General features: G+C 62.0%; 56 protein-coding genes and 1 tRNA gene (2 of these 57 cut by a window edge). 45 read left to right on the top strand and 12 right to left on the bottom strand.

Features of this window, described 5'->3' with window-relative positions; translation table 11 throughout:
- The 4 genes from CXP40_RS16340 to CXP40_RS16360 all read left to right on the top strand — a co-directional run.
- Positions 1-1991 carry the 3' portion of a hypothetical protein gene (locus CXP40_RS16340; RefSeq protein WP_106734631.1) on the top strand. The gene continues 1591 nt to the left of window position 1, outside the view, so 1991 of the gene's 3582 nt are visible here — the last part of the coding sequence; its start codon lies off the left edge, out of view; it ends in the stop codon at positions 1989-1991.
- A 970-nt stretch (positions 1992-2961) separates the two neighbouring features.
- The gene (locus tag CXP40_RS16350; protein WP_106734633.1) at positions 2962-3744 is read left to right on the top strand and encodes a hypothetical protein; all 783 of its coding nucleotides are present in this window, start codon (positions 2962-2964) and stop codon (positions 3742-3744) included.
- Positions 3744-5501 (top strand): hypothetical protein, encoded by a 1758-nt coding sequence (locus tag CXP40_RS16355; protein ID WP_256579466.1) that lies wholly within the window; start codon positions 3744-3746, stop codon positions 5499-5501. Before CXP40_RS16350 ends, CXP40_RS16355 begins: the two co-directional genes overlap by 1 nt.
- Complete coding sequence (locus CXP40_RS16360) at positions 5501-5737, top strand: hypothetical protein (protein WP_106734634.1); 237 nt, start codon at positions 5501-5503, stop codon at positions 5735-5737. The genes CXP40_RS16355 and CXP40_RS16360 overlap by 1 nt, the downstream gene beginning before the upstream one ends.
- Here the strand turns inward: CXP40_RS16360 and CXP40_RS16365 are convergent.
- Complete coding sequence (locus CXP40_RS16365; protein WP_106734635.1) at positions 5734-5937, bottom strand: hypothetical protein; 204 nt, start codon at positions 5935-5937, stop codon at positions 5734-5736. The genes CXP40_RS16360 and CXP40_RS16365 overlap by 4 nt on opposite strands.
- A 66-nt stretch (positions 5938-6003) precedes the next feature.
- Between CXP40_RS16365 and CXP40_RS16370 the strand changes: the two genes are divergently transcribed.
- The 4 genes from CXP40_RS16370 to CXP40_RS16385 are packed head-to-tail and all read left to right on the top strand — an operon-like array spanning position 6004 to position 7428.
- Complete coding sequence (locus CXP40_RS16370) at positions 6004-6450, top strand: structural protein P5 (RefSeq protein ID WP_106734636.1); 447 nt, start codon at positions 6004-6006, stop codon at positions 6448-6450.
- Positions 6447-6779: a DUF6527 family protein gene (locus CXP40_RS16375; protein WP_106734637.1), complete on the top strand. Its 333-nt coding sequence runs from the start codon at positions 6447-6449 to the stop codon at positions 6777-6779. Before CXP40_RS16370 ends, CXP40_RS16375 begins: the two co-directional genes overlap by 4 nt.
- Positions 6758-7165: a hypothetical protein gene (locus tag CXP40_RS16380; protein ID WP_106734638.1), complete on the top strand. Its 408-nt coding sequence runs from the start codon at positions 6758-6760 to the stop codon at positions 7163-7165. The genes CXP40_RS16375 and CXP40_RS16380 overlap by 22 nt, the downstream gene beginning before the upstream one ends.
- A complete protein-coding gene (locus tag CXP40_RS16385) occupies positions 7162-7428 on the top strand; it encodes a hypothetical protein (protein WP_106734639.1) in 267 nt (88 codons plus the stop codon). Before CXP40_RS16380 ends, CXP40_RS16385 begins: the two co-directional genes overlap by 4 nt.
- A 219-nt stretch (positions 7429-7647) precedes the next feature.
- Here CXP40_RS16385 and CXP40_RS16395 read toward each other — a convergent pair whose 3' ends face one another.
- Both CXP40_RS16395 and CXP40_RS16400 read right to left on the bottom strand, forming a co-directional pair.
- Complete coding sequence (locus CXP40_RS16395; RefSeq protein WP_106734641.1) at positions 7648-8151, bottom strand: hypothetical protein; 504 nt, start codon at positions 8149-8151, stop codon at positions 7648-7650.
- A gap of 193 nt (positions 8152-8344) precedes the next feature.
- Positions 8345-8429: transfer RNA gene (locus tag CXP40_RS16400), tRNA-Leu, on the bottom strand.
- 205 nt (positions 8430-8634) lie between these two features.
- On the opposite strand from CXP40_RS16400, the gene CXP40_RS16405 reads away from it, so the two are divergent.
- The 7 genes from CXP40_RS16405 (at position 8635) to CXP40_RS16440 (ending at position 15660) form a co-directional block, all read left to right on the top strand.
- Positions 8635-9408, top strand: a complete 774-nt coding sequence (locus tag CXP40_RS16405; RefSeq protein ID WP_256579467.1) for an ABC transporter substrate-binding protein — start codon at positions 8635-8637, stop codon at positions 9406-9408.
- 34 nt (positions 9409-9442) lie between these two features.
- On the top strand, positions 9443-10486 hold the full coding sequence (queA, locus tag CXP40_RS16410; RefSeq protein ID WP_106734643.1) for a tRNA preQ1(34) S-adenosylmethionine ribosyltransferase-isomerase QueA: 1044 nt from the start codon (positions 9443-9445) through the stop codon (positions 10484-10486).
- A 20-nt stretch (positions 10487-10506) separates the two neighbouring features.
- Positions 10507-11622: a tRNA guanosine(34) transglycosylase Tgt gene (gene tgt, locus CXP40_RS16415; protein WP_106734689.1), complete on the top strand. Its 1116-nt coding sequence runs from the start codon at positions 10507-10509 to the stop codon at positions 11620-11622.
- Between the two features lie 40 nt (positions 11623-11662).
- Positions 11663-11992 (top strand): preprotein translocase subunit YajC, encoded by a 330-nt coding sequence (gene yajC / locus CXP40_RS16420; RefSeq protein ID WP_037001935.1) that lies wholly within the window; start codon positions 11663-11665, stop codon positions 11990-11992.
- 211 nt (positions 11993-12203) lie between these two features.
- Positions 12204-14072 (top strand): protein translocase subunit SecD, encoded by a 1869-nt coding sequence (gene secD, locus CXP40_RS16430; protein ID WP_106734644.1) that lies wholly within the window; start codon positions 12204-12206, stop codon positions 14070-14072.
- 9 nt (positions 14073-14081) lie between these two features.
- Positions 14082-14999, top strand: coding sequence for a protein translocase subunit SecF (gene secF / locus CXP40_RS16435; RefSeq protein ID WP_106734645.1), 918 nt, complete (start codon positions 14082-14084; stop codon positions 14997-14999).
- A gap of 118 nt (positions 15000-15117) precedes the next feature.
- On the top strand, positions 15118-15660 hold the full coding sequence (locus CXP40_RS16440; protein ID WP_106734646.1) for a glycine zipper 2TM domain-containing protein: 543 nt from the start codon (positions 15118-15120) through the stop codon (positions 15658-15660).
- A gap of 56 nt (positions 15661-15716) precedes the next feature.
- Here CXP40_RS16440 and suhB read toward each other — a convergent pair whose 3' ends face one another.
- Positions 15717-16532: an inositol-phosphate phosphatase gene (gene suhB / locus CXP40_RS16445; RefSeq protein ID WP_079782978.1), complete on the bottom strand. Its 816-nt coding sequence runs from the start codon at positions 16530-16532 to the stop codon at positions 15717-15719.
- Positions 16533-16676: 144 nt separating this feature from the next.
- Between suhB and trmJ the strand changes: the two genes are divergently transcribed.
- The 22 genes from trmJ to CXP40_RS16555 all read left to right on the top strand — a co-directional run bounded on the left by trmJ (position 16677) and on the right by CXP40_RS16555 (position 35797).
- Positions 16677-17456 carry a tRNA (cytosine(32)/uridine(32)-2'-O)-methyltransferase TrmJ gene (gene trmJ / locus CXP40_RS16450; protein ID WP_177429690.1) on the top strand — a complete coding sequence of 260 codons (780 nt, stop codon included), beginning with the start codon at positions 16677-16679 and terminating at the stop codon, positions 17454-17456.
- Positions 17449-18228 (top strand): serine O-acetyltransferase, encoded by a 780-nt coding sequence (gene cysE, locus CXP40_RS16455; protein ID WP_106734648.1) that lies wholly within the window; start codon positions 17449-17451, stop codon positions 18226-18228. Before trmJ ends, cysE begins: the two co-directional genes overlap by 8 nt.
- 136 nt (positions 18229-18364) lie before the next feature.
- Positions 18365-18856, top strand: a complete 492-nt coding sequence (gene iscR / locus CXP40_RS16460) for a Fe-S cluster assembly transcriptional regulator IscR (protein WP_075749285.1) — start codon at positions 18365-18367, stop codon at positions 18854-18856.
- Between the two features lie 30 nt (positions 18857-18886).
- Positions 18887-20101, top strand: a complete 1215-nt coding sequence (locus CXP40_RS16465; RefSeq protein WP_099526567.1) for an IscS subfamily cysteine desulfurase — start codon at positions 18887-18889, stop codon at positions 20099-20101.
- A gap of 74 nt (positions 20102-20175) precedes the next feature.
- A complete protein-coding gene (gene iscU, locus CXP40_RS16470; protein ID WP_017362576.1) occupies positions 20176-20562 on the top strand; it encodes a Fe-S cluster assembly scaffold IscU in 387 nt (128 codons plus the stop codon).
- Between the two features lie 13 nt (positions 20563-20575).
- Positions 20576-20899, top strand: a complete 324-nt coding sequence (gene iscA / locus CXP40_RS16475; protein WP_090336089.1) for an iron-sulfur cluster assembly protein IscA — start codon at positions 20576-20578, stop codon at positions 20897-20899.
- 9 nt (positions 20900-20908) lie between these two features.
- Positions 20909-21430, top strand: coding sequence for a co-chaperone HscB (gene hscB / locus CXP40_RS16480; RefSeq protein ID WP_106734649.1), 522 nt, complete (start codon positions 20909-20911; stop codon positions 21428-21430).
- Between the two features lie 45 nt (positions 21431-21475).
- Entirely contained in the window at positions 21476-23341 is a 1866-nt protein-coding gene (gene hscA, locus CXP40_RS16485) for a Fe-S protein assembly chaperone HscA (protein WP_106734650.1), read from the top strand.
- Positions 23342-23344: 3 nt separating this feature from the next.
- Positions 23345-23686, top strand: coding sequence for an ISC system 2Fe-2S type ferredoxin (gene fdx / locus CXP40_RS16490; protein WP_090336096.1), 342 nt, complete (start codon positions 23345-23347; stop codon positions 23684-23686).
- Between the two features lie 16 nt (positions 23687-23702).
- The gene (iscX, locus tag CXP40_RS16495; protein ID WP_037001993.1) at positions 23703-23903 is read left to right on the top strand and encodes a Fe-S cluster assembly protein IscX; all 201 of its coding nucleotides are present in this window, start codon (positions 23703-23705) and stop codon (positions 23901-23903) included.
- Positions 23904-24004: 101 nt separating this feature from the next.
- Positions 24005-24436 carry a nucleoside-diphosphate kinase gene (gene ndk, locus CXP40_RS16500; RefSeq protein ID WP_003459696.1) on the top strand — a complete coding sequence of 144 codons (432 nt, stop codon included), beginning with the start codon at positions 24005-24007 and terminating at the stop codon, positions 24434-24436.
- 26 nt (positions 24437-24462) lie between these two features.
- On the top strand, positions 24463-25611 hold the full coding sequence (gene rlmN, locus CXP40_RS16505) for a 23S rRNA (adenine(2503)-C(2))-methyltransferase RlmN (protein ID WP_106734651.1): 1149 nt from the start codon (positions 24463-24465) through the stop codon (positions 25609-25611).
- A 13-nt stretch (positions 25612-25624) separates the two neighbouring features.
- Positions 25625-26386 carry a type IV pilus biogenesis/stability protein PilW gene (gene pilW, locus CXP40_RS16510; protein WP_106734652.1) on the top strand — a complete coding sequence of 254 codons (762 nt, stop codon included), beginning with the start codon at positions 25625-25627 and terminating at the stop codon, positions 26384-26386.
- On the top strand, positions 26383-27366 hold the full coding sequence (locus CXP40_RS16515; protein WP_106734653.1) for a RodZ family helix-turn-helix domain-containing protein: 984 nt from the start codon (positions 26383-26385) through the stop codon (positions 27364-27366). The genes pilW and CXP40_RS16515 overlap by 4 nt, the downstream gene beginning before the upstream one ends.
- A 3-nt stretch (positions 27367-27369) precedes the next feature.
- Positions 27370-28482 carry a flavodoxin-dependent (E)-4-hydroxy-3-methylbut-2-enyl-diphosphate synthase gene (ispG, locus tag CXP40_RS16520; RefSeq protein ID WP_106734654.1) on the top strand — a complete coding sequence of 371 codons (1113 nt, stop codon included), beginning with the start codon at positions 27370-27372 and terminating at the stop codon, positions 28480-28482.
- A gap of 20 nt (positions 28483-28502) precedes the next feature.
- Positions 28503-29789: a histidine--tRNA ligase gene (hisS, locus tag CXP40_RS16525; RefSeq protein ID WP_106734655.1), complete on the top strand. Its 1287-nt coding sequence runs from the start codon at positions 28503-28505 to the stop codon at positions 29787-29789.
- Between the two features lie 32 nt (positions 29790-29821).
- Positions 29822-30460 carry a tetratricopeptide repeat protein gene (locus CXP40_RS16530; RefSeq protein ID WP_106734656.1) on the top strand — a complete coding sequence of 213 codons (639 nt, stop codon included), beginning with the start codon at positions 29822-29824 and terminating at the stop codon, positions 30458-30460.
- Complete coding sequence (bamB, locus tag CXP40_RS16535) at positions 30453-31604, top strand: outer membrane protein assembly factor BamB (RefSeq protein WP_106734657.1); 1152 nt, start codon at positions 30453-30455, stop codon at positions 31602-31604. Before CXP40_RS16530 ends, bamB begins: the two co-directional genes overlap by 8 nt.
- Positions 31605-31701: 97 nt before the next feature.
- Positions 31702-33174: a ribosome biogenesis GTPase Der gene (gene der, locus CXP40_RS16540; protein ID WP_106734658.1), complete on the top strand. Its 1473-nt coding sequence runs from the start codon at positions 31702-31704 to the stop codon at positions 33172-33174.
- A 144-nt stretch (positions 33175-33318) separates the two neighbouring features.
- Positions 33319-34467, top strand: a complete 1149-nt coding sequence (locus CXP40_RS16545) for a pyridoxal phosphate-dependent aminotransferase (protein WP_106734659.1) — start codon at positions 33319-33321, stop codon at positions 34465-34467.
- Positions 34468-34541: 74 nt separating this feature from the next.
- The gene (locus tag CXP40_RS16550; protein WP_106734660.1) at positions 34542-35324 is read left to right on the top strand and encodes an amidohydrolase; all 783 of its coding nucleotides are present in this window, start codon (positions 34542-34544) and stop codon (positions 35322-35324) included.
- 17 nt (positions 35325-35341) lie between these two features.
- Positions 35342-35797: a hypothetical protein gene (locus CXP40_RS16555; protein WP_106734661.1), complete on the top strand. Its 456-nt coding sequence runs from the start codon at positions 35342-35344 to the stop codon at positions 35795-35797.
- Between the two features lie 84 nt (positions 35798-35881).
- Here CXP40_RS16555 and leuA read toward each other — a convergent pair whose 3' ends face one another.
- The 6 genes from leuA to CXP40_RS16585 form a co-directional block, all read right to left on the bottom strand.
- Positions 35882-37552, bottom strand: coding sequence for a 2-isopropylmalate synthase (gene leuA / locus CXP40_RS16560; RefSeq protein WP_106734662.1), 1671 nt, complete (start codon positions 37550-37552; stop codon positions 35882-35884).
- 305 nt (positions 37553-37857) lie between these two features.
- Positions 37858-38523, bottom strand: a complete 666-nt coding sequence (locus CXP40_RS16565) for a glutathione S-transferase family protein (protein ID WP_106734663.1) — start codon at positions 38521-38523, stop codon at positions 37858-37860.
- A gap of 66 nt (positions 38524-38589) precedes the next feature.
- Positions 38590-39852 carry a mechanosensitive ion channel family protein gene (locus CXP40_RS16570; RefSeq protein WP_106734664.1) on the bottom strand — a complete coding sequence of 421 codons (1263 nt, stop codon included), beginning with the start codon at positions 39850-39852 and terminating at the stop codon, positions 38590-38592.
- A gap of 332 nt (positions 39853-40184) precedes the next feature.
- Complete coding sequence (locus tag CXP40_RS16575; protein WP_256579468.1) at positions 40185-41090, bottom strand: peptidoglycan DD-metalloendopeptidase family protein; 906 nt, start codon at positions 41088-41090, stop codon at positions 40185-40187.
- Positions 41091-41094: 4 nt separating this feature from the next.
- A complete protein-coding gene (gene xseA, locus CXP40_RS16580; RefSeq protein WP_106734666.1) occupies positions 41095-42474 on the bottom strand; it encodes an exodeoxyribonuclease VII large subunit in 1380 nt (459 codons plus the stop codon).
- 43 nt (positions 42475-42517) lie between these two features.
- Positions 42518-43396 carry a LysR family transcriptional regulator gene (locus CXP40_RS16585; protein WP_371916967.1) on the bottom strand — a complete coding sequence of 293 codons (879 nt, stop codon included), beginning with the start codon at positions 43394-43396 and terminating at the stop codon, positions 42518-42520.
- Between the two features lie 88 nt (positions 43397-43484).
- Between CXP40_RS16585 and CXP40_RS16590 the strand changes: the two genes are divergently transcribed.
- On the top strand, positions 43485-43952 hold the full coding sequence (locus CXP40_RS16590) for a multidrug/biocide efflux PACE transporter (RefSeq protein ID WP_106734668.1): 468 nt from the start codon (positions 43485-43487) through the stop codon (positions 43950-43952).
- A 56-nt stretch (positions 43953-44008) separates the two neighbouring features.
- Positions 44009-44563, top strand: coding sequence for a sugar ABC transporter ATPase (locus CXP40_RS16595; RefSeq protein WP_106734669.1), 555 nt, complete (start codon positions 44009-44011; stop codon positions 44561-44563).
- 85 nt (positions 44564-44648) lie between these two features.
- On the opposite strand, the gene CXP40_RS16600 is transcribed toward CXP40_RS16595, so the two are convergent.
- Positions 44649-46751: a TonB-dependent siderophore receptor gene (locus tag CXP40_RS16600; RefSeq protein ID WP_106734670.1), complete on the bottom strand. Its 2103-nt coding sequence runs from the start codon at positions 46749-46751 to the stop codon at positions 44649-44651.
- A gap of 144 nt (positions 46752-46895) precedes the next feature.
- Between CXP40_RS16600 and guaB the strand changes: the two genes are divergently transcribed.
- The 5 genes from guaB (at position 46896) to CXP40_RS16625 (ending at position 52553) form a co-directional block, all read left to right on the top strand.
- Positions 46896-48365, top strand: a complete 1470-nt coding sequence (gene guaB, locus CXP40_RS16605) for an IMP dehydrogenase (protein WP_106734671.1) — start codon at positions 46896-46898, stop codon at positions 48363-48365.
- Positions 48366-48439: 74 nt separating this feature from the next.
- Positions 48440-50017: a glutamine-hydrolyzing GMP synthase gene (gene guaA / locus CXP40_RS16610; protein WP_106734672.1), complete on the top strand. Its 1578-nt coding sequence runs from the start codon at positions 48440-48442 to the stop codon at positions 50015-50017.
- A 158-nt stretch (positions 50018-50175) separates the two neighbouring features.
- Positions 50176-51546: a multicopper oxidase family protein gene (locus CXP40_RS16615; protein ID WP_106734690.1), complete on the top strand. Its 1371-nt coding sequence runs from the start codon at positions 50176-50178 to the stop codon at positions 51544-51546.
- Positions 51547-51587: 41 nt separating this feature from the next.
- Entirely contained in the window at positions 51588-52064 is a 477-nt protein-coding gene (gene tadA, locus CXP40_RS16620) for a tRNA adenosine(34) deaminase TadA (protein WP_106734673.1), read from the top strand.
- A gap of 21 nt (positions 52065-52085) precedes the next feature.
- On the top strand, positions 52086-52553 hold the full coding sequence (locus tag CXP40_RS16625) for a hypothetical protein (RefSeq protein WP_177429688.1): 468 nt from the start codon (positions 52086-52088) through the stop codon (positions 52551-52553).
- A 4-nt stretch (positions 52554-52557) separates the two neighbouring features.
- On the opposite strand, the gene mltF is transcribed toward CXP40_RS16625, so the two are convergent.
- Positions 52558-54024, bottom strand: coding sequence for a membrane-bound lytic murein transglycosylase MltF (gene mltF / locus CXP40_RS16630; protein WP_106734674.1), 1467 nt, complete (start codon positions 54022-54024; stop codon positions 52558-52560).
- A 167-nt stretch (positions 54025-54191) separates the two neighbouring features.
- Here mltF and purL point away from each other — a divergent pair, with 167 nt between their 5' ends.
- Positions 54192-56273: the 5' portion of a phosphoribosylformylglycinamidine synthase gene (purL, locus tag CXP40_RS16635; protein ID WP_106734675.1), read on the top strand. The gene runs 1815 nt beyond the window's last position; only the first 2082 of its 3897 coding nucleotides appear in the window; the start codon lies at positions 54192-54194; its stop codon lies beyond the right edge, outside the window.

The following is a 56273-nucleotide window of genomic DNA, read 5'->3' on the forward strand; positions in this document are numbered from 1 at the left end:
CCATCGCTTACGCCTCGGGCGAAGTGGTGATGGTGCTGAGTGCCACGCCGAGCGGTGGCATTGCCTACGCCTGGGAGCGCGGCGCGGTGAACAGCGGCGCCATGGCTGTGAGCAGCGATGGCAGCGGCATCGCAACCTTCACTATTCCCGGTGCGCCGTTCAAGCCGGGCAGTGTGCGCGTCAACTGGATGACCACACGCCGCCAAGCTGCGCCGGCCGTCAACTGGAGCGTGATCGAGGCAGGCAACGCGCTGCCGATCTACGACGGCTACCGTGATATCGCCAACGTCGCTAACGACAACGGCAATGGCGGCTGGCAGGGCGGCCGCGTCGGCAGCATCAACTACACCACCGGGCAGGTCACGCTGCAGGTGGCGGCGCTGTACGACTACACCGAATACACCTACAGCAACCGTAGTAAGGGTTCTGCACTCTTCCCGCGTGCGACTGAGCCGGTGCTGGTGACCACAAACGTGCAGCTGCGCGAATCGTTCGGCGGCACCGTCGAGCACTCAGCCCAGGCCGACAGCGTGAGCACCGACCCGCAAACCGCCAGCCAGGCGCAGCCCGGTATCACTGTCGAGCTGCTGCCCGGCGTGGCCGAGCCCATCGTGCCCGGCTCGCTGTTGTTCAGCTGGAACGGTGGGCTGTACTGCGACCGCTCCGGCATCCTGTACCGCGACGTTGCTAGTAACACCAATGGCGGCGTAGCGGTTGGCACTGTGAACTATGCCGACCGTACCGCCACGCTCAGCAGCTACGGCGGCAACGCCTCGGGCGCGGTGAGCGTGCTGGCGTGCCTCACGGCGGCTGTAGGCTTTAGCGTGACCGCTGCAACGTACCGCACCCCAGGTGCGCCGCTGCGCGCGGGCAGCATGCAGGTGACAGCGGTGCGAGCGGATACCGCCGAGGTGATCACCGCTGTGAGCAACCTCAACGGCGAGTTCAATACCGGCATTGTGCGCGGCACTGTCGACGCAACCACCGGTATCACCCGGCTGACGTTCACGACCGACCCGGACGATGACACCGGGGCGAGCGACATCGCCGTGATTCCGCTGCTGCTGCGTTACAACGCAGTGGTGCAAACGCGCCTGCCGCTCGATGCCGGCCTGCTGGGTCTTGACCCGGTGCGCCTGCCGGCTGATGGCCGCGTGCCGGTGTACCGCGATGGCGACGTGCTGGTGATTCACCACACCGCCGAAACGGTGGTGGCATCGCCGACTGCTGGCGGCACGCTGCAACTCGACCGCGCGCAGCAGGCCGAGATCGAGGTGGTGGACGGTGCCGGCACGGTGCTGCGCGCTGACTCGTTCACGGCTGATCGTGAGCTGGGCTCCGTGACCTGGGCGAACCCGCTGGTGCTGCAGGACGAGGAGGGCAACCCACTCGGTCTGCCGCTGATCGTGCGCGACCGCGTGGAGCACATGACCATGTGCACCGAGGTGCAGATCACCGGTCAGCTGGGCCTCAGTGCGCCGCTGCCGTGGGATCTGCCGGCCGGCGAAGCCATGGTGTCGAGCGCGGTGGCGTGGGGTGACCTGCAGGCGCGGATTCACACATGGTTCACGCAGCAGACGTGGAGCCAGGGCGCACCGAACTGGACCGATGCGCCCATCGGCAACACCACCACGGCGCAATACAACCAGCTGAGCTATCCGCCAATCATCACCAATGCGGGTGGCATCGCTGGCAAGTGGGCGCTGGTGTTCACCTCGGGTACCGCGTTTAACGTGGTGGAGGAACGCCTGGGTGTGATCGCCACCGGCAACACCAGCACCGACTGCGCGCCGATCAACGCATTGACCGGGCAGCCCTACTTCACGATCCGTCGTGAGGGCTGGGGCTCCGGCTGGGCGGCTGGTAATGCGGTGCGCTTCAACACGGACTCGGCGCTTGGCCCGATGTGGTGCATTCGCACCGTTATCAGCGGGCAGGGCACGGTGGATGATGACAAGTTCGAACTGCAAGTACGGGGGGATGCTGACTGATGGCTCGCGTATATCACAGGGATCAGGTGGGGGCGCCGGCCCTTACTTATAGCTCGTCGGGGCAGGCCAGCTTCAACGCTATAAAAACCATTCTCACGGCTTGTTTAGTGTCGGGCTTTGGCGGGCTCCCGTCCGCTGGCTGGGAGCTGATTGCAGAGGGTGCGGATCATATTGTTCTCCGTAACGGAGTGCATAGCGGGTATGTCTGTTTCACGTTTTCCAGCCAGTCTGTCCGGGTGTATCTAGCTGAAACATTCTCGGGAGTAAGCGGGGGAGTGATTCAGGGGGATGGGGTGAAGACTGGCAATGCCGCTGCATCTTCACTGCCCCAGGTAGCCATCACTATGTGGTCGTTCGCATTTACGACTGCATCGTCATGGGTAGCTATCGCCGATGACAGGACCTTTATTTTTGCCGTAGCAGGGGATTCCGTTGCTACGGACAGATCGCTCAACGGCGCAGGGTTAGATTACGGCTGCTTCACGTTTTATGTGGGTGAGGATTCCTCTGGCAACTTCATTTCAGTTGGTGGCGGGGCGTCTACTGCTGTTGCGGGTGCTATCCCTCCTAGATTTTCAGGTCAGGGTGGGTTTACTGCTCTAAAAGATCCATCGTCCGGGCTGCTCGTGGGGGCGAATGCACTGCCCATCATCACGCCTGGTCTGGCATTGACTGTGCAGACGGTCGGGGTTGTGCAGCCGTTGGACTCAGTATCTCTAGTCGCGGCCAGCTGGGTAGCGGGTAGCCCCTCTGTTGTAGCTGGGAGGCTCCGGGGCGTTGCGGTTTGTCCAGAGCTTTACCCCGTGACGCTCCCGGCCTATGCCGCGCGGTGCCTTGGGCATCCTGTTGATCTGACCGTCCGAACGGCGAATACCCCAATCGATCTGGGGGACGGGCACGCATACTTCGCGCGCATGGGCAGTTGGAGCGTCCCGTTTTGGTTGCTCACTGATAACCCGGAGTTTTGGTGATGGCCAGCCTTTACACCCCTTACACTCTAACGCTTAGTCCGCCACCGGCCCCACCGCATATTCAACTGCAATTTAGGTTCCTGCGAGATGGTGAGGTCACCTCTGCGCCTAAAATTCTCAGGCTATTCAGGGGATACAGCGACATCGCGGACGTACAGCTGGTTTTCTTTGCGGAGGGCGGGGAGTATTCCAACACCTGCTCGGTAAGTTTGGCGGTGTTTTTAGCTCAGGGTGAGTGGCTGGCCATAGGGTTGGATGATGCTCTCCCGCGCCGTATACGGGCCACTTACCTGGCGTTCGCTGAGTCGGGCACGTACACGTTCAACATTACCAGCGGAGAGGGTGGTGGCCAGCAGGGCGACCCAGCGCGGGTCGCCGCGCGTGTGCGGGTTGAGCGCCTGCCTGTCAATCGTGAGGTCGTGCTTCTGGAGCGGCCGATAGACGGCGAGTGGCGCCTGGCCGGTTACGGCCCGACGCCTGGCGGCTCTGTTGAGATCGATCTGCGCGTTGTTGGGGGTGATGTCTATGCGCTGGCAGTCGATGACTACGGCGTGCGCTTCGTCGCTGACTTAGCCGTGCAGGTCGGCCAGCGCATCCGCCCGACGCAGTACACGGGGTGGGTATATGAGATCACCCAGGCTGGCCAACTGCCGTCCGTTGAGCCGGCCTGGTGGGCTGCGGTGGGCGAGAACCCATCGCAGCCCCTGGGCACTGCGCGTGCTGTGGCTCGCCGCTACTTTCAGCCGATTGCATTGGGGCCGGGGCCTGTCGAGGTAGTCTGATGATCAGCGTTTCAATTGCTGGAGGCTGGGGCCGTGCGGCCTCGGCCGACCGCGCTGCGTCTGCAATTCCGTGGGATGCCCTGCGCCAGGTCGACCGGCGCGCCGCTGCGCGTTGGCGGATCGCTGGCGTTGCGGATCGGCGCGCAACAGATGTGCCGTGGGCGCGGGTGCCAACGCGGGATCTGCAGCACGCCGCGCGCTGGGGTGTTGCGGGCAGGCTCGATGCACAAGCCAGCGCACAGCCGTGGGGATGGGTGCCGGCGAAAGACTTGGCGGTGGCCAGCGGCTGGGATCACACCATCAAGCCGCGTGACCTGCGCCTTCGGCTGATCTACAACCCCAAGCCGGCGCGCAAGGATCTGGCCATCGCGGCGGGGCATCGACGGGTCAATGAGTACGGCCCGCGCTTCAATGCCGAAACCGCCCTGCAAGACAGCCTCTACGTCCCTGGCCCGAACTGGCTTGTGTTCGAGTTCGGCGGCCGGCCGTACTTCCCCAGCACGTCGGCCGAGGTGTTCTTTGACTTCCGCTACGTGCCGGAGACGCCTGCGATTCAGCCGACCGACATGCGCCGCACCCGCCTGCGCTGGCAGTCGGCGCGACGGCTGAACCTGGGGCGCACGCTGCCCTGGGGCAAGGCCAGGCAGGTCGACGGCGTGTTGACTGATCTGCCCTACGTCGACTATCCCGGCCCTGTCAAACCGCTGCCGGAGCCGCCGCCCGATCCGACCATTCTGGATACCTACATGATTGCGAACACCGTCAACCTCGTGGCGCTGCCGAGCCGCACGCCCATCGAGGCGAAGAACATCAAGATCGGGCTAGACGCCGACAGCTTCAGCTGGACGTTTAGCGCCGACATCTTCACCCGCGCGGCGCTGGAGCTGGTGCAGCCCGATGCCGAGGGCGCTGGCGAGCTGGAACTGGATGTGAATGGCTGGAAGTGGGTGGTGCTGATTGAGCGCTACAGCCGCAAGCGCCAGTTTCCGGCCGAGGCCTACACCATCACCGGTGCCACGCGCGGGCAACTGCTCGCCGCGCCATACGCGCCGTTGCGCAGCGGGTTGAACGCGGCGCAGATCAACGCCGCGCAGGCCGCCGAGGCCGAGCTGCTGAACACAGGGTTTACCCTGGCCTGGCAGGCAACAGACTGGACATTCCCGGCCGGCTCGCTGAGCTATCAGAGCCAGACCCCGATGCAAGTCATCGCCCGCCTGGCCGAGACCATCGGCGGCGTGGTGCTGCCGGCACGTGACAGTGACCATTTGGACATCATGCCGCGCTACCCGCTACCACCCTGGCAGTGGAACGACGTCGACGCGCCGATCACGCGGGTGATTCCGCCCGCGATGATGACGGACCTGGGCGGGGAGTGGACGCCGCAGCCCGCGTGGAATGCCTGCTACACCTCGGGCACCTCGGTCGGCTGCTCGATGCTCGTGCGCCGTGCCGGCACTGCCGGCGACAACCCAACGCCCGACGTGTTCGACGATTGGCTGACCGACCAGCCCGCCAACCAGGCGCGCGGCACGCACGAGCTGAGCAAGGGCGGCAACATCGAGATTGTCAGCGTGACGATTCCGTTGTTCCCGTTCAGCGATGACCACGGCGTCGGGCTGATCCTGCCGGCGCACCTGTACCGCGTGCCCGAGGAAACTGGCGCGTGGGTAGGCCTGTGCCTCGGCGTGGACATCAGCGCCGAGGGCACGGGCGCCGTGCGCGTATCGCAGCAGATCAGACTGGAGCGGCACCACTGATGGCAACGATCAACCCCTGGAAACGCTTCATCGGCCTGCTGCCTGGCGGCGTGCGCACCGTGGCCACCGTGCGCAGCATCAACACCACGGCGGGGCTAAGCGAGGTAGAGCTACGCACCGGTACGCGCGTCACCGTTCGCGGTGTCGACGTGCCGGTGAACAGCAAGGCCTACATAGCCGACGGCACGATCACCGGCCCGGCGCCGGATCTGCCGCATTTTGATGTGGATGTTTAGGCGGGGTAGTCCTCGGGGTTGGGTTCGATGATGCTCTTCGCCAGCCTTCGCAGCTCGGCGTGAGCCTCCAGCCTTTCCTCGGCTGATAGCGCTTCGTCCGCGAATGTCAGCGCGGCCGCTTCGGCATCGAGGATCTGCGCTGCTGCGAACTGCCTCGCCACTCTGCGGGCGAGCCCGCGCCGCACCAGCTTGTCACCCATGACCACCTCTTGAACTGACCAATCTACGCCCGCCACGTGCGGGCTTTTTTTCGCCTGGAGGAAACTATGTCCACACCACGTGGCGTCCGCAACAACAACCCCGGCAACATCGACTTCAACCCGCGCAACAACTGGCAAGGCCAGCTCGGCCTGGAGCTGGGTGTGCCTCGGCCGCGCTTCGCCCGTTTCGATACGCCTGAGAACGGTATCCGCGCGCTGGCCAAGCTGTTGCTGAACTACCGGGGCAAGGATGGTATGCCGGGCGTTGGCGGGCATGGTATCGACACCGTGCGCGAAACCATTAGCCGCTGGGCGCCGGGACACGAAAACGATACCGAGGCCTACATTTCGGCTGTCGCCAGGGCGCTCGGCGTCAAATCCGATACCGTCATCGACGTTCGCCAGCGGCCCGTGCTGCGGGCGCTGGTGGTCGAGATCATCAAGCACGAGAACGGACGCCAGCCGTATGCCGATGCTGTGATCGACGAGGGTGTGCGGAGGGCTCTGGCATGAGTGGCTATGAGTTCAAGGCCATATCGCGGTGCCTGGCTGAATCGGCACCTGGTGCTCTCTCATTCTTCTGCCTGGGGTGCGATATGCCGCACACCATCCAGACCGGTGACGGGCCAGGGCCTCGCTGGGGCTACAACAACAACGCCGATTCGCCGACCTTCACGCCCTCGGTGCTCTGTCGCTACAAGTGGAGCGATGGGGACCGCGTGTGCCATTCGTTCATCACTGACGGGCAGATCCAGTACCTGGGCGACTGCACTCACCATTTAGCCGGCAAGACAATCGAGCTGCCGAACTGGGAGGAAGCATGGGCAAATTGGTGGAGTTAGTCCCGGCCTGGGGCTGGGCACTGTTGCTCGGGTTGGTGCTGGTCGTGGTGCAGCAGATCCGCGTTAGTGGCCTGCAGGATGACCTGCAGACTGAGCGCGGCGAGCGGCTGCAGGATGCTGACAAGCTGGGTGCTTGCCGTGCCACGCGCACCAACTTGCTCGGCCAGGTGATCGAGCAGAATGACGCACTGGCGGATCTGCGCGCGGCCGAGCTGGAGCGCGCTACCCGTGCTAGGGATGTACAGCAGCAGGCCGAGGGCAGGGCGCAGCAGGCAGACCAGCAAGCTCAGCAGGTGCTACAGGAGCGCACGCCGGCCGGGGTTGATGCCTGTGCTGCAGCCTCGGCGGCATTCGACGATGAACTACGCCGGGAGCGTGCGCAATGAAGCGACTGACTGTTGCCCTTAGCCTGGTGCTGACTGGCTGTGCCGGCCAGGTGGCTGAACCGCCCGAACCTGCCGTGGTACGCGTCGAGGTGCCGGTGCAGATACCCTGCCGCGCTGAGCGCGTGCCCCGGCCGGTGTTTGCCGTCGACGTGCTGCCCATCGGCGCGTCGATTGATGAACAGATGCGAGCGCTGCGGTCGGAGCGGCTGCAGCGCAAGGCGTATGAGGTGCGATTAGAGGCTGCTATTGATGCTTGTAAGTAGCGGGTTATAGCGTCATGAGCATCCATAACCGTGCTGCAGAGGCTGTGGTCTTGTCGCCAGTTTCATACTTCTCGATGTATTCCTCCAGCATGGACCGATCTGCGCTTGGTGGAGACCTGCGCACGATTATCTTGAAGTGTTCGATGAGTGTGCTGTCAGATTGGTTTGGCCGATTTAGGGCTGCGCGAAAGGCGTCATGAATTACTAGGTCTGTTTGCATCACAGCCTCCAAAGCTGCACGTTGAGGTTTCGGCGTAGGGTCATGCGCCATGGCTCGCCTGTTGGTCTGTGGATTTGCAGGCCGTCGAGGGTTCCGACGACGACTGGAGCATAGTCGACGTACTGGATGATTCGCGGCACGACGCCAGGCGTGTCGCTGACGCAGCCAAGCAGCTTGTGATCGAGCGAGTAAAGGTGTCCGCCTTCGCCGATCTTGCCCGCGATCCTGTCGCCTTCGAGCACGTCGTATCGATAGTGCAGCATCCAGCTCAGCTCGGCCTCGGCATTGAGGCGGATAAAGGCCAGGTACTTGTCAAACGCCTCGGTGACAAGGAAGTTGCGGATCTCGTGCGTGATCTCGCTGAACAGCAGCAGCTGGTTGGCGCGGTCACGCAGATAGGCGTAATGCTCAACCTCGATGTTCCGCCAGGCAGCGTCGTAGCTGTAGGCTGATACCCACTGGCTGAGGCTGAGGCGTCTGTGCTGGAGGTCGTAAAGCGTCATGCAAATACTGTATTTGGATACAGTATATTTTGTCTATCCATGAAAAAGGCCCGGTGCCGTGGGGGAGTCCCTGCGGCACCGGGCCTTTTTTTGTGCCTGCGATTTGGCTGCCGGCCGGCTGAAAAGTCGTTACGCCAAGATTACGCCAGGAATAAAAAAAGGCCTTGAAAATCAAGGCCTTTCGTTTGTTTCGTGGTGCCCCGGGGGAGACTCGAACTCCCACTCCTTTCGAAAACGGATTTTGAATCCGCCGCGTCTACCGATTCCGCCACCGGGGCACAATGGCGGCGCAGTATAGGGATGCGCCTGGCGTCGGTCAATCGGCGTTAGTGCAGTGATCGGTTGAGCTACCAACGGCCAATGGCGCAGCTAGTGGCATCCGGCTTTGATTGCGTCGTTGCGGCTAGAATCGCCAGCTGTCATCAAGTGCGCTGGGTGTGGCGTATATAAAGGTGTCGGGGCAGTCCAATGTTGGGAGGGGGAGTGATCAACGTCTTGTGTGGTGCACTTGTTGCCGGTCTGCTACTTGCGCCTGTTGCGCAGGCCGGAACGCTGACCTATGCCGTGACCGATGAAAGCTGGATGCCGTACTGGATTGTCGAGGATCAGCGGGTCAGCGGCATCTTCCATGAGTTAATGCTCGCGCTGGATGAGCGTTTGCCTGAACAGCTGCAAGCCAGTCATCCGCAGCCGCCTTTGCGTACGCAGAAGCTGTTCCGTGAGGGGTATCTGCAGATCGAGTGCTGTGTGAGCAAGAATTGGCGCAGCGACGCCGAGCAGGCCGAAGTCTCGCTGTGGACAGTGCCGGTTCTGCAGGCCGAGGAAATGCTGATCTTCGCGCCTGGCAGGCGCTTTGCCTATCAGCGTCTGCAGGACCTGCAGGGGCGTTCGATTGCCACGGTGCGTGGTTATGGTTACGCCGGTAGCGAGTATTTCCAGCGCAACGATGGGGCCGATGTGCGGGCGCTGATCTATCTGGTTGCTCAGGGGCGCAGCGAGGCCGGGATTCTGGATCGCTTGGAGTGGCGTTATCTTCAGCATGAAGACGCGCAACTGCAGGCGTCACGCTGGCAGGTCGAGGAGGGGCCGACGGTCAATCGCTCTCAGCTGCGCTTGCGTTTGCATCGAGACTTTGCGGGCCGGCTCGATGCATTCAATGCTGCCATCCTGTCCTTGCAGGCCGATGGCACGCTGGCTCGTATCGTCGCCAGGTATGCGCCGCAGGCTCACGTGGCCGGCCAAGTGGAAATCCGGTAAGCTCTGCCACCCTGCAAAATTACCCCTCCGAATCATGCGTGTTGCCGATTTCCACTTTGACCTTCCCGAGTCGCTGATCGCTCGTCATCCCCTGGCCGAGCGTCGTGCCAGCCGTCTGCTGCAGCTCGATGGCCCTAGCGGCACGCTGCGCCACGGCCAGTTCACCGATGTGCTGGAGCAGCTTCGTCCGGGTGATCTCATGGTGTTCAACAACACCCGAGTGATTCCGGCGCGCCTGTTCGGTCAGAAGGCCTCTGGCGGCAAGCTCGAAGTGTTGGTGGAGCGCGTGCTGGATCAGTACCGCGTGCTGGCCCACGTACGTTCGAGCAAATCGCCCAAGCCCGGCTCGCAGATTCTCATCGACGGTGGTGGTGAGGCCGAGATGGTCGCGCGTCACGACGCGCTCTTCGAACTGCGTTTTGCCGAGCCGGTACTGCCGCTGCTGGAGCGCGTCGGCCATATGCCGCTGCCTCCTTATATAGATCGGCCGGATGACGAGGCAGATCGCGAGCGTTATCAGACCGTCTATGCGCAGAGGGCGGGTGCCGTGGCTGCGCCGACCGCGGGCCTGCACTTCGATGACGAACTGCTGGCGGCGATCCGCGCCAAGGGTGTGGAAACCGCGTTCGTGACGCTTCACGTTGGCGCCGGTACCTTCCAGCCGGTTCGGGTTGAGCGGATTGAAGATCACCACATGCACAGTGAGTGGTTGGAGGTCGGCCAGGATGTGGTCGACGCCGTGGCAGCCTGTCGCGCCCGCGGCGGTCGCGTGGTCGCGGTGGGCACCACCAGCGTGCGCTCGCTGGAAACTGCCGCGCGAGACGGTGAGTTGAAGCCCTTCAGTGGCGATACCGACATCTTTATCTATCCAGGCCGCCCATTTCATGTGGTCGATGCCCTGGTGACCAATTTCCACCTGCCCGAGTCGACCCTGCTGATGCTGGTGTCGGCCTTTGCCGGTTACCCCGAGACCATGGCCGCTTACCGCGAGGCCGTGGCGCAGGGCTATCGCTTCTTCAGTTACGGTGATGCCATGTTCATCACCCGCAATCCCGCCGCGCGCGGGCCCGAGGTTTGAGTATGTCGCGCACCTGTCGCATGTCCTTCGAGTTGCTGGCTACCGACGGCAAGGCCCGTCGTGGTCGCCTGACCTTCCCGCGTGGCGTGGTGGAAACTCCGGCCTTCATGCCGGTGGGCACCTACGGCACGGTCAAGGGCATGCTGCCGCGCGACGTCGAGGATATCGGCGCGCAGATCATCCTCGGCAATACATTCCACCTGTGGCTGCGCCCGGGGATGGAGGTGATCAAGAAACATGGCGACCTGCACGACTTCATGCAGTGGCAGGGGCCGATCCTGACCGACTCTGGTGGCTTCCAGGTGTTCAGCCTCGGTGCGATGCGCAAGATCAAGGAAGAGGGCGTGTACTTCGCTTCGCCGGTCGATGGCGCCAAGGTCTTCATGGGGCCGGAAGAGTCGATGCAGGTGCAGCGTGACCTGGGCTCGGACATCGTGATGATCTTCGATGAATGCACGCCGTACCCGGCCGAGTTCGACGTGGCCAAGCGTTCCATGGAGCTGTCGCTGCGTTGGGCCAAGCGCTCCAAGACTGCACATGGCGAAAGTACCGCTGCGCTGTTCGGCATCGTCCAGGGTGGCATGCACGAAGAACTGCGCATGCGCTCGCTCGAAGGGCTTTGCGAGATCGGCTTCGACGGCCTGGCCATCGGCGGGCTGTCGGTCGGTGAGCCGAAGGAAGAGATGATCCGCGTGCTGGACTTCCTGCCGCCGCACATGCCGGCCGACAAGCCGCGCTACCTGATGGGTGTGGGCACGCCGGAAGACCTGGTCGAGGGCGTGCGTCGTGGCGTGGACATGTTCGACTGCGTGATGCCCACCCGTAATGCGCGTAACGGCCACCTGTTCGTCGATACCGGCGTGGTGAAGATTCGCAACGCCGTACATAAACACGATGATTCGCCGCTGGACCCGACCTGCGACTGTTACACCTGCAAACATTTCTCGCGCGCTTATCTGCACCATCTGGACAAGTGCGGCGAAATGCTCGGTAGCATGCTCAATACCATCCATAACTTGCGGCATTATCAGCGGGTTATGGCTCGTTTGCGCGAGGCTATCCAACAGGGTACATTGGCCGCCTTCGTCGAAACCTTCTATGCCAAGCGTGGCCTGCCTGTGCCGCCGCTTGACTGATTCCTGAACGATTCAAGATCCTTTCCATTAGGAGTGTTACATGAGCTTTTTCATCCCCGCCGCTTACGCTGACACCGCCGCTGCTGGCCCTGCCGGCAGCGGTTTCGAGTGGGTTTTCCTGATTGGCTTTCTGGTCATCTTCTATCTGATGATCTGGCGTCCGCAGGCCAAGCGCGCCAAGGAACACAAGAACCTGCTCGGCGGCCTGCAGAAGGGCGACGAAGTGGTCACCAGCGGTGGTATCGCTGGCAAGGTATCCAAGGTTGCCGACGATTTCGTGGTTATCGAAGTGTCTGACACTGTCGAGCTGAAATTCCAGAAGCAGGCCATCGCTGCCACTCTGCCCAAGGGCACGCTGAAAGCCATCTGATTCAGTTCTTAGTTTCCATATCGACGGGGCGCTTTAGGGCACTTCTAAAAACGTAGGCGAGGCAGCCAGCGCAAGGCAAAAACAGGCGAAAAAGCGGAATTTACGTGTTGTAAATGAGCATTTTGAGCCTGTTTTTAACGCAGCGATGGCAACGCAGGTAGTTTTTAGAGGTGCACTTTAGCGCCCTGCGTCATAAGCGGGCGGCTCGTTCATGCTCAATAAATACCCTCTGTGGAAATACCTGCTGATTGTGTCCGTTCTGGCAATCGGCCTGGTGTACTCCATTCCCAACCTTTATCCAGACGATCCTGCCGTGCAGATCAGTGGCGCCAGTTCGGCGCTGAGCATCGAGCAGATCGATGTCGACCGTGCCAGCAAAGCGCTGCAGGACGCCGGTATTGCCGTCAAAACTGCCAGCATCGACGAGCGTGGCCGCGGTGGCCTGATTCGTCTGACCAAGCAGGATGACCAGTTGCCGGCCAAGGACATCGTCCGTCGTGCACTGGGCGATGATTACGTTGTGGCGCTGAACCTGGCGCAAACCACCCCCGACTGGCTGCGTAACCTGGGTGCGAGCCCGATGAAGCTCGGCCTGGACCTGTCCGGCGGTGTGCACTTCCTGTTGGAAGTCGACATGGACAAGGCGCTGGATGTGCGCCGCAAGGTCTATGAAGGTGAGATCAAGAGCCTGTTGCGCAAGGAGCGTATTCGCTACCGCAGCATGCCGGAGAGCAATAGCCGGATTCAGCTCGGCTTCGCCGACAGCGATACGCTGGACAAGGCGCAGCGCCTGATTCGCAAGGATTACAGCGATTTCGAACTGACCACTGTCGAGCGTGGCGGCCAGCAGATTCTGCAGTTGGGTCTGACTCAAGCGAAAATCGCCGAGATTCGTGAATATTCCATTCGCCAGAACCTCACCACTGTACGTAACCGCGTCAATGAGCTGGGCGTAGCCGAGCCGCTGGTGCAGCGTCAGGGTGCCAACCGCATCGTGGTCGAGCTGCCGGGTGTGCAGGACACCGCAGAAGCCAAGCGTATTCTCGGCAAGACCGCCAACCTCGAGTTCCGCCTGCAGGCCGATCTCGATGCGCCGCGCGGCGCGACCGAGTCCTTCGGCTTCCGCGAGGAAGGTCGTCCGCCGGTGCAGCTCGAGCGTGAACTGATCATCACCGGTGATCAGGTGACCGACGCCCAGGCCAGTTTCGACGAGAATGGTCGCCCGCAGGTGAACATTCGCCTCGACGGTCATGGCGGTGATCTGATGAACCGCGCCACGCGTAACAACGTCGGTCGCAGCATGGCGGTGATCTTCATCGAGCAGAGGCCGGTCACTCGCTACGTGCGTCAGAGCGTCGACGGCGTCGAGCAGGAAGTGGCTATCTCCTCGTTCGTCGAAGAGAAGAAGATCATCAGCCTGGCGACTATCCAGTCGGCGCTGGGCAGCCAGTTCCGCATCACCGGCCTGAACGGTCAGGGCGAGTCTTCCGAGCTTGCGCTGCTGCTGCGTGCTGGTGGTCTGGCAGCGCCGATGTACTTCGCTGAAGAGCGCACCATTGGCCCGAGCCTGGGTGCCGAAAACATTGCCAAGGGTATCGCCTCCACCGAGTGGGCGATGATCTTCGTGGCTATCTTCATCATCGCCATCTATCGCTTCTTCGGTGTGCTGGCGACCGTTGCCCTGGCGTTCAACCTGGTGCTGCTGGTCGGTCTGATGTCGGCCATTGGTGCGACCCTGACCCTGCCCGGTATCGCCGGTATCGTCTTGACTCTGGGTATGGCGGTTGACGCCAACGTGCTGATTTTCTCGCGGATACGCGAGGAGTTGGCCAATGGACTGCCGGTGCAGCGTGCTCTGCACGAGGGCTTCGATCGTGCCTATTCGGCAATTCTCGACAGTAACCTGACCACCTTGTTGGTGGGCGGCATCCTGTTCGCGATGGGGACCGGTCCGGTGAAAGGCTTCGCGGTGACACTGTCGCTGGGCATCATTACGTCGATGTTCACCGCCATCATGTTCACCCGTGGCCTGGTCAACCTGATCTTCGGTGGCCGTAACTTCAAGAAGCTGTGGATCTGAGGTGCAGCCATGATCAAGTCAACCATTCGTTTCATGGCGATCCGCAATATCGCCTTCTCCATTACGGTCGTGCTGACGCTGATCGGTCTCGGCGCGCTGTTTGCCAAGGGGCTGAATTTCGGCCTGGATTTCACCGGCGGTACGTTGATCGAACTGCAGTATGAGCAGCCGGCCAATCTCGATCTGATCAAGACCGAGCTGGGCCAGGCTGGCTATGCCGATGCTGTGGTGCAGAGCTTCGGTGCCAGTACCGATGTGCTGGTGCGTCTGGCTGGCGATTCTCCTGACCTGGGTAATGAGGTCGCGGCTGCGCTGCGCAAGGTCGATGAGGCGGCACGCTTCGAGGTCAAGCGCGTCGAGTTCGTCGGCCCGCAGGTAGGTGAGGAGCTGCGCGACCAGGGCGGCATTGCCATGCTCCTGGCACTGGGCGGGATCATGCTCTACCTGGCTTTCCGCTTTCAGTGGAAGTTTGGTGTCGGTGCGATCGCATCGCTGGTGCACGACGTGGTGATCACCCTGGGTGTGCTGGCGTTCTTCCAGGTGCCGTTCGACTTGACGGTGCTGGCGGCGGTACTGGCGATGGTCGGTTACTCGCTCAACGACACCATCATCATCTACGACCGAATTCGTGAGAACTTCCGTGTACTGCGCAAGACCTCGTTGATCGAGAACATCGACGTTTCGATCACCCAGACCCTTTTGCGTACGATCGCGACTTCGTTATCTACTGCGCTGGCCTTGTTGGCGCTGCTGTTCTTCGGCGGTGACGTATTGGCGGCCTTCGCTCTGACCCTGCTGGTCGGTGTAGTGGTAGGCACCTACTCGTCGGTCTACATCGGCGCAACGGTGCTGGTGTGGCTGAAGCTCAGCGTGGAGGATTTGATTCCTCCTGTGGCCGAGGCTGAGGCTGACGACGGTCGTCCGTGATGTTGTGATGTGCTTCATGAAAGTCAGCGAAAGCCGCGACAAGTCGAACTTGTCGCGGCTTTTTGCTGTCCTAGGCAGGGAGAAGGGCGCGAGTCGCCGAGCCTAGGAGACACAAAAAATGAATAAATCACTGTTGGTAGGTGCCGTACTGGGTGCTGTGGGTGTGACCGCTGGTGGTGCTGTTGCCACGTACAGCCTGGTTGATCGTGGTCCGGACTACGCCGAGGTGCTAGCGGTAACCCCAATCAATGAAACCGTGAAAACGCCGCGCGAAGTGTGTAAGGACGTGACCGTCACACGTCAACGTCCGGTACAGGATCAGCACCAGATCGCCGGTACGGCTATTGGCGCCATCGCCGGTGGTCTGCTGGGTAACCAGATCGGCGGCGGCACTGGCAAGAAGATCGCTACAGTGGCCGGTGCAGTTGGCGGCGGTTATGCCGGCAACAAGGTGCAGGAGGGTATGCAGCAGCGTGACACCTACACCACCACTGAAACCCGCTGCAACACCGTGACCGATACCAGCGAGAAACTGGTGGGCTACGACGTGAAGTACCAGCTGGGTGAAAAGGTCGGCAACGTGCGCATGGATCGTGATCCGGGTAGCCGTATCCCGGTCAACAAACAGGGTGAGCTGGTACTGGTGCAGCAGGCCCAGTAAGAATCTGGAGCAATAAAAAACGCCCCTCGGGGCGTTTTTTATTGCTCGACGGAAGCTCAGCGCTTCATTGAGGGCGCCAGGTGTGGCTGGATCGCGGTCAGTACGGCCTTGAAGCATTTGGTGTTGCCGGCAACGATCTGGCCTTTCTCGAGGAATTCATGGCCACCGGTGAAATCGCTGACCAGGCCGCCTGCTTCCTGAATCAGCAGGGCGCCAGCTGCCATGTCCCACTCGGACAGGCCGAACTCCCAGAAGGCGTCGTAGCGGCCGGCTGCGACATAAGCCAGATCCAGGCTGGCGGCGCCGGCACGCCGTACGCCGGCGGTCTGGCCGACCAGACTGCGGAACATGCCCAGGTAGTTCTCGAGGTTATCCAGCTGCTCGTTGCGGAACGGGAAGCCAGTGCCCAGTAGCGCGCCGTCCAGGCTCTTGCGGTTGCTCACGCGCAGGCGGCGGCCATTGAGGGCGGCGCCACGGCCACGGCTGGCGGTGAATTCTTCCTGGCGCACCGGGTCGAGGACGATGGCATGCTCGAGGCGACCGCGGTATTTGCAGGCGATGCTGATGGCGAAGTGCGGAACGCCGCGGATGAAGTTGGTGGTGCCGTCCAGCGGATCGATGATCCACTGATAGTCGGCGCCGTCGCCGCTGCCCTCAAGCACGCCACCTTCTTCGCCCAGGAAGCTGTGGGTCGGGTAGGCCTTGCGAATGGCTTGGACGATCATCAGCTCGGCGGCCTTGTCGACCTCGGTGACGTAATCCTTGGCATCCTTCTCGTCTACCGAGATGACATCCAGGCGCTCGATGGAGCGAAAGATCATTTCACCGGCGCTGCGAGCGGCGCGCAGGGCGATATTCAGCATGGGCTGCATGGGAGGTTCACCTGGGGCGTTAAAGAAAGCCGGCCATGTTAGCAGAAAACCGTTGCCGATGAAGCGCCGTCTGTACCCCGCATGGCAATCACACAAGGGCTTGGGTAAGATCGTTGCCCCTAATCGTTTCTGAGAGTGTCTGCGTTGCTGGACAATATTCGCGTCGTTTTGGTGGGCACCAGTCATCCGGGCAATATCGGCGGTGCTGCGCGGGCGATGAAAAACATGGGCCTGTCGCGCCTGGTGCTGGTCGAGCCGGAGGATTTTCCCAGTGCCGAGGCGGTGGCGCGCGCGTCCGGTGCGACCGACGTGCTGGATGCTGCGCAGGTCGTTGGTAGTCTTGAAGAGGCGCTGGTCGGTTGCACTCTGGTGATTGGTACCAGTGCGCGTGATCGGCGTATTCCCTGGCCGCTGCTGGATCCGCGCGAGTGCGGCGTGACCAGTTGTGAGCAGGCCGCTGCTGGTAGTGAAGTGGCGTTGGTATTCGGGCGTGAATACGCCGGTTTGACCAACGAGGAACTACAGCGATGTCAATACCACGTGCATATCCCGTCCAACCCTGAGTTCAGTTCGCTGAACCTGGCGGCGGCGGTGCAGGTGCTGGCCTATGAGGTGCGCATGGCCTGGTTGGCAGCTTCGAGTCTGCCGACCAAGGCGGAGAAGCTGGAGGCGACCACAACGCGCAATTCGCAGGCGGCGACGGCAGATGAGCTGGAGTCCTTCTACGGACATTTGCGTCGAGTTCTGGTGATGATCGGTTTTCTCGATCCCCAGAGGCCGCGGCACCTGATGACTCGCTTGCGTCGGCTTTATGGACGCAGTGCGGTGAGCAAGTTGGAGATGAATATCCTGCGCGGCATCCTTACCGAGACAGAGAAGGCCGTGCGTGGAGAGCCTCATAAACAGGGGAAGTCTGATGTTTGAACGCATTCGAGAGGATATACAGAGCGTTTTTCACCGTGACCCGGCGGCGCGCAATGCCTTCGAGGTGGTGACCTGCTATCCGGGATTGCATGCGGTATGGCTGCATCGTGTGGCGCATGCATTGTGGCGTTCGGGCTGGAAGTGGCTGGCGCGCGTGGTGTCGAACTTCGGGCGCTGGATGACCGGTATCGAAATTCACCCGGGGGCGAAGATCGGGCGACGCTTCTTCATCGATCATGGCATGGGCATCGTCATCGGCGAGACTGCCGAGATCGGTAATGACGTCACGCTCTATCAGGGCGTGACTCTGGGTGGCACCAGTTGGAACAAGGGCAAGCGCCATCCCACTCTGGAAGATGGTGTTGTGGTTGGCGCTGGCGCCAAGGTGCTGGGGCCGTTCACGGTCGGTGCCGGGGCCAAGATCGGTTCCAATGCGGTGGTGACCAAGGCTGTGCCGGCGGGGGCGACTGCGGTCGGCATTCCCGGCAAGATAATCGTCAAGTCCGATGACGAGCAGGAAGCCAAGCGTCAGGCCATGGCCGAGAAGATCGGTTTCGATGCCTACGGCGTTGGTCAGGACATGCCCGACCCGGTAGCGCGCGCCATCGGCCAGTTGCTCGATCATCTGCATGCTGTCGACGGGCGGCTCGAGGATGTCAGCAAGGCGCTGGACTCGATGGATTGCGACTACCGCGCCAAGGCGCTGCCTGCATTGCGTGACGAGGACTTCGCCGAGGTGTGCAAGGGGCAGGGCGACAAGCCTGCTGCCTGATGCGCGCAGGGGCGGCATTTGCTATGATGCCGCCTCTTTTCGCGGTCAATCCTGAGTAAATCAATCGGTCTTATAGTTGACTTAAATACTCGGGAATCGCATACTTCGTCGCAATTCAGTGATTCGTGGTAGAGCCATGCGACTGACCACCAAAGGCCGTTACGCCGTTACCGCCATGCTAGATCTGGCGTTGCACGCACAGCACGGTCCCGTTTCCCTGGCCGATATATCCGAGCGGCAGGGCATCTCCCTGTCTTATCTCGAGCAACTGTTCGCCAAGCTGCGCCGTGGCAGTCTGGTTTCCAGTGTTCGCGGGCCGGGTGGCGGCTATCAGCTTTCGCGTGACATGCGCGGCATTCAGGTGGCTCAGGTGATCGATGCGGTCAACGAGTCGGTAGATGCCACGCGTTGCCAGGGGCAAGGTGATTGCCACTCTGGCGACACCTGCCTGACCCATCACCTGTGGTGCGATCTCAGTCAGCAGATTCATGAGTTCCTCAGTGGCATCAGCCTGGCTGATTTGGTTGCGCGCCGTGAGGTTCAAGAGGTCGCGTTGCGCCAGGATCAGCGCCGCTGCAATGGCAGGACGCCGCGCCTGGATAAGATTGAAGCGTCTGCCATCGACTGAGCAGGGCGTTTGCCTGATAGGAGAAACCCAATGAAATTGCCCATTTACCTCGATTATTCCGCCACCACGCCGGTAGATCCGCGCGTTGCGCAGAAGATGAGTGAATGCCTGCTGGTCGACGGTAACTTTGGCAACCCGGCTTCGCGCTCCCACGTGTTCGGCTGGAAGGCCGAAGAAGCGGTGGAAAATTCCCGTCGCCAGGTCGCCGAGCTGGTCAATGCTGATCCGCGTGAGATCGTCTGGACCAGCGGTGCTACCGAGTCCGACAACCTGGCGATCAAGGGCGTAGCGCACTTCTATGCCAGCAAGGGCAAGCACATCATCACCTCGAAGATCGAGCACAAGGCGGTACTGGATACCACTCGCCAACTCGAGCGTGAAGGTTTCGAAGTGACCTATCTGGAACCGGGCGAAGACGGCCTGATTACGCCAGCCATGGTCGAGGCGGTGCTGCGCGATGACACTACCCTGGTGTCCCTCATGCACGTCAACAACGAAATCGGCACCATCAACGACATCGCTGCCATCGGCGAGCTGACCCGCTCGCGCGGTGTGCTGCTGCACGTCGATGCTGCGCAGTCCACCGGCAAGGTCGAAATCGATCTGGAAAAGATGAAGGTCGATCTGATGTCCTTCTCCGCGCACAAGACCTACGGCCCCAAGGGCGTCGGTGCCCTTTACGTGCGCCGCAAGCCGCGTGTGCGTCTGGAAGCGCAGACTCACGGTGGCGGTCACGAGCGCGGTATGCGCTCGGGCACTCTGGCCACTCACCAGTGCGTCGGTATGGGTGAAGCATTCCGTATCGCCAAGGAAGAGATGGCGGCAGAGAACCAGCGTATCGCGGCTCTGCGTGATCGTTTCTACCGCCAGTTGGAAGATATGGAAGAGCTTTACGTGAATGGCAGCCTAACTGCTCGCGTGCCGCACAACCTCAACCTGAGTTTCAACTACGTCGAGGGTGAGTCGCTGATCATGGCGCTCAAGGATCTCGCTGTATCGTCCGGTTCTGCTTGCACCTCGGCTTCCCTGGAGCCGTCCTACGTGCTGCGCGCCCTGGGCCGCAATGATGAACTGGCACACAGCTCGATCCGCTTCACCTTCGGTCGTTTCACTACCGAAGAAGAGGTCGACTACGCCGCTGCCAAGGTCCGTGAGGCCGTGGACAAGCTGCGCGAACTGTCGCCCCTGTGGGATATGTTCAAAGAAGGTGTCGACATTTCTTCCGTGGAATGGGCAGCACACTAAAAGCTGCCGAGGCGAATCGTTTGGTTTCAAGCGGTTCGCCGGAGAGCGGCACCTGATGAGAGAGGAAGTACAACATGGCTTACAGTGACAAGGTCATCGACCACTACGAAAATCCGCGTAACGTCGGCAAGCTTAACGCCGAAGATCCTGACGTTGGTACCGGCATGGTCGGTGCGCCGGCCTGTGGCGACGTGATGCGCCTGCAGATCAAGGTCAGCGAAAGTGGCGTTATCGAAGACGCCAAGTTCAAGACCTACGGCTGCGGCTCGGCTATCGCCTCCAGCTCCCTCGCGACCGAGTGGATGAAGGGCAAGACCCTCGATGAGGCCGAGAGCATCAAGAACACCCAGCTCGCCGAAGAACTGGCCCTGCCGCCAGTGAAAATTCACTGCTCTGTACTCGCTGAAGATGCCATCAAGGCTGCTGTGCGCGACTACAAGCAGAAGAAAGGCTTGCTCTGATACGAGGTTTGTAATGGCCATCACCATGTCTGAAGCAGCTGCCCGCCACGTGCAACGCTCTCTTGATGGGCGCGGCAAGGGCGAGGGCATTCGCCTCGGGGTGCGCACTACCGGTTGCTCCGGCCTGGCCTACGTGCTCGAGTTCGTCGATGAGCTGGCGGCAGAGGATCAGGTATTCGAGAGTCATGGCGTCAAGGTGATCATCGATCCCAAGAGCCTGGTCTATCTCGATGGCACCGAGTTGGACTTCGTCAAGGAAGGCCTCAACGAGGGCTTCAAGTTCATCAACCCTAACGTGCGCGGCGAATGCGGTTGCGGCGAAAGCTTCAACGTTTGAGGCGCTCGCGTGGGTAATCCTTGTCATTTCGCCCTGTTCGACCTGCAGCCGAGCTTTCGTCTCGATATGGAGCAACTGGCCGCTCGCTACCGTGAGCTGGCGCGCCAGGTGCATCCGGATCGCTTTGCCGATGCCGGTGAGCGTGAGCAGCGTTTGGCGCTGGAGCGCTCGGCCTGCCTCAACGAGGCTTATCAGGTTCTGAAAACTCCGTCTCAGCGGGCACGCTACCTGCTGGCCATGCGTGGCCCCGAGTTGCCGCTGGAAGTGACGGTGCAGGATCCCGATTTCCTCCTGCAGCAAATGCAGCTGCGCGAAGAGCTGGAGGAACTGCAGGATGAGGCTGATCTGGCCGGTGTCGCGGCCTTCAAGCGTCGCCTGAAAGCGGCGCAGGAGCAGCTCAACGAGCACTTCGCTGCATGCTGGGATGACGAGGCCCGCCGTGAAGAAGCCGAGCGTCTGATGCGTCGCATGCAGTTCCTCGACAAGCTCTCCCATGAAGTGCGCCAGTTAGAAGAGCGCCTCGACGATTAACCTGTAGGTTGCCACGGCAGCCTGCCTGATGATTTCAAGAAGACCATGGCCTTATTGCAGATCGCCGAGCCCGGGCAGAGCCCGCAACCGCACCAGCGTCGTCTGGCAGTGGGTATTGACCTGGGTACCACCAACTCTCTGGTCGCTGCTGTGCGCAGTGGTCTGGCCGAGCCCCTGGCTGACGATGATGGCAAGGTCATCCTGCCGTCTGCCGTGCGTTACCATGCTGGAAGCATCGAGGTTGGCGAGTCAGCCAAACTTGCGGCCGCCAGCGATCCGCTCAATACCGTGTTGTCGGTCAAGCGCCTGATGGGGCGGGGTATCGCCGACGTGCATCAGCTCGGCGAGCAAATGCCTTACCGCTTCGCTGCAGGCGAGTCGCACATGCCCTTCATCGAGACGGTGCAGGGGGCGAAGAGTCCGGTTGAAGTCTCTGCAGAAATTCTCAAGACCCTGCGCTTGCGCGCTGAGCAGACCTTGGGTGGTGAGTTGGTCGGTGCGGTGATTACCGTCCCGGCTTATTTCGATGACGCTCAGCGTCAGGCCACCAAGGATGCTGCGCGTCTGGCCGGCCTGACCGTTCTGCGTCTGCTCAATGAGCCTACCGCCGCTGCAGTCGCCTATGGTCTGGATCAGAAAGCCGAGGGCGTGGTTGCTATCTATGACCTCGGTGGTGGCACTTTCGATATTTCTATCCTGCGCCTGACCGGTGGTGTGTTCGAGGTGCTGGCTACCGGCGGCGACAGTGCGTTGGGCGGTGACGACTTCGATCATGCCGTAGCCGACTGGATCATCCAGCAGGCCGGTATTTCCAGTGATCTTGATCCGTCGACCCAGCGTAGTCTGCTGCAGGCTGCCTGTGTGGCCAAAGAAGGGCTGACGGATGCTGATAGCGTCGAGCTGAGCCATGGTGAATGGCGAGGTTCGTTGTCGCGCACGCAGTTCGAGGCGCTGATTGAACCGATGGTGGCGCGCAGTCTCAAGGCTTGTCGTCGTGCTGTGCGTGATTCTGGCGTCGAGCTGGAAGAGGTTGGTGCGGTCGTAATGGTTGGTGGCTCTACCCGCGTGCCGCGTGTACGTGAGGCCGTCGGCGAACTGTTCGGTCGGGCGCCGCTGACCAATATCGATCCGGATCAGGTGGTGGCCATTGGTGCTGCGATCCAGGCCGACGCCCTGGCGGGCAATCAGCGTGATGACGGCGAGGAGTTGCTCCTGCTGGATGTGATCCCCCTGTCGCTCGGCCTGGAAACCATGGGCGGGCTGATGGAGAAGGTGATCCCGCGCAACACCACCATCCCGGTGGCGCGTGCGCAGGAGTTCACCACCTACAAGGATGGCCAGACGGCCATGATGATTCACGTGCTGCAGGGGGAGCGCGAACTGATTGCCGACTGCCGCTCCCTGGCGCGTTTCGAGTTGCGCGGTATTCCGCCTATGGTGGCCGGCGCGGCGAAGATTCGCGTGACCTTCCAGGTCGATGCCGACGGCCTGCTTAGTGTCGCAGCGCGTGAGCTGAGTTCTGGGATTGAGGCGAGTATTCAGGTCAAGCCGTCTTATGGCCTGACCGATGGCGAAATTGCACGCATGCTGCAGGACTCCTTCCAGAATGCTGGAGGCGACAAGGCTGCCCGCGTGCTGCGTGAGCAGCAGGTCGATGGTCAGCGCCTAGTCGAGGCGGTCGAGGCGGCGCTGCAGGCCGATGGCGAGCGTTTGCTGGATGCCGAGGAGCGCGAGGTCATCGAGCTGCAGGTGCGGGAGTTGCGCGATTTGCTGGCGGGCAATGATGGCCTGGCGATCGAGCGGCAGACCAAGCGGCTGTCGCAGGTCACTGATGCATTCGCGGCTCGCCGCCTGGATTCGACGGTAAAAGCCGCGCTGGCAGGGCGCAATCTGAATGAGATCGAGGAATAATTGATGCCGCAGGTAATTTTTCTGCCTCACGAGCGATTCTGCCCCGATGGTCTGGTGGTAGAGGCTGAGCCTGGAGTTTCTATTCTAGAGTTGGCGCACGAGCACCATATCGAGATGGAAAGTGCCTGTGGCGGCGTGTGTGCCTGCACCACCTGTCACTGCATCGTGCGCGAAGGTTTCGATTCGCTGAACGAGGCGGATGAGTTGGAAGAGGATTACCTGGACAAGGCCTGGGGGCTCGAGGCTCAGTCGCGCCTGGCCTGTCAGGCTATCGTTGGTGAGGAAGATATCACCGTCGAGATTCCCAAATATTCGCTTAATCACGCAGCCGAAGCGCCGCACTGATCCAGGAGGCTTGATCATGAGTCTGAAATGGGCCGATGTACTGGATATTGCCATCGAGCTGAGCGAGCAGAAGCCGGATGTCGATCCGCGCTACGTGAACTTCGTCGATCTGCACCGTTGGGTCGTGTCCTTGCCGCAGTTCTCCGATGACCCGCAACGCGGGGGGGAGAAAGTGCTGGAGGCGATACAGGCCGCCTGGATCGAAGAACTCGATTGAAACAGGCGCTTACGGCGCCCGCCCTACGCTTTTAACCGGAACCCGCGTATAATTCGCGGGTTTAATTTTTCGCTTTAACCCTAAAGTTTCTGGAGCTTCACATGGCTGTTCAACGTACTTTCTCCATCATCAAGCCTGACGCCGTTGCCAAGAACGTCATCGGTGAGATCACCACCCGTTTCGAAAAAGCCGGCCTGCGCGTTGTCGCCTCGAAGATGGTGCAACTGTCCGAGCGCGAAGCCGCTGGTTTCTACGCTGAGCACAGCGAGCGTGGCTTCTTCAAGGATCTGGTTGCATTCATGACTTCCGGTCCGGTCATCGTTCAGGTTCTGGAAGGCGAAAACGCCGTTGCCAAGAACCGTGAACTGATGGGTGCCACCAACCCGAAAGAAGCCGCTGCCGGCACCATCCGTGCTGACTTCGCCGTTTCCATCGACGAAAACGCTGTTCACGGTTCGGATTCCGAAGCCTCCGCTGCTCGCGAGATCGCTTACTTCTTCTCCGCTACCGAGCAGTGCGCGCGCATTCGCTGATTGGCGAATGATGCGAGGGTGAAGCCATGACCAATACCACCGGCAAGATCAACCTGCTGGGCCTGACCCAGCCGGAAATGGAACAGTTCTTCGAGTCCATCGGCGAGAAGCGCTTCCGTGCCGGCCAGGTAATGAAGTGGATTCACCACTTTGGCGTCGAAGATTTCGCCGCCATGACCAATGTCGGCAAGGCCTTGCGCGAAAAGCTCGAGGCCTCTGCCGAGATTCGCGGCCCGGAAGTGGTCAGCGAAAATATTTCTGCCGATGGCACGCGCAAGTGGGTGGTGCGTGTGGCGTCGGGTAGCTGTGTGGAGACCGTATACATCCCGCAGAACGGTCGCGGCACGCTTTGTGTTTCGTCCCAGGCCGGTTGTGCCCTGGATTGCAGCTTCTGCTCCACCGGCAAACAAGGGTTCAATAGCGACCTGACCAGCGCCGAGATCATCGGACAGGTATGGATCGCCAACAAATCCTTCGGCAGCGTTCCGGCGAAGATCGACCGCGCCATCACCAATGTGGTGATGATGGGCATGGGCGAGCCGCTGCTGAACTTCGACAACGTCGTCTCTGCCATGCAAATCATGATGGACGACCTTGGCTACGGTATTTCCAAGCGCAAGGTGACGCTGTCCACCTCCGGCGTGGTACCGATGATCGACAAGCTGGCCGAAGTCATCGACGTGTCTCTGGCGCTGTCGTTGCACGCGCCCAACGACGAACTGCGTAATCAGCTGGTACCGATCAACAAGAAGTACCCGCTGGAGATGCTTCTGGCCGCCTGCAAGCGCTACGTCTCCAAACTGGGCGAGAAGCGCGTGCTGACCATCGAGTACACCCTGCTCAAAGGCGTCAACGATCAGCCTGAGCACGCTGAGCAGATGATCGCACTTCTGGCCGATGTACCTTGCAAGATCAACCTGATTCCGTTTAATCCCTTCCCCTTCTCGGGGTACGAGCGGCCGAGCAATAACGCCATTCGCCGCTTCCAGGACCTGTTGCACAAGGCCGGTCATAACGTCACGGTGCGCACGACGCGTGGTGACGATATCGATGCTGCCTGCGGCCAATTGGTTGGCCAGGTCATGGACCGTACTCGGCGCAGTGAGCGTTACATCGCCGTGCGCCAGCTGGGCAACGAGGCGCAAGAGCCTCGTACTGCCGCCAATCGAAATTGAAGAGAGGATGCCTATGACCTTGCGCCCTGCGCTGTTATTGCTCGTTGTCAGCCTGCTTGCTGGTTGTGTGGCCACCGGCGATGTTGACCCTATGCGTACGGCTGAAGGACGTGAGAAGGCGCGTGATGCCTACGTACAACTGGGGATTGCCTATATCCAGCAAGGTGATACCCAGCGCGCCAAGGTGCCGCTGAAGAACGCGCTCGATCTGGACTCCTCCAATGCTGACGCGCATGCCGCGCTGGCCATGGCATTCCAGCTGGAAATGGAGCCGAAGCTGGCCGATGAGCATTTTCGCAAAGCGTTGTCCCAGCGTCCGAAGGACGCCCGTCTGCTAAACAACTATGGTGGTTTCCTGTTCGAGCAGAAGCGTTATCCGGAGGCCATGAGCACCTATCTCAAAGCTGCTGAGGACAATCTCTATCCAGAGCGCTCGCGGGTATTCGAGAATCTGGGCGTGACCGCTCTGCAGCTCGGCCAGCGTGAGCAAGCCAAGCAGTATTTCCAACGTTCCCTGCGCCTCAGTAGCCGCCAACCACAGGCATTGCTTGAAATGGCCGTGCTGTCCTACGAGGACAAGGAGTACGTGCCAGCGCGCCGTTACTACGACAGCTACAGCGAAATAGCGCCACAGAACGCGCGTAGCCTGTTGCTTGGCGCGCGTCTAGCCAACGTATTCGAGGACCGTGACCGTGCTGCCAGCCTTGGCTTGCAGTTGCGTCGTCTGTATCCGGCTTCTCAGGAATATCAGCAATTTGTTTCGGGGCAACAATGAACGCGGCACATAGCGAAGTGGCTCAGCCGATGCCGACAAATCCAGGTGAAACCCTGCGCCAGGCCAGGGAAATCAAAGGCTGGAGCGTTGCCGAAGTGGCTGCTCAGCTCAACCTGACGCCACAACGTCTGGCCCAGATCGAAGCCGGTGCTTTCGACAAGTTGCCGGGTACCACCTTTGCGCGTGGCTATATCCGTGCCTACGCCAAGCTGCTCGAAATGGACCAGAACCGGCTGGTGATGGAGTTCGATCAGTTCACCGGTACCGATGCCACTGGCAGTAGCGTGCATGCTCTTGGTCGTATCGAAGAACCTGTACGTTATTCGCAGAGCATCCTGCGCCTGGTGAGTTTCCTGTTGTTGCTGGCGTTGATCGGCGGCGGTTTTGTCTGGTGGCAGGATCAGGGGCGCCCAGGTGCCAGCCTGGCTGACCTGGGCCTGGAACATGTAGAAGTCGAGGGGGCCGACGGTACCACCCAGGTTCATTCGCTTGCCGAGCCGGAAGACCAGGCGGTAGTCGATGCTCAGGGCGGCGAGCAGGGCAGCCCTCTGCTGTTGCCAGTCGAGCCGGGTGAGGCACCGGAAGAGTCCTCGGTCGCAGAACAGCCTGCAGCTTCAGATGCTGCGCCGGAAAGCGCGCCAGAAACTCCGGCAGCCGCCGTGGCGAATGAGCCAGCAGCTGCTGCCAATATAACAGCGCCTGCCACGGAGCCTGCCGCCCCCGTTGCCGTTCCAGCCGGGCAGGCTGCGCTGAACGTACAGTTCACTGCTGATTGCTGGACACAAGTGACCGATGCCGATGGCAAGGTCCTGGTCAGCGCGCTCAAGCGCAGTGGCGAAAGCATCGAACTGACCGGCAAAGCACCGATGGAGCTGCGCCTGGGCTTTGCCCGTGGCGCCCAGGTGACCTACAACGGCCAAAGCGTGGACGTTGCGCCGCATATGACCGGCGAAACCGCGCGCCTGAAACTGGGGTTGTAAAGCATGCATTGCGAATCGCCGATCAAGCGCCGACTGTCGCGCAAGATCTGGGTTGGCTCGGTACCGGTGGGCGGCGATGCGCCGATCACCGTGCAGAGCATGACCAATACCGACACCAACGATGTGGCCGCTACTGTGGCACAGATCCGTCGTCTGGAAGATGCCGGCGCTGACATCGTGCGCGTTTCCGTGCCGGACATGGATGCTGCCGAGGCCTTCGGTCGCATCAAGCAGCAGGTGCGTGTACCGCTGGTAGCCGACATCCACTTCGATTACCAGATCGCCCTGCGCGTGGCTGAGCTGGGCGTCGATTGCCTGCGGATCAACCCGGGCAACATCGGTCGCGAGGATCGCGTCAGGGCGGTGGTTGAGGCTGCCCGTGACAAAGGCATTCCGATTCGTATCGGCGTCAATGCCGGTTCGCTGGAAAAGGATCTGCAGAAGAAATATGGCGAGCCGACCCCGGAAGCTCTGGTGGAGTCGGCGCTGCGTCATGTCGAACACCTTGACCGCCTGAACTTCCCCGACTTCAAGGTCAGTGTGAAGGCCTCCGACGTCTTCATGGCTGTAGAAGCCTACCGCCTGCTGGCCAAGCAGATCGAGCAGCCGCTGCACCTGGGTATCACCGAAGCGGGTGGCCTGCGCTCCGGCACGGTCAAGTCGGCAGTCGGTCTGGGCATGCTGCTGGCCGACGGCATTGGCGATACCATCCGTATCTCTCTGGCTGCCGATCCGGTGGAGGAGATCAAGGTTGGTTTCGATATCCTCAAATCCCTGCGTCTGCGTTCTCGCGGTATCAACTTCATCGCCTGCCCGAGCTGTTCGCGGCAGAACTTCGATGTGGTCAAGACCATGAACGAGCTGGAAACGCGTGTCGAGGACCTGCTGGTGCCGCTGGACGTGGCCGTGATCGGCTGCGTGGTCAACGGCCCCGGGGAAGCCAAGGAGGCACATATCGGCCTCACCGGCGGTAGCCCGAACAACCTGGTCTATATCGACGGCAAGCCCGCTTCGAAGCTGACCAACGAAAACCTGGTGGACGAGCTGGAAAAGCTCATCCGCGACAAGGCGGCCGAAAAGGTCGCCGCCGATGCGGCCGTGATCGTGCGCGGCTGATCCGTGCGTAAGGAATACACTTGAGCAAGTCCCTGCAAGCCATTCGTGGCATGAACGACATCCTGCCGGAGCAGACGCCTGCCTGGCGTTACCTGGAAAGTACCCTGGTCAGCCTGCTCGATGGCTACGGCTACAAGGAAATCCGCCTGCCTATCGTCGAGTACACCGAGCTGTTCGCTCGCGGTATCGGTGAAGGTACCGACGTGGTCGACAAGGAGATGTACACCTTCCTTGATCGCAACGAGGAATCCCTGACCCTGCGTCCCGAAGGCACTGCCGGTTGCGTGCGCGCTGTGCTTGAGCATGGGCTGTCCGGTGGCGGTCAGGTGCAGAAACTGTGGTACGCCGGCCCCATGTTCCGCTACGAGAAGCCGCAGAAAGGTCGCTATCGCCAGTTCCATCAGGTCGGCGTGGAAGCCTTCAACCTGCCGGGGCCGGACGTCGATGCCGAGCTGATCGTGCTCACCTGGCGTTTGTGGAAAAAGCTCGGTTTGTCTGATGCCGTGACCCTGCAGCTCAACAGCCTGGGTTCCAGCGAGGCGCGTGCGGCTTATCGCGACGCACTGGTAGCCTACCTGCAGGAGCGTTTCGATCAGCTCGATGAAGACAGCCAGCGTCGCCTGACCACCAATCCGCTGCGTATCCTCGACAGCAAGAACGAGGCGACCCAGGCCGCGCTGGTAGGCGCACCGACCTTGGGCGATTACCTCGATGAGGAATCGCGCCTGCACTTCGAGGGCGTCAAGGCGCGCCTGGATGCGGCCGGCATTCGCTACCAGATCAATCACAAACTGGTGCGCGGTCTGGATTACTACAACCGCACCGTTTTCGAGTGGGTCACCGACAAGCTCGGTGCCCAGGGCACCGTGTGCGCCGGTGGTCGTTATGACGGCCTGGTTTCCATGTTGGGTGGCAAGGCCACGCCAGGCGTCGGCTTCGCCATGGGTGTCGAGCGTCTGGTGCTGCTGCTGGAAACCCTGCAGTTGCTACCGGCTGACCTCAACCGCGCCGCCGATGTTTACATCTGTGCCTTCGGCGAGGCTGCCGAGCTGGCGGCGCTGACACTGGTCGAGCGCCTGCGTGACGAATTGCCGGGACTGCGCCTGTTGCTCAACTCTGGTGGTGGCAGTTTCAAGAGCCAGTTCAAGAAGGCCGACAAGAGTGGCGCACGCTATGCGCTGATTCTGGGGGACGACGAATTGGCAGGGCGCGTGGTAGGTTGCAAACCGCTGCGCGACGACAGTGAACAACAAAGTGTTGCCTGGGATGCTCTGGCTGAGCATCTGGCTGGCTGCCAGCAGGCCTGAGCAGGCTCTCGATTAGGAGTACGGGGTTAGACATGCAGACCGAAGACGAACAGATCGCACAAATGAAGGACTGGTGGGATCGTAACGGCAAGCCTTTGCTGGCCGGCGGCGTATTGGCGCTGGTAGCTGTATTCGGCTGGCAGGGCTGGCAGAAGTATCAGGACAATCAGGCGCAAGGCGCCTCCGTGCTCTATCAGCAATTGCTGGAGACCGCGTTGGACCCAGCCGGCAAACCCGATGCCGCGAAAGTTGCCGAACTGGCCGGCAAGCTCGACAGCGAATTTGGCGGTAGCCACTATGCCCAGTACGGCAACCTGTTCGTCGCCAAGGTCGCCGTCGAAGCCGACCGTCTCGACGATGCCGCTGCCGCGCTGCAGCGCGTGCTCGACAAGCCGGCCGACGCCACGCTCGGTGAGCTGGCGCGTCAGCGTCTGGCCCGTGTTCTGGCAGCCCAGGACAAGACTGACGATGCGCTGAAACTGCTCGATGCCAAGGTCGAGGACGCTTTCCTCGCCAGCCGCGAAGAACTCAAGGGCGATCTGCTGGTACAGCTGGGTCGCAGCGATGACGCGCACGCCGCCTATCAGAAGGCCAAGGATGCGCTGGCCGAAGACGCCGCTGTTGGCGGTCTGCAGATGAAGCTGGACGACCTGGCAAAAGAGGATGCGTGACGTGATGCGTTGGAAGAATGCCGCACTGCTGGCTCTGGCCGTTCTGGCCGTGGGTTGCAGCAGCAATAGCAAGAAGGAACTGCCACCCGCCGAACTGACCAAGTTCGACGCCGAAGTCGAGCTGCGCACCGAGTGGAGTCGCTCCGTTGGTGATGGTCAGGGCGATACCTTCAACATGCTGGTGCCGGCCATCGACGGTGATGTGATCTACGCCGCTGATGTCGAAGGTCTGGTCATGGCCATGGACCGCACCAGCGGCAAGGTCATCTGGCGCAAGAAGCTTGAAATCCCGGTATCCGGCGCCATCGGTGTCGGCTACGGCCAGGTACTGTTGGGTACCCTCAAGGGTGAAGTGATCGCCCTGGATTCCAGTGACGGTGAAGAACAATGGCGTTCGCGCGTGACCAGCGAAGTGCTGGCTGCGCCGGCTAGCAACGGCGATATCGTCGTGGTGCAGACCCAGGACGACCGCCTGATTGCCTTCGATGCCAGCACCGGCAGCCAGCGCTGGATCGTCGAGAATACACCGGCCGTATTGACCCTGCGCGGCACTGGCGCACCGCTGGTGACCAACCGCCTGGTGGTCGCCGGTCTGTCCAGCGGCAAGGTAATTGCGGTCGACGCCCAGCGCGGCCTGCCGGTCTGGGAGCAACGTATCGCCATCCCGCAGGGTCGTTCCGAACTGGAGCGTGTTGTCGACATCGACGGCGGCTTGCTGCTGTCCGGCGGCACCGTCTACGCGGTGAGCTACCAGGGCCGTGTCGCGGCCATGGATCTGGAGTCCGGTCGCGTACTCTGGCAGCGTGAGGCATCCAGCTCGGTTGGCGTCGCTCAAGGTTTCGGTAACGTCTATGTCAGTATGGCCAATGGCACCGTCGAAGGTATCGACGAGCGCAGCGCTTCAGCCCTGTGGAGCAACGATTCGATGGCGCGTCGCCAGCTGTCGGGCCCAGCAGTGTTCTCCAGCTATGTCGCTGTGGGTGACTTCGAAGGCTATCTGCACCTGCTGAGCCAGGTCGATGGTCGCTTCGTCGGCCGTACCCGCATCGACAGCGACGGCCTGCGTGCCCAGCCGTTGGTGGTGGGTGATTGGTTGTACGTCTACGGTAACAGCGGCAAGTTGGTGGCACTGACCATCAAGTAACACGCTATGCTGCCGGTAACCCGACAGCATGAAACACCCTGGCCGCTGCCCCTGCAGCGGCCTTTGCATTTTCTGAATTAACCGAGTGGAGAGCCTGATGGTTCCCGTAATTGCCCTGGTGGGCCGGCCGAATGTCGGCAAGTCCACGCTCTTCAACCGCCTGACCCGCAGCCGCGACGCTATCGTCGGCGACCTGTCCGGTCTGACCCGCGACCGCCAGTATGGCGAGGCGAAGTGGCAGGGGCGCACCTATATCGTTATCGACACCGGTGGTATTTCCGGTGACGAGGAAGGCATCGACGCGAAGATGGCCGAGCAGTCGCTTCAGGCCATCGAGGAGGCCGATGCCGTGCTGTTCCTGGTGGACGCGCGCGCTGGCATGACTGCCTCCGACCAGATGATCGGCGAGCACCTGCGCCGTCGTAACAAGCAAAGCTTCCTGGTGGTGAACAAGGTCGACAACCTTGACGTCGACCTGGCCCGTGCCGAGTTCAGCCCCATGGGCCTGGGCGAGCCGCTGGCGATTGCCGGTGCTCATGGCCGCGGCATCACCCAGATGCTGGAAGTGGTTCTCGGCGCGTTCCCCAAGGACGCCGGCGAGCCGGAGGAGGGGGGCGAAGAGGAAGAGGTGCTGGAAGGCCAGGAGGCCAAGCGCATTCCCGGCCCGAGCGAGAAGGACGGCATCAAGCTGGCCATCATCGGTCGCCCCAACGTCGGCAAATCCACTCTGGTCAACCGCATGCTCGGTGAAGAGCGGGTCATCGTCTATGACCAGGCCGGCACCACGCGCGACAGCATCTACATTCCGTTCGAGCGTGACGACGCGAAGTACACGCTGATCGACACTGCCGGCGTGCGCCGTCGCGGCAAGATCTTCGAGGCTGTGGAGAAATTCTCCGTGGTCAAGACGCTGCAGGCCATTCAGGACTCCAACGTCGTGGTGTTCGTCATGGACGCCCGCGAAGGTGTGGTCGACCACGACCTCAACCTGCTCGGCTTCGTGCTGGAAAGCGGCCGCGCCCTGGTCATCGCCCTGAACAAGTGGGACGGCATGGATCAGGGGCAGAAGGATTATGTGAAGACCGAGCTGGAGCGTCGGCTGTTCTTCGTCGACTTCGCCGATATCCACTTCATTTCCGCCCTGCACGGCACTGGCGTGGGCCATCTGTACAAGTCGGTGCAGGCCTCGTTCAAGTCGGCGATCACCCGCTGGCCGACCAGCCGCCTGACGCAGATTCTCGAAGATGCCGTCAGCGACCACGCGCCGCCTCTGGTCAACGGTCGCCGCATCAAGCTGCGCTATGCCCACCTGGGGGGCGCCAACCCGCCGCTGATCGTGATCCACGGTAACCAGGTCGACGCCGTGCCGCGTGCTTACTCTCGTTATCTGGAAAACACCTTCCGCCGTGTGCTGAAACTGGTCGGTACGCCGATCCGTATCGAGTACAAGGGCGGCGAGAACCCCTATGAGGGCAACAAGAACAAGCTCACCGACCGTCAGGTGAACAAGAAGCGCCGCCTGATGAGCCACCACAAGAAGGCCGAGAAGAAGCGCAAGGACAAGCGCTAGTAAGCTTTGCGCCAGGGTGTGCGCCGGTGATCGTCCGGCGCGCACGGCATAAGCTTCCAACTCTTTTTCATAAGCACAGCAGGTGCCGCCTGCTGCGCCCTTCGGCTATCCTCGCGGCTTGCCTTGTTCTTCCAGGAAGTCGCGATGCTCGCCAGTAAACTGCCCAACGTCGGCACCACCATCTTCACGCGCATGTCCCAGCTCGCTGCCGACGTTGGCGCGATCAACCTGTCTCAGGGCTTTCCCGACTTCGATGGGCCGCAGGCACTGCGTGAGGCCGTGGCGCGCCACGTCATGGAAGGGCGCAACCAGTATTCGCCAATGACCGGCTTGCCCGCGCTACGCCAGCAGGTGGCGGCCAAGCTCGCCCGCAGCTATGGCGTGCAGCGCGATGCCGATAGCGAGATCACCATCACGCCAGGGGCCACCGAGGCGATCTTCTGCGCGGTGCAGGCGCTGATTCATCCGGGGGATGAAGCCATCGTGCTCGACCCTTGCTACGACAGTTACGAGCCGTCGGTGGAACTGGCCGGTGGGCGTTGCGTGCATGTGCCGTTGGCATTGCCGGACTTCGCTGTCGATTGGCAGCGTCTGGCCGATGCGATCACGCCGCGTACACGGCTGATCTTCCTCAACTCCCCGCACAACCCGAGCGGGGCGCTGCTGACTCGTGCCGACCTGGACAAGCTGGCGGAGCTGATTCGTGGGCGCAATATCCATGTGATCAGCGACGAGGTCTACGAGCATCTGATCTATGACGGCCAGCGGCATGCCAGCGTGCTGGCCCACGACGAGCTGTATCAGCGCGCCTTCGTGGTCAGCTCCTTCGGCAAGACCTATCACGTCACCGGCTGGAAGACCGGCTACGTGGTGGCGCCGCCGGCATTGACCGCCGAGCTGCGCAAGATCCACCAATACGTCAACTTTTGCGGCGTGACGCCGCTGCAGTTCGCTCTGGCCGATTTCATGGCCGCCCACCCCGAGCATGTCGAAGAACTGCCGGCCTTCTATAAGGCCAAGCGCGACCTGTTCTGTGACCTTCTGGCCGGCTCGCGCTTCACCTTTACCCGTGCGGCGGGTACTTACTTCCAGCTGGCCGACTATTCGGCCATTCGCCCCGATCTGGACGACGTGGCCATGGCTGAATGGCTGACCCGCGAGCATGGTGTGGCGGCGATTCCGGTGTCGGTGTTCTATCAGTCAGCGCCCAAGGATATGCGCCTGGTGCGTTTCTGCTTCGCCAAGCGCGAGGAAACCCTGCGCCAGGCGGCGGAGAAACTCAGCGCGGTATGAGGGGTAGGGCGGGTGTAACCCGCCTCTGAGGTGTTGGCGGGTTTCACCCGCCCTACGGTGAGCGAGGCCTACAAATGAACAACAAACCCGATCTCGAACTGGCGCTGATCCAGACCACGTTGGCCTGGCACGATCCGGCCGCCAACCGTGAACATTTCCAGGCCTTGCTGGAACAGGCCCGTGGCGCTGACCTGGTGATCCTGCCGGAGATGTTCACCACCGGTTTTTCCATGGAGTCGGCCGAATTGGCTGAGCCTGAGGATGGACCCAGCAGCATCTGGCTACGCGAGCAGGCGCAGCGTATCGGCGCGGTGATCTGCGGCAGTCTGATCATTCAGGCCGCTGACGGCAGCTACCGTAATCGCCTGCTTTGGGCGCGCCCGGATGGCTCTTTCGCGTATTACGACAAACGCCACCTGTTCCGCATGGCCGGTGAGCACAAGCATTACAGCGCTGGCGATCAGCAGGTGGTGTTCGACCTCAAGGGCTGGCGCGTGCGCCCGTTGATCTGCTACGACCTGCGCTTCCCCGTCTGGAGCCGTGACGCCGGCGGTACCGACCTGCTGCTGTATACCGCCAACTGGCCGGGCGCGCGTAGTCAACACTGGAACCGCCTGCTACCGGCGCGAGCCATCGAGAACCTGTGCTATGTCGCGGCTGTGAACCGCGTCGGCGAGGACGGCAAGGGTCACGGTTATACTGGCGATTCTCAGGTGCTGGATTTCCAGGGCGAGGCGCTGCTGACGGCAGGCGAGGGCGATGGCGTGTTCCGCACTCGGCTGTCGCATGACGCTCTGAGTACCTATCGCGAGCGCTTCCCGGCGCACCTGGACGCGGACGCTTTCACATTCAACTGAACAAGGAGCTACATGACATGGACGTGCAACAGAACAATCCCTTCCAGACGCCGCAGGCCGACCTGCAGCCGGGCATCACCACTCAGTCACCGCTCTACAGCATCGCAGGCGTCGGCCTGGCGACCTTCATCGGCACGCCACTGGCAGGCGCCTGGCTGTTGGCGCATAACCTGCAATTGTTGGGGAAGGCGGATCGAGTGGCGATGGTCTGGGGTATTTCCGTCGTACTTCTGATCGTCACCTTGGTCTTGGCTTTCGTGTTGCCCGAGGAAGTACCCGCCCTGCCTTTCGCCATCGCGCAACTGATGGCGATGATCATGCTGGCCAAGAATCTGCTCGAGGCCGATCTCAAGCAGCATACCGAGGCGGGTGGGGCGTACCTCTCCAATTGGCGGGCGGCGGGTATTGGCCTGATGTTCACCATTGGCCTGGCCGCGCTGATGTTCGCGGTGCTGATGATTTTCGATATTTGAGTGTCAAGTTCCCGGATTTCATCCGGGTTACGCATACAAAAACGCCGGGCTTTGCCCGGCGTTTTTGTGAGTGGCGCTGAAGGCTCAGGCCGCTTGCGACTCGGCTTGGCTCAGGGCACGGTTAAGGGCACTGAACAGGGCGCGGAAGCTGGCCGTGGTGAGGTTCTCGTCGATGCCGATGCCGTGCAGAGCGCGGCCACCGTTGACGCGCAGTTCGATGTAGGCAGCCGCCTTGGCGTTGGTGCCGGCACCGATGGCGTGCTCGCTGTAGTCCATGACTTCAACGGCGACCGGCAGCGCAGCAGCCAGCGCTTCCAGCGGGCCTTTACCGATGCCACGCCAATGGTGGTTCTCACTCCCTTCGATGACTTCCACATCCACCGCGCTGGTGCCGTTTTCTTCCTGCAGGCGATGGCCTTTCAGGGCGTAGGGGCTGCGCGCTTGCAGGTACTCGGTCTCGAGCAATTGGTAGATCTGTGCGGCAGTCATTTCCAGGCCGAGGCGGTCGGTTTCACGCTGCACCACCTGGCTGAACTCGATCTGCATGCGACGCGGCAGGCTGATGCCGTATTCCTGCTCGAGCAGGAAGGTGATGCCGCCTTTGCCGGACTGGCTGTTCACACGAATCACCGCCTCGTAGTCACGGCCGATGTCGGCCGGATCGATAGGCAGGTACGGCACTTCCCACAGGGCATCGTCCTTCTGCTGGGCGAAGCCCTTGCGGATGGCGTCCTGGTGCGAGCCGGAGAAGGCGGTGTGCACCAGGTCGCCGACGTACGGGTGGCGCGGGTGCACCGGAATCTGGTTGCAGTCCTCGACCACCTTGCGCACGGCGTCGATGTCGGAGAAGTCCAGCTCCGGGTCGACGCCCTGGGTGTAGAGGTTCAGCGCCAGGGTCACCAGGCAGACGTTGCCGGTGCGCTCGCCGTTGCCGAACAGGCAGCCTTCGACACGGTCGGCGCCGGCCATGACGGCCAGCTCGGAAGCGGCGACGCCAGTGCCACGGTCATTGTGGGTGTGTACGCTGATCAGCACGCTGTCACGGCGGTCGACGTGACGACCGAACCACTCGATCTGGTCGGCGTAATTGTTCGGCGTGGCGCACTCGATGGTGGCGGGCAGGTTGAGGATCAGCTTGTTCGCCGGGGTCGGCTGGAACACGCCGATCACTGCGTTGCACACCTCGACGGCGAAGTCGATTTCGGTGCTGCTGAACACTTCCGGCGAATACTCGAAGCCCCACTGGGTTTCCGGCGCGGCATCGGCCAGGCGCTTGATGGTGGTGCCAGCGGCCACGGCGATAGCTTTGACGCCGGCCTTGTCCTGGTTGAAGACGATCTTGCGGAAGCTCGGTGCGCAGGCGTTGTAGTAGTGGACGATGGCCTTCTTGGCGCCTTTGAGCGACTCGAAGGTGCGCTCGATGAGGTCGTCACGGGCCTGGGTCAGCACCTGAATGGTCACGTCTTCTGGAATGTGACCGCCTTCGATCAGCTCGCGGACGAAGTCGAAATCGGTCTGCGAGGCGGACGGGAAGCCCACTTCGATTTCCTTCAGACCCACGGCCACCAGGCACTTGAAGAAGCGCATCTTCTTCTCGGCATCCATCGGCTCGATCAGCGACTGGTTGCCATCGCGCAGGTCGGTGGACAGCCAGATCGGCGCCTTGTCGATGATCTTGTCCGGCCAGGTACGGTCCGGAACCTGGATCTGAGTGAACGGGCGGTACTTCTTCGACGGGTCTTTGAGCATGGTCATGAGCGGGTCCTGCGAAATGGGAGTCGAATACGAGGCCGGGCGGCCATGAAACGGGGTTTCAGGCGAGGCTTCGCAGTCGCGGGCTGACCAGTCGCAGGCATGCGAGCTGGCGGACGAGAAAGATGTTTTTCATGTGGGCACCCTATCCATAGCAGGTGGATATGGCAATGCTTGCTTAAAAAACGCCGATTTATTGCCGGATAGCTTTTGTTGGCGGATTTTATTGCTTTGAAAGTGATTTTTTCGGCGAATCGTGTTTCCAGGGGGCGTGCACAGGCTCGCCCCCGTCCCTCGATGATCCGTCTTCAGTCGGCGTAGTCGTAGGCGCCGCCTTTTTCCAGGGCACGGCGATAGGCTGGCCTGGCATGGATGCGTTGCAGGAAATCGCTCAGGCGCGGGTGGTTGTTGAGTACGCCACGGGCGGCAGCTGCTTCAAGTGGGAAACTGAGCTGAATATCGGCAGCGCTGAACGCATCGCCTGCGAACCAGTCGTGCTCGCTCAGTTGGCCCTCCAGGTAGTCGAAATGCAGTTTCAACTGCGGCGAGATGAACGCCTGACTGACCTTGTTCGCGATGCCACGGGCGATTGGCTTGATGAAGAACGGCATCGGCGCGCTGCGCAGCTTGTCGAACACCAGCTTGAGCAGCAGCGGCGGCATCGCCGATCCTTCGGCGTAATGCAGCCAGTAGCGACAGCGCAAGCGTTCCGCGCTACCGGCGGCAGGCAGCAACCAATCGCCATAGCGCTCGGCCAGGTATTCGATGATGGCGCCGGACTCGGCAAGGGTCAGTTCGCCATCGGTGATCAGCGGCGACTTGCCCAGAGGATGCACCTGGCGCAATTCGGCAGGGGCGAGCATGGTCTGCGGGTCGCGCTGGTAATGCTTGACCTGATAGTCGATACCAATCTCTTCGAGCATCCATAGGATGCGTTGCGACCGCGAGTTGTTCAGGTGATGCAGAGTGATCATGGCAAGCTCCGGCCGATTTGGGGCAGGGTTCTGTAATACGTCGTTCCGGGACGCACCACTAGGGTTTTATTGCACCGCCCTTGGCTGCTCGGCGATGGTGGGTCGCAATTCGCGCATGTCCGCACCGCTCGGGTGCTGGAACACGCGCAGGCCGAACTCGGGGAGGATCGCCAGCAGGTGGTCGAAGATGTCCGACTGGATGCCTTCGTAGGCATTCCAGGCGATGGTATTGGTGAAACAGTAGATTTCCAGCGGCAGGCCATCGGCAGTCGGGCTGAGCTGGCGCACCAGCAGGGTCATGTTCTGGTGGATGTTCGGGTTGTGCCGCAGGTAGTGCTCGACGTAGGCGCGGAAGCTGCCGATGTTGGTGATACGGCGGGTGTTCACCGCCTCCTTGCCGTGTTCGGCCAGCCTGGTGTTCCAGTCCTGCAGCTCCTGATCCTTGCGGTCGAGGTATTCGTCGAGGAGCATGAAGCGGCGTAGCCGTGCGATTTCTTCGTCGCTGAGGAAGTGAACGCTGGTCTGGTCCAGAAACATCGCGCGCTTGATCCGACGTCCGCCGGACTCCTGCATGCCACGCCAGTTCTTGAACGGGTCGGTGATGAAGCGCTTGGTCGGGATGGTGGTGATGGTCTTGTCCCAGTTCTGCACCTTGACCGTGTGCAGGGCGATGTCGATCACATCGCCGTCGGCGTTGAGCTGCGGCATTTCCACCCAGTCGCCGACGCGGATGATATCGCTGGAGGAGATCTGCACGCTGGCCACCAGCGATAGCAGAGTGTCCTGGAAGATCAACATCAGCACCGCAGCCATGGCGCCGAGGCCGGACAGCAGAATCAGCGGAGAGCGGTCGATCAGGGCGGCCACCATCAGGATCGCGGCGATGGCGAAGATGGCAATCTTGATCACCTGCAGATAGCCCTTGATCGGCTTCAGGTGCGCATTCGGGCGGCGCTGGTAGAGGGTGTTGAGAATATCCAGCAGCGCGCCAATGGCCATGGCGATGGTCAGCACCACGAAGGCACCACAGACGTTGCGCGTCACTTCCACCACGGCAGCAGGCATGCCGGGTACCAAGACCACGCCGCTGGACAGCACCAGTGCCGGCACGATGTTGGACAGGCGCTTGATGATGCCGCTTTCCTTGATCTGGCCATGGCGGCCCAGGGCAGTCGCCCCGACCAGGCGGTAGATGGCGCGGACCAGAATGCGTTTGACCACCCAGTTCGACAGCCAGGCGGCGACGATCAGGACGAGGGTCGCGGTGAGGGTGAGCAGTTCCGGCTGAGTGTTCAGCCAGTCCATCCAGGTAGTGAGCTCATTCGGCATTTCCGGCTCCGAAGCAGGCAGGAGGAAAGGCCGACGCTACACGGTCGGCCATCTGAGCCGCCGTACCCTAGCAAAAATGTGTCGTTAACCCAAACGGCAGGTGTTGCACGCTGCGTCGGTTCAGAATCTGTTCACGATCTCGCGAGCTAGAGCCAGGCAAGGCGAAAGCAGACGAAATACGCTCGGAGTCGCGCTCGACTTTACAAGTTGTAAATGAGCATTTGATTCGCTTCGCTCACCCCTTCGGGGCCGCGCTAAAGCGCGTTCAGCCTCCGGCTGTGAGGCTGGTTTCAACGCAGCAGGCCGACGCGCAGCAGATCGTGAACAGGTTCTCAGGGCTTGAACGCACCAATGAAGATCGCAGGATCAACCCGCGCATCGTTGAGGCTGACGTTCCAATGCAGGTGCGGGCCGGTAGCGCGTCCGGTGGCGCCGACCTTGCCCACATGGCCACCTCGGGCGATTTCGTCGCCTAGCTTCACATCGATCTCGGACAGGTGGCAGAACATGCTGATCAGCCCCTGGCCGTGATCGAGGAACACTGTTTTGCCATTGAAGAAGTAGTCACCGATGAGGATCACCTTGCCGGCAGCCGGGGCCTTGATCGGCGTGCCGCGGTTGGCGGCGAAGTCCAGGCCCGAATGCGGGTTGCGCTCCTCGCCGTTGAAGAAGCGGCGCAGCCCGAACGGGCTGGACAGCGGGCCGTTGACCGGTTTGTCGAACATCAGGTTGCTCGGCTGGCGCGCGCTGAACTGCTGGTATGCACGGGTCTGCTCGGCCAGCTCGCGCTCGATGCGTTTCAGGTTGGCGGCGTTGGGGGTGACCTGCTGCTGGTTCTTGATGGTGATGCGCTGCTCGGCGTAGTGCTTGGCGCCGACCTGGAAAGTCAAGCGGCCACCGCCCTCGACCTCGACCTGTTGAGTCCCTGGCTTGACGCTGAGCGGGATGCCGACAACGGCGATCCAGCGTTGGCCATCTTCGTGAACGGTCAGCACCGGCTTACCCTGATAGTGCACTTTGGGTGCCTGCGCCGGGTTGCCCAGATCGACCACCGCTACACCGCCCGGCACCGGCTTGTTCAGCAGGCGGGTGATAAAACCCTCGGCGTGGGCGGGCAGGGTAAGACACAGAGCCAGTACGAACAGACACAACTTGTGTAGGAGCGAGCTCTGCTCGCGAAGCTTCCAAGTCGTGAATGTTCGCGAGCAGAGCTCGTTCCTACGCAGAGATGCTGGCATTGGCTCAATCCAGTAGCGACAAGGTCGCCGGTTGTATGTGGTTGTCTTCGACGCGCACGTCCAGTTCGCCTTCGCTCAGGCGCGCCTTGAGGCGTTGGCCCGGGCGGGTCTGCGCTGCGCTGCGCACGGCCTGACCGCGTTCGTCGAGGAGGATACTGTAGCCACGACCGAGGGTGGCCAGAGGGCTGACGATCTGCAGTTGTGCGGCCAGTGCGCCCAGTTGCTGGCGCTGGCTGCGTAGCTGGCCTTGCATGGCGCGTGGCAGGCGCGTGGCCAGGCCATCCAGGCGCTGTCGCAGCAGTGCCAGATTGCGGCCCGGATGCTGGGCGGCGAGGCGCGCGTCGATACGGGCCAGGCGTTCGCGCTGATTGGCCAGTTGCTGGTTGAAGGCGCGGCGCAGGCGCATGTCCAGGTCATCCAGGCGCTGGGCTTGCTGGCGCAGGCGCTCGCCGGGGTGACGCAGGCGTCTGCTCACACCTTCCAGACGCAGACGTTCGCGGGCCAGACGGCCCTGCATATGCAGTACCAAGCGTCGTTGCAGATTGTGCAGGCGCTGCACCAGCTCACTGCTGTCCGGGGCCAGCAGTTCGGCGGCGGCCGAAGGGGTTGGCGCGCGCACGTCAGCGACGAAGTCGGCGATGGAAACGTCCGTTTCGTGGCCCACGGCGCTGACGATGGGCGTGACGCACGCAGCCACGGCGCGGGCCACGGCTTCTTCGTTGAAGCACCAGAGGTCTTCCAGCGAGCCACCGCCGCGGGCCAGGATCAGCGCATCGAAACCCTGCGCATCGGCGCGTTGCAGGGCGCGCACGATCTGCGCGGTGGCTTCGCGGCCCTGCACGGCAGTGGGGATCAGGTTCAACTCCACATGCGGCGCGCGGCGGCGAAACACGCTGATGATGTCGCGGATCACCGCGCCGGTCGGTGAGCTGACGATGCCGATGCGCTTGGGGTGCGCGGGCAGGGCGATCTTGCGTTCGGTAGAGAACAGCCCTTCGGCGCCGAGCTTTTCCTTCAGCGCCTCGAAAGCCAAGCGCAGGGCGCCGTCACCGGCCGGCTCGACGGCGTCGAGAATCAGCTGGTAGTCGCCGCGCCCCTCGAACAGCGAGACCTTGCCGCGTACCTTCACCGCCAGTCCGTCGCGCAGCGCCTGGCGCACGCGCGCAGCGTTCTGTCGGAACAGCGCGCAACGTACCTGCGCCTGGCTGTCCTTCAGGGTGAAGTAGATGTGGCCGGAGGCCGGTCGGGCGAGGTTGGAGATTTCCCCCTCGACCCAGATGCCGGCGAACACGTCCTCCAGCAGCAGGCGGGCGCGATTGTTGAGCTGGCTGACGCTGAGCACCTCGCGATCGAGGTTCAGGCGAGCAAAGGGATCATTGATCATGGGGCGGCATGATAAGCCGAGAGGCCCGCAGGTGCGACCTTCATCAGGCGTCCTGCAGCAGGCGTTCGAGCAACCAGGCCGCGACGGGGCCGAGTTCGCGCTGACGTGACCAGATGGCGTCCACCGTCACCCGCCGGGGCCAACCGCTGCAGGACAGTTCATGCAGACCACCGAAGCCGTAGGCATCGACCAGTTGTCGTGGCAGTTCGGCCCAGCCGAAGCCCAGGCGCGCCATTTCCAGCAGCATCAGGTAGTCCGGCGCGGCCCAGCAACGTCCGCCGCTGCCGGGTAGATCGTCGCTGTTGGCATCGTCATGGGCGACGCTGCTCAGGCGCAGCAAGCGCCAGCGCGACAAGTCGTCCTGGCGTACCTGGGCCAGTCTGCTCAGCGGATGATCCTTGGCCACGAACAGGCCGAACTCGCTGCTCATTTCCAGGCGGGCATGGGCGATATGTGGCGGGTAGCTGGGTAATGCGGCGATCAGACCCAGTTGCGCGCGGCCCTGGGTGACCAGATCGAGCACATCGGCTTGTTCGGCGATCAGGCTTTCGAACTGCAAGTCGGGGAAGCGCTGATCCAGCTCCTGCAGGCGCACCTCGTACTGCTTCGGCTGGTAGGCGTCTGACAGAGCCAGGGTCAGGCGCGGTTCCTGGCCTCTGGCCAAACCGGCCGCGTGTCGCGCCAGGCGGTCGCTGGCACAGAGCACCTCTTCAGCGTGGGCCAGCAGGCTGGCCCCGGCTTCGGTCAGTTGCAATGTGCGTGGGCCGCGCTCGAATAGCGTCACGCCCAGGTCGATTTCCAGGCGTGCAACGGCCTCGCTGATGGTCGACTGGCTCTTGCCAAGGCGTCGCGCCGCAGCGCTGAGCGAACCGCAGTTGGCGGCCTGAGCGAAGGCTTGCAGCGATTCAGGTGAAACATTCATATCGGTTTTGCCGATGGCAGCTGCCTTTTGGTTGGCTGATATTCCGATGATCATAGCGCTCGTCGTCACTTATCACGAGGTTCGCTTCATGACTCAGCCCCTGCCGCGCTCCCTGCGTGAGCGCATCGGTCACGCCCTGGCTTTCGAAGGTATTGCCGTGCTTATCTGTGCGCCGGCCATGGCCTGGTTCATGGACAAGCCGCTGTTGCACCTGGGTGTGCTGACTCTGATGTTCTCCACCGTGGCGATGTTGTGGAACATGCTGTTCAACTACCTCTTCGACCGCGCACAGAATCGACTGGGCTTCGAGCGCGGTTTTCGAGCGCGGGTCAGCCATGCGCTGCTGTTCGAGGTGGGCTTGATCGTCGTGCTGGTACCGCTGGCGGCCTGGTGGTTGTCGATCGGTCTGCTCGAGGCGCTGCTGTTGGACATCGTGCTGATCCTGTTCTTCCTGCCGTACACCATGGCGTTCAACTGGATCTACGACGTGCTGCGTGCTCGCTGGGTGGCCCGTCGTGAAGCGCAGCAAGCTGCTGTGATCTGTCGCGGGGCTTGATTTGCCGGCGGTAGCGCCTAAGCTGCCGCCCTTTCCTTGCCAGCCGTTCGAACACCATGACCGCGCAACTGATCCTCGTCCCACAGATATCCACGCTTCCTGCCCACGAGCAAAAGGCCCAGGCCATGCTGCGCTGGCTGGTCAAACGGGAAATCGTCGAGGCATTGCCGACCACCTGCGGCCAGGGTGGCAACGGTATGGCCTACGCTATCGGGCCAGGCGCGCGGCGTATCGCCCAGCGTCCCGATTTGCTGCCTTATGGCCTGGCACACAACGGTCTGGAGATCATCACCCACCGCTGCATCTATGTACCGACGCGCAGCTTTCTCGAAGAGGCGGGCTGCGCCGAATGCCGCAGGGAAGTGGGCGTGCCGCTGTTCGACAGCCTGGAGGTGTGGTGGCCAGGGGAGACCGACAACTTCACCTGCCCGGAATGCGGGCATGAAGATGACATCAACGGTTTCCTGTTCCTGCAGCCGTGCGGCTTTTCCAACCTGGGCTTCATCTTCAACGGCTGGGCTGAAGCCGGCCTGCGCCCGGCGTTCGTCGAAGAATTCGGCGAACGCCTGGGCTTTGCGGTGAGCCAGGTGCGGGTGGACGATCCGGCTTGAGCGGTTTTCAGCCGATTGTGGGAGGAGCTTTAGCCGCGATGTTCTCGAATCCCTTCGCGGCTGATGCCGCTCCTACAAAGGCTTTTTAGAACTCGACACTGGCCGACATGCGCAGCTCGCGCGGTTCGCCCACAGCAACGCGTAGATTGCCGCCGCTGGAGGGGTAGTAGCGCTCGTTGAACAGGTTACGTACGTTCAGTTGCAGGCGCGTCTTCTCTCCAAGCAATTGGCTGTCCCAAGTGACGAAGGCATCGGCCACGGTGTAGCTATCCAGCCAGAATGTGTTGGCGTTGTCGCCAGCACGCTCGCCGACATAGCGGGCGCCACCACCCAGTTTCCACTGACCCAGCTCCTGGGGTAAATGCAGGTGATGGACGAGGTAGAGACTGCCGACATTGCGTGCGGCGTTGACCAGCTCGTTGCCTTCGTTGCTCGGGTCATCGAGGATTTCCGTATCGGTGTAGGCATAGCTGCCAAGCAGCTCCCAGTGCTCGCTCAGGCGGCCGCTGATATCCAGTTCCACGCCGCGCGAGCCGACTTTGCCTGCTGCTTCCGATACGGAATTGTTGGTGACCACGACGTTTTTCTTCTCGATATCGAACAGCGCCAGGCTGGCACCGATGCCTTGAGGCAGATCGAGTTTCACCCCCAGCTCGTAGCTGCGGCCTTCTTCGGGGTCGAATGCCTGGCCAGTATTGGTATCCGAGGCATTGGGCACGAAAGAGCGGCTGTAGTTGCCATAGAACGCCACCTGGTCGCTCAGCTGGAATACCAGGCCGCCGAAGGGCAGGAAGGTGGTATCGGTACGGTCGGTGGTGCGGGTATAGGTTGCGCCGCGGCCTTGTTCCACGAGTTGCTCGAAACGCTGGTAGCGACCGCCAAGCACCACGATCCACTGGTCGTTTAGATGCCAGTTGTCCTTCGCGTAGATCGAACGTGAGTGCAGCTCGTCGCTGCGATCACTTTGCGCCGGATTGAGTAGCGAAGGCGCCGCGAGATTGCCGTATATCGGGTTGTAGATGTTGAAGCCACCCACTGCTGGGCCGCGCCAGGTATCGCCACGGAAATTGTCGACGCGCTCTGTATCTGCGCCTATCAGCAGATCATGTCGTTGGCTAAAAAGGCTGGCGTTGCCGATCCAGTCCCAGGCCAGATATTGGGTCTGGTTGTCATGCTCACTACCGTCAGAACGGCGGCTGAGCGCGCCTGTAGTGGCATTCAGCGCGTTGGGGCGAGCTTCGGCATAGTCGTAGCGCTCGTTGTTCCAGCCATAGGTGAGGCGGGTCGACCAGTCGTCGCTGAGCTGATATTCGGCGGTGGCGGTGAGCAGTTCATCGATGCCTTCGGCCTTCGACCAGCTTTCACCGAAGCGGTCGTTATAGGACACCTTGGCCGGTTTGCCGTTGATGATCACCGTGCCACGATCCACCGGAGTGCTGTATTCCTTGTATTCGTAGGCGATGTTCAGGCGTAGGCGTTCGCCTTCCCAGCTAAGCGAGGGGGCGATCAAACTGTGTTCTTCTTCGCCGAAGTTGCGCCAGTAGTCTTCGTGCTGGCGCTCGGCAACCAGTCGAAAGGCCAGGCCGCTGTCGGCAATGGGACCGGTAACGTCGACTGCCAGGCTGCCACCGCCGAAGCTGGAGCTGTCTGCGTTGAGTCGCGTACTCCACTGATACTGTGGTTTCTTGCTGATGACGTTGATCAGGCCGCCCGGCTCCAGCGCGCCGTATAACAGCGAGGCCGGCCCTTTGAGCACTTCCACGCGCTCGGTGGTGGCGCTGAAGTTGCGCGACAGGCTGGATCGAACGCCGTCGCGCAGGATGGAACCATCGGCGTTGCTACCAAAACCGCGTTTGACGAAGCCATCCTGCGTGCCAGCCAGGGTGTTGCTCTGGGTCATGCCACTGACGAACTTCATCGCATCGTCCAGCGATCTGACCTGAAAGTCCTCGATGGTCTGTGGCGTTACCACCTGTACAGACTGGGCTTCATCCTTGAGTGCCACTGAAGATTTGCTCGCCGTACTGGCGCGCTTGGCCTGGTAGCCATTCTCTTCAGCCACGGGCGCCGCGACGACTTCCTGGCTGGGCAGCTCCAGCTCCTGGGCCAGCAGGTGGCCGGCGGGAAGCAGGCAAAAAGTGAGAAGGGCGGCGCCTTGGTCACTCACGGAAAAGCGGTTGAATTTCATTTGGCACTCAGGTGCAAGGGTTTTTGAGAATCATTATTTTATGTGTTTCGAGGTATGGCTGCCTAGAGACACACTTTGCATTGAGTGAAATGAGCTCGCTGGGTATAATGCCGCGCTTCTTATTTTCCCGCTCGGGAGCCCTCCATGCTGCGCATCAGCCAAGAAGCACTCACTTTCGACGACGTCCTGCTCATCCCCGGTTATTCCGAGGTGCTGCCCAAGGATGTCAGCCTGAAGACCCGCCTGACCCGCGGCATCGAACTGAACATCCCGCTGCTGTCCGCTGCCATGGACACCGTCACCGAAGCACGCCTGGCCATCGCCATGGCCCAGGAAGGTGGCATCGGCATCATCCACAAGAACATGACCATCGAGCAGCAGGCTGCCGAAGTGCGCAAGGTCAAGAAGTTCGAGGCTGGTGTGGTCAAGGACCCGATCACCATCGAGGCTGATGCCACCGTGCGTGACCTCTTCGAACTGACCCGCCTGCACAACATCTCCGGTGTACCGGTGCTGTCCAACGGCGATCTGGTGGGCATCGTGACCTCCCGTGACGTGCGTTTCGAGAATCGTCTGGACGCTAAAGTGCGTGAAGTGATGACGCCGAAAGAGCGCCTGGTCACGGTCAAGGAAGGCGCCGCCAAGGAAACCGTGCGTGAGCTGTTGCACAAGCACCGCATCGAGAAGGTGCTGATCGTCGACGACGCCTTCACCCTCAAGGGCATGATGACCGTCAAGGACATCGAGAAAGCCAAGGCCTACCCGCTGGCCAGCAAGGACGATCAAGGTCGTCTGCGCGTTGGCGCTGCCGTCGGCACCGGTGCTGACACCGGTGACCGTGTGGCGGCGCTGGTCAATGCCGGCGTCGACGTGATCATCGTCGATACCGCGCACGGTCACTCCAAAGGCGTGATCGACCGCGTACGCTGGGTCAAGGAGAACTTCCCGGAAGTCCAGGTGATCGGTGGCAACATCGCCACTGGCGCCGCCGCCAAGGCGCTGGTCGAAGCTGGCGCTGATGGCGTCAAGGTCGGCATCGGCCCGGGCTCGATCTGCACCACGCGTATCGTTGCCGGCGTCGGTGTGCCGCAGATCAGCGCCGTGGCCAATGTTGCCGCCGCGCTGGCTGGCACCGGTGTGCCGCTGATCGCTGATGGTGGTATCCGCTTCTCGGGCGACCTGTCCAAGGCCATCGTCGCTGGCGCTTCCGCCGTGATGATCGGCTCCATGCTGGCCGGTACCGAAGAAGCCCCGGGCGAAGTCGAACTGTTCCAGGGCCGCTCCTACAAGGCTTACCGTGGCATGGGTTCGCTGGGCGCCATGGCGCAGGCGCAAGGGTCGAGCGACCGCTACTTCCAGGACTCCTCGGCCGGTGCCGAGAAGCTGGTGCCGGAAGGTATCGAAGGCCGCGTTCCCTACAAGGGCGCGATGAGTGCCATCGTTCACCAACTGATGGGCGGCCTGCGTGCCTCCATGGGCTACACCGGTTGCGCCACCGTCGAGGAAATGCGCACCAAGCCCGAGTTCGTGCGCATCACTGGCGCAGGCATGGCTGAGTCGCACGTCCACGACGTGCAGATCACCAAAGAGGCCCCCAACTATAGAGTTGGTTGATTCGCCGCAATGTATGAATAACGGGGCTGTTCGATCAGCCCCGTGTCATTTGTGAACACCTACGAGAGACGGCCATGGCCCACGACATTCACGCCCACCGCATCCTCATTCTGGACTTCGGTTCCCAGTACACTCAGTTGATCGCCCGCCGCGTTCGCGAGATCGGCGTCTATTGCGAGCTGCACCCCTGGGACATGAGCGACGAGGACATCCGTGCCTTCGCCCCGCGCGGCATCATCCTCGCCGGTGGCCCGGAGTCGGTGCACGAAGCCAATAGCCCGCGCGCGCCGCAAGCCGTGTTCGACCTGAACGTGCCAGTCCTGGGTATCTGCTACGGCATGCAGACCATGGCCGAGCAGCTCGGCGGCAAGGTGGAAGGTTCCGATCTGCGTGAATTCGGCTACGCCCGTGTCGACGTGGTTGGCAAGAGCGAGCTGCTGGCTGGCATCGAAGACCATGTCGACGCCGACGGCGTGCTCGGCCTGGACGTATGGATGAGCCACGGCGACAAGGTCACCCGCCTGCCGGAAGGTTTCCATATCCTCGCCAGCACTCCGAGCTGCCCGATCGCCGCCATGTGCGACGACACCCGCCACTACTACGGCGTGCAGTTCCACCCAGAAGTGACCCACACCAAGCAGGGCGGTCGCATTCTCTCGCGCTTCGTGCTGGAAATCAGCGGCTGCGAAGCCCTGTGGACCCCTGCCAACATCGTCGAAGACGCCATCACCGCCGTGCGCTCTCAGGTCGGCGACGCCAATGTGCTGCTCGGCCTGTCCGGCGGTGTGGACAGCTCGGTGGTCGCGGCGCTGCTGCACAAGGCCATCGGCGATCAACTGACCTGCGTATTCGTCGACAATGGCCTGCTGCGCTTGCACGAAGGTGATCAGGTGATGGCCATGTTCGCCGAGAACATGGGTGTCAAAGTGATCCGTGCTGATGCCGAGGAGCAGTTCCTCGGCAACCTGGCCGGCGAAGCCGACCCGGAGAAGAAGCGCAAGATCATCGGCCGTACCTTCATCGACGTGTTCGATGCGCAGGCCAGCAAGCTGGACAACATCCAGTTCCTCGCCCAGGGCACCATCTACCCGGACGTGATCGAGTCGGCTGGCGCCAAGAGCGGCAAGGCCCACGTGATCAAGAGCCACCACAACGTCGGCGGCCTGCCCGAGGAAATGAACCTCAAGCTGGTCGAACCGCTGCGTGAGCTGTTCAAGGACGAAGTGCGCAAGATTGGCCTGGAACTGGGCTTGCCCTACGACATGGTCTACCGCCACCCGTTCCCGGGCCCGGGCCTGGGCGTGCGCATCCTCGGTGAAGTGAAGAAGGAATACGCCGACCTGCTGCGCCGCGCCGACCACATCTTCATCGAAGAACTACGCAAGGCCGACTGGTACCACAAGACCAGCCAGGCATTCGTTGTATTCCAGCCGGTGAAATCGGTTGGCGTCGTTGGTGACGGCCGTCGCTACGCCTGGGTCGTTGCCCTGCGCGCCGTGGAAACCGTGGACTTCATGACCGCTCGCTGGGCACACCTGCCTTACGAGCTGCTGGAAACCGTTAGCGGCCGCATCATCAACGAAATCGAAGGCATCTCCCGCGTCACCTACGACGTGTCGAGCAAGCCGCCAGCGACGATTGAGTGGGAGTGATCCCGAAGCGCTGCATGAAAAGACCGGCTTAGGCCGGTTTTTTCATGCCTGCAGGTTGGAGCTGCGGCAACCCGACTCTACTAGTGGGGTCGTTTTCCATTCGTTGAAAATGAGAAGATACCGCAATTGAGTATGCGCGCAGATTGCCGAGGATGAAGATGTCGTTTACCCGCAGACAAGTGCTTGCCGGCCTGGCTGGCCTGGGTGTGGCTGGCCTGGGCGCAGGTGGTGTGCGTTATTGGCTGGGGCGCCCGGAGAACGTGGCGAGCCATGACTACGAGCTGATCGCTGCGCCGCTTGATCTTGAGCTGGTGCCGGGGCACAAGACGCCGGCCTGGGGCTACGGCGGCCAGGCGCCGGGGTTGGAGTTGCGTTGTCGCCAGGGCGAGCGTTTGCGGGTGCGCTTCATCAACAAGCTCGATGTGCAGAGCACTATCCACTGGCATGGTATTCGTCTGCCGCTGGAGATGGACGGCGTGCCCTACGTTTCCCAGGCACCGGTTCTGCCGGGTGAATACTTCGACTATGACTTCATCTGCCACGATGCTGGCAGCTTCTGGTACCACCCGCACACCGCCAGTGCCGAGCAGCTCGGGCGCGGCCTTGTCGGCCCGCTGATCGTCGAGGAGCGCGAGCCGACGGGGTTCCGTCATGAACGTACACTGAGCCTGAAGACCTGGCACATCGACGAGCAGGGCGCTTTCACCGAGTTTCTGGTGCCGCGCCAGGCCGCGCGCGAGGGCACGCGTGGGCGCCTGACCACCATCAACGGCGAGCCCAACCCGACACTGGAGTTGCCGGCGGGGCAGGTGGTGCGTCTGCGTCTGATCAACGTCGACAGCACCATCACCTATCGCCTCAATCTGCCGGGCGGCGAGGCGCGCATCTATGCGCTGGACGGCAACCCGGTGCAGCCGCGCCCTTTGGGCAAGGAATACTGGCTCGGCCCCGGCATGCGCCTTGACCTGGCACTCAAGGTTCCGGCTGCTGGAAAGGAGTTATCCCTGCGCAACGGGCCGCTGCGCCTGGCGACTGTGAAGGGCATCGCCAGCACCGACGCTGCCGGAGATTGGCCGTCGCCGCTGCCGGCCAACCCGATTGCCGAGCCGGATTTGGCGCGCGCCGAGACGCTGCGCTTCAACTTCGAGTGGGCGGCCATGCTGTCGGGGAATGTCGAGCGTGGCGGCAGCTACAAGTACTGGCAGATCAACGGCCAGGCCTGGGACATCAACGACAAGACTTGTGCGGACCGCCCGATCGCCACGCTGAAGAAGGACGGCCACTACGTTTTCGTGCTGCGCAACATGGCTCAGTACCAGCACCCGATCCACCTGCACGGCATGACTTTCAAGGTGCTGGGCTCGGATCGACGCCAGATCATTCCGTATTTCACCGACACCTACCTGCTGGGCAAGAACGAGACGGCGCGCATCGCCTTTGTCGCCGATAATCCCGGTCTGTGGATGTTCCACTGCCACGTTATCGACCATATGGAAACGGGGCTGATGGCGGCCATCGAAGTGGTGTAGGGTAGGCGCCGTTTTTCGCCGGCGTCCTACGGATTGTTGCAATGAAAAGACCGCAGATCATCGACCGCTCGCGTGACGAGCACTTCATGCGCCTGGCGCTGGCGCAGGCGTGCCTGGGCGCGGAGCAAGGCGAGGTGCCGGTCGGCGCTGTGCTGGTGCAAGACGGCGAAGTCGTGGGGCAGGGGTTCAATTGCCCGATCCTGCGTCACGACCCTAGTGCCCACGCCGAGATGGTGGCGATCCGTGCGGCAGCGGAAAGCGTGCAGAACTACCGGCTGCCCGGCAGCACCCTGTATGTCACGCTGGAGCCCTGCAGCATGTGCGCCGGCCTGATCGTGCATGCGCGCATCGCTCGGGTGGTGTTCGCCGCCAGTGAGCCGCGTGCCGGGGTAGCGATCAGCCAGGGGCAGTTTTTCGATCAGGGCTTTCTCAATCACCGCGTGTTGGTGGAGGGCGGGCTGTTGGCCGAGGAGAGCGGGGCGCTGCTGAAAGATTTCTTCAAGGCTCGGCGCGGCTGAGCGTTCTTACAGGGAATAGGCATGAACAAACGGATCTTGAGTCTGCTGGCGCTCCTGGCTGCGCCAGCGTTCGCGGAGCAGCCCGAGGTGTATCTGGTCGCTAGCGTGCAGTTGGGTGGCTCCGACCTGGCGCAAAGCATTTTCCTGCACGAGCCGCAGATCACCACGCTTGAAGAGTGTCAGGAGGCCGTACGCGTCGGCCAGCGCGATCGCGACTGGCAGCGCTATCACCACATCTTCATGCGTGATCGCTTTCAGGGTTTTACCGGCCATCTGGACTACCGCTGCGTGTTCAGCGCTCAGCAGTTCAGCGCCTGGAACGATCGCGCGCGTTACAACCATCCCTACCTGATCAGCATCGATGCGCAGGCCAATCTGCAGGTTGAGCGGATATCGAGTCAGGCGCAGTGCGCCACGCGCCTCAAAGGCTTGCCACCGGCCAGGCAGGCAATCAGTCGCTGTGCGGTGGGCAATCAGGAGTTGCTCTGAGTGTTCAGAGCGGCGGGGTTTCTTCTTCGGGTTTGCGCTTGTCGATACCGGGCAGGTGGGTGCCGCTCTCTGCCACCTGCGAGCCTTCCAGCTGCGGCTGGGTGACCCAGGTAAGAATGTCGTAGTAGCGGCGGATGTTACGCACGAAGTGCACCGGCTCACCGCCACGGGCATAGCCGTAGCGGGTTTTGCTGTACCACTGCTTCTGCGCCAGGCGCGGCAGAATCTTCTGCACATCGGCCCACTTGTTCGGGTCCAGGCCTTCGGCTTCGGTCAGCTTGCGTGCGTCTTCCAGGTGACCGCCACCAACGTTGTAGGCAGCCAGGGCGAACCAGGTGCGATCCGGCTCAACGATGCCTTCCGGCAGTTGTTGGTGCACCTGAATGAAATAACGGGCACCGCCGTCGATGCTCTGTTTAGGGTCGAGGCGGTTGGACACGCCGACCGACTGGGCAGTGCGCTGAGTAAGCATCATCAGGCCGCGTACGCCGGTCTTGGACGTGGCATTGGGCTGCCATAGCGACTCCTGGTAGCCCATGGCCGCCAGCAGGCGCCAGTCGATCTGATGGCTGTGGGCGGCCTGGCGGAACATTTTCTCGTAGCGTGGCAGGCGTTTCTGCAGGTGCTGGGCGAAGGTGTAGGCCCCGACATAGCCGAGCACGTCGACATGACCGTAGTAGCGTTCCTTCAGGCGCTGCAGGGTACCGTTGGCTTCGGCGCGCTTGAGGAAGGCGTCGATCTCCAGCAGCAGGCTGTCATCGTCGCCGGCCGCCACTGCCCAGCGCATGGTGTTGGTGTCGCCGAGGTCGAAGGCGACGCGCACATTGGGGAAGTACACCTGGTTCATCGCCAGTTCGTTGGAGTCCACCAGCGTCAGATCGATCTGGCCCTCATCGACCATACGCAGCAGGTCAACCACCTCCACTGCGTCGGATACCTCGAACTCCAGCTCCGGTTGTTCCAGCTTGAGGGCGGCCAGCTGTTCGGCGTGACTGCTGCCGGCCAGCACCAGAATGCGTTTGCCGACCAGATCTTCAGGCTTGGTCGGGCGGCTCTCGCCCTGGCGATAGATGACCTGCGGCGTGACTTCCAGATAAGGGATGGAGAAGCGTGCCTGACGCTGGCGCTGCGGTGTGTCCACCAGGCCGGCGGCAGCCATGACCGGGCCGTTGGCGCGGTCCAGGCTGGCGAACAGGCTGTCGAGATTGTCGGCGGTTTCGATCTTCAGTTCGAGGCCGAGGTCGGTGGCGAAGCGCTTGGCCAGCTCATATTCGAAACCGGTGGCGCCGTTGCGATCCTGGAAGTAGGTGGCGGGGCTGTTACGAGTGACCACGCGCAGCTCACCCTCCGCCTTTACCTGCTCGAGTACGCTGGGCTTGGGTTCTTCGCCGCAGCCAGCAAGCATCAGGAGGGTTCCAATCGCCAACAGCCCTTTGGCGCAACGCATGCGTATCGCAGGTCGTGCAAACATCGGCGCAGTATACGCAAAGCGCAGGCGGCGCCATATATCGACAGCGCTTCGCTTCTCTGCTAGTGCGCGTTCGTCCTTTAAGCGCCTGGCTACAGGTGCCGCAGGCCAACGCTTTAGGGTAGAATGCCCGGCCTCCAGCACACCCCTTCCCAGAGGCTGTTCCGACGATGTTGATTCTGCGCGGCGCTCCCGCCCTTTCCGCTTTCCGCCATGGCAAATTGCTTGAGCAACTGACCAGCAAGGTGCCTGCCGTGACCGGGCTGTACGCCGAGTTCGCGCATTTCGCCGACGTCACCGGCGTGCTCAACACCGATGAGGAACAAGTGCTGGCCCGGCTGCTCAAGTACGGCCCGAGCGTGCCGGTGCAGGAGCCCAGCGGCAAACTGTTCCTGACCATTCCGCGTTTCGGCACCATTTCGCCCTGGTCGAGCAAGGCCAGCGATATCGCCCGTAACTGCGGCCTGGCCAAGGTCCAGCGTCTGGAGCGTGGTATCGCCTATTACGTCAGCGGCGAGCTGAGCGAGGACGACAGTGCTGCTGTCGCCGCGCTGTTGCACGACCGCATGACCCAGCTGGTGCTGGGTGCGCTGGAAGACGCCAGCGCGCTGTTCAGTCATGCCCAGCCCAAGCCGCTGACCGCCGTGGACGTACTCGGCGGTGGCCGCGCCGCGCTGGAGCAGGCCAACCAGGATCTGGGCCTGGCCCTGGCCGAGGACGAAATCGACTACCTGGTGAAGAGCTTCAATGACCTGGGGCGCAACCCGCACGACATCGAACTGATGATGTTCGCCCAGGCCAACTCCGAGCATTGCCGCCACAAGATCTTCAATGCCAGCTGGGACATCGACGGCGAGAGCCAGGACAAGTCGCTGTTCGGCATGATCAAGAACACCTACCAGATGCACAACGAAGGCGTGCTGTCCGCCTACAAGGACAACGCCTCGGTCATCGTCGGCCACACCGCCGGGCGTTTCTTCCCCAATCCTGAGACCCGCCAGTACGGTGCGGTGCAGGAGCCGGTGCACATTCTGATGAAGGTGGAAACGCACAACCACCCGACCGCCATCGCCCCGTTCCCCGGCGCCTCCACCGGCTCCGGCGGTGAGATTCGCGACGAAGGCGCGACCGGTCGTGGCGCCAAGCCCAAGGCCGGCCTGACCGGTTTCTCGGTCTCCAACCTGAACATCCCCGATTTCCTCCAGCCCTGGGAAAAGCCCTACGGCAAGCCCGAGCGCATCGTCAGCGCGCTGGACATCATGATCGAAGGCCCGCTGGGCGGCGCCGCGTTCAACAACGAGTTCGGTCGCCCGGCGCTCAACGGCTACTTCCGCACCTTCGAACAGGCTGTCAGCAGCCCGCGCGGTGAGGAAGTACGTGGCTACCACAAGCCGATCATGCTCGCTGGCGGTCTGGGCAACATCCGCGAGAACCACGTACAGAAGGGCGAGATTTCCGTCGGCGCCAAGCTGATCGTGCTCGGCGGCCCGGCCATGCTCATCGGCCTCGGCGGCGGTGCCGCTTCGTCGATGGCTACCGGTGCCAGCTCGGCGGACCTGGACTTCGCCTCGGTGCAGCGCGAGAACCCGGAAATGGAACGCCGCTGCCAGGAGGTCATCGACCGCTGCTGGCAACTGGGCGAGGCCAACCCGATCAAGTTCATCCACGACGTTGGCGCTGGTGGTATCTCCAACGCTCTGCCGGAGCTGATCAACGACGGTGGTCGTGGCGGCCGCTTCGAGCTGCGCAACGTGCCTAACGACGAGCCGGGCATGGCCCCGCACGAAATCTGGTGCAATGAGTCGCAAGAGCGTTACGTGCTGAGCGTGGACGCTGCCGACTTCGAGCGTTTCCAGGCTATCTGCGAGCGCGAGCGCTGCCCGTTCGCCGTGGTCGGCGAGGCCACCGCCGAGCCGCACCTGACCGTGACCGACAGCCACTTCAGCAACACCCCGGTGGACATGCCGCTGGAAGTGCTGCTGGGCAAGCCGCCGCGCATGCACCGCAGCGTCAGCCGCGAAGCCGAGCAGGGCGATGACTTCAGCGCTGCCAGCGTGAATATCGAAGAAGCGCTGGGTCGCGTGCTGCATCACCCGGCCGTGGCCAGCAAGAGCTTTTTGATCACCATCGGCGACCGCACCATTACCGGTCTGGTGGCGCGTGATCAGATGGTCGGCCCGTGGCAGGTACCGGTGGCCGATTGCGCCGTGACCGCCACCAGCTTCGACGTCTACACCGGTGAAGCCATGGCC

Origin of the sequence: Pseudomonas sp. YY-1 (assembly GCF_002843095.1) — a bacterium.
Classification (GTDB): Bacteria; Pseudomonadota; Gammaproteobacteria; order Pseudomonadales; family Pseudomonadaceae; genus Aquipseudomonas; species Aquipseudomonas sediminis_A.

Bases quoted from the DNA above. Each gene is read 5' to 3' on its own strand.
- CXP40_RS16350 (WP_106734633.1), top strand. From the start codon at position 2,962: ATGGCCAGCCTTTACACCCCTTACACTCTAACGCTTAGTCCGCCACCG.
- CXP40_RS16355 (WP_256579466.1), top strand. From the start codon at position 3,744: ATGATCAGCGTTTCAATTGCTGGAGGCTGGGGCCGTGCGGCCTCGGCC.
- CXP40_RS16360 (WP_106734634.1), top strand. From the start codon at position 5,501: ATGGCAACGATCAACCCCTGGAAACGCTTCATCGGCCTGCTGCCTGGC.
- CXP40_RS16365 (WP_106734635.1), bottom strand. From the start codon at position 5,937: ATGGGTGACAAGCTGGTGCGGCGCGGGCTCGCCCGCAGAGTGGCGAGG.
- CXP40_RS16370 (WP_106734636.1), top strand. From the start codon at position 6,004: ATGTCCACACCACGTGGCGTCCGCAACAACAACCCCGGCAACATCGAC.
- CXP40_RS16375 (WP_106734637.1), top strand. From the start codon at position 6,447: ATGAGTGGCTATGAGTTCAAGGCCATATCGCGGTGCCTGGCTGAATCG.
- CXP40_RS16380 (WP_106734638.1), top strand. From the start codon at position 6,758: ATGGGCAAATTGGTGGAGTTAGTCCCGGCCTGGGGCTGGGCACTGTTG.
- CXP40_RS16385 (WP_106734639.1), top strand. From the start codon at position 7,162: ATGAAGCGACTGACTGTTGCCCTTAGCCTGGTGCTGACTGGCTGTGCC.
- CXP40_RS16395 (WP_106734641.1), bottom strand. From the start codon at position 8,151: ATGACGCTTTACGACCTCCAGCACAGACGCCTCAGCCTCAGCCAGTGG.
- queA (WP_106734643.1), top strand. From the start codon at position 9,443: ATGCGTGTTGCCGATTTCCACTTTGACCTTCCCGAGTCGCTGATCGCT.
- tgt (WP_106734689.1), top strand. From the start codon at position 10,507: ATGTCCTTCGAGTTGCTGGCTACCGACGGCAAGGCCCGTCGTGGTCGC.
- yajC (WP_037001935.1), top strand. From the start codon at position 11,663: ATGAGCTTTTTCATCCCCGCCGCTTACGCTGACACCGCCGCTGCTGGC.
- secD (WP_106734644.1), top strand. From the start codon at position 12,204: ATGCTCAATAAATACCCTCTGTGGAAATACCTGCTGATTGTGTCCGTT.
- secF (WP_106734645.1), top strand. From the start codon at position 14,082: ATGATCAAGTCAACCATTCGTTTCATGGCGATCCGCAATATCGCCTTC.
- CXP40_RS16440 (WP_106734646.1), top strand. From the start codon at position 15,118: ATGAATAAATCACTGTTGGTAGGTGCCGTACTGGGTGCTGTGGGTGTG.
- suhB (WP_079782978.1), bottom strand. From the start codon at position 16,532: ATGCAGCCCATGCTGAATATCGCCCTGCGCGCCGCTCGCAGCGCCGGT.
- cysE (WP_106734648.1), top strand. From the start codon at position 17,449: ATGTTTGAACGCATTCGAGAGGATATACAGAGCGTTTTTCACCGTGAC.
- iscR (WP_075749285.1), top strand. From the start codon at position 18,365: ATGCGACTGACCACCAAAGGCCGTTACGCCGTTACCGCCATGCTAGAT.
- CXP40_RS16465 (WP_099526567.1), top strand. From the start codon at position 18,887: ATGAAATTGCCCATTTACCTCGATTATTCCGCCACCACGCCGGTAGAT.
- iscU (WP_017362576.1), top strand. From the start codon at position 20,176: ATGGCTTACAGTGACAAGGTCATCGACCACTACGAAAATCCGCGTAAC.
- iscA (WP_090336089.1), top strand. From the start codon at position 20,576: ATGGCCATCACCATGTCTGAAGCAGCTGCCCGCCACGTGCAACGCTCT.
- hscA (WP_106734650.1), top strand. From the start codon at position 21,476: ATGGCCTTATTGCAGATCGCCGAGCCCGGGCAGAGCCCGCAACCGCAC.
- fdx (WP_090336096.1), top strand. From the start codon at position 23,345: ATGCCGCAGGTAATTTTTCTGCCTCACGAGCGATTCTGCCCCGATGGT.
- iscX (WP_037001993.1), top strand. From the start codon at position 23,703: ATGAGTCTGAAATGGGCCGATGTACTGGATATTGCCATCGAGCTGAGC.
- ndk (WP_003459696.1), top strand. From the start codon at position 24,005: ATGGCTGTTCAACGTACTTTCTCCATCATCAAGCCTGACGCCGTTGCC.
- rlmN (WP_106734651.1), top strand. From the start codon at position 24,463: ATGACCAATACCACCGGCAAGATCAACCTGCTGGGCCTGACCCAGCCG.
- pilW (WP_106734652.1), top strand. From the start codon at position 25,625: ATGACCTTGCGCCCTGCGCTGTTATTGCTCGTTGTCAGCCTGCTTGCT.
- CXP40_RS16515 (WP_106734653.1), top strand. From the start codon at position 26,383: ATGAACGCGGCACATAGCGAAGTGGCTCAGCCGATGCCGACAAATCCA.
- ispG (WP_106734654.1), top strand. From the start codon at position 27,370: ATGCATTGCGAATCGCCGATCAAGCGCCGACTGTCGCGCAAGATCTGG.
- CXP40_RS16530 (WP_106734656.1), top strand. From the start codon at position 29,822: ATGCAGACCGAAGACGAACAGATCGCACAAATGAAGGACTGGTGGGAT.
- bamB (WP_106734657.1), top strand. From the start codon at position 30,453: ATGCGTGACGTGATGCGTTGGAAGAATGCCGCACTGCTGGCTCTGGCC.
- der (WP_106734658.1), top strand. From the start codon at position 31,702: ATGGTTCCCGTAATTGCCCTGGTGGGCCGGCCGAATGTCGGCAAGTCC.
- CXP40_RS16545 (WP_106734659.1), top strand. From the start codon at position 33,319: ATGCTCGCCAGTAAACTGCCCAACGTCGGCACCACCATCTTCACGCGC.
- CXP40_RS16550 (WP_106734660.1), top strand. From the start codon at position 34,542: ATGAACAACAAACCCGATCTCGAACTGGCGCTGATCCAGACCACGTTG.
- CXP40_RS16555 (WP_106734661.1), top strand. From the start codon at position 35,342: ATGGACGTGCAACAGAACAATCCCTTCCAGACGCCGCAGGCCGACCTG.
- leuA (WP_106734662.1), bottom strand. From the start codon at position 37,552: ATGACCATGCTCAAAGACCCGTCGAAGAAGTACCGCCCGTTCACTCAG.
- CXP40_RS16565 (WP_106734663.1), bottom strand. From the start codon at position 38,523: ATGATCACTCTGCATCACCTGAACAACTCGCGGTCGCAACGCATCCTA.
- CXP40_RS16570 (WP_106734664.1), bottom strand. From the start codon at position 39,852: ATGCCGAATGAGCTCACTACCTGGATGGACTGGCTGAACACTCAGCCG.
- CXP40_RS16575 (WP_256579468.1), bottom strand. From the start codon at position 41,090: ATGCCAGCATCTCTGCGTAGGAACGAGCTCTGCTCGCGAACATTCACG.
- xseA (WP_106734666.1), bottom strand. From the start codon at position 42,474: ATGATCAATGATCCCTTTGCTCGCCTGAACCTCGATCGCGAGGTGCTC.
- CXP40_RS16585 (WP_371916967.1), bottom strand. From the start codon at position 43,396: ATGAATGTTTCACCTGAATCGCTGCAAGCCTTCGCTCAGGCCGCCAAC.
- CXP40_RS16590 (WP_106734668.1), top strand. From the start codon at position 43,485: ATGACTCAGCCCCTGCCGCGCTCCCTGCGTGAGCGCATCGGTCACGCC.
- CXP40_RS16595 (WP_106734669.1), top strand. From the start codon at position 44,009: ATGACCGCGCAACTGATCCTCGTCCCACAGATATCCACGCTTCCTGCC.
- CXP40_RS16600 (WP_106734670.1), bottom strand. From the start codon at position 46,751: ATGAAATTCAACCGCTTTTCCGTGAGTGACCAAGGCGCCGCCCTTCTC.
- guaB (WP_106734671.1), top strand. From the start codon at position 46,896: ATGCTGCGCATCAGCCAAGAAGCACTCACTTTCGACGACGTCCTGCTC.
- guaA (WP_106734672.1), top strand. From the start codon at position 48,440: ATGGCCCACGACATTCACGCCCACCGCATCCTCATTCTGGACTTCGGT.
- CXP40_RS16615 (WP_106734690.1), top strand. From the start codon at position 50,176: ATGTCGTTTACCCGCAGACAAGTGCTTGCCGGCCTGGCTGGCCTGGGT.
- tadA (WP_106734673.1), top strand. From the start codon at position 51,588: ATGAAAAGACCGCAGATCATCGACCGCTCGCGTGACGAGCACTTCATG.
- CXP40_RS16625 (WP_177429688.1), top strand. From the start codon at position 52,086: ATGAACAAACGGATCTTGAGTCTGCTGGCGCTCCTGGCTGCGCCAGCG.
- mltF (WP_106734674.1), bottom strand. From the start codon at position 54,024: ATGTTTGCACGACCTGCGATACGCATGCGTTGCGCCAAAGGGCTGTTG.